The organism is Accumulibacter sp. (genome assembly GCF_036625275.1).
Classification (GTDB): Bacteria; Pseudomonadota; Gammaproteobacteria; order Burkholderiales; family Rhodocyclaceae; genus Accumulibacter.
This window is the reverse complement of the sequence record NZ_JAZKUD010000004.1, coordinates 1-57671: the sequence shown is the minus strand read 5'-3', so window position 1 is coordinate 57671 and position 57671 is coordinate 1. Positions and strand designations below refer to the sequence as shown.

Genomic DNA, 57671 nt, shown 5'->3' with positions numbered 1-57671 from the left:
CTGCCTGGGACAGAGGCCCTCCCGGCGACCAGAACTTCTTGAAATAACTGAATTGGTTTGCCTGTCAGCGGACCATGAACGATTGCGGCAAACGGGCAAGGCCGCCGGCCCCGGATAATTGCCGCGACCATACTTTGAGAATGACGCCAGCCCCGGATAGTTCGCGAGCGATGTCGTCGAGATTTTCGTACAGGCCGTGCAGCCAGCACGAACGATCCAAAGAAACCTTCGATGGCGCAGTCAGGTGTTGCCCCTCGGCGGCCGCAGCTTCCTGCTGATCGGACATCCGCCAGAAAACCAGCGCACTCTGGCTGGCGATGGCCGCATCGGCATCGGACTCGGCGGCGGTTGAGCCATTGGCCAACCGCGAATAGCCATGCTGCAGGCTCTCGATCGCTTTCCGAATGACCCTCATCATCTGCAAAGCGGCGGCGTCCGGGTTTGACCCCCCCGGATGGCAATCGCGGCCGGTTCGGATCAGAAGTGCTGCGGCCCGATCGAGGGCTTCCATGGTCAAACGAATCTCGTCAAGTCCGGACTGTGGGAGGGCATGAACGACCGCCTGATGCCGCCGCTGCAGTTCCTGACGACGCTGCTCCAGATCAAGCAGGCGCAGCGAATGCGTCGACTCCTTTCCCTGCAGCACCTCGGCAACGACCTTTGCCAGATTCACGATCATCCTTGCCTGCTGGTCGATCATGCTGAAGAAATCCGGTGTATCGGCAGCCCCCACGAACGGACGGATTCTACGCACCACTTGCGATACGGCGATGGAGGTCATGGCATTTACCTGTCTTCTGCTGCGATGGTGGCTGGAACGATGGTCATCAGTCAGTGATGGGTCGGATGGCCAGAATGATCCCGGTCGATCCGTTTTTACATGATGGGTTTAAAGCATGATCCGTACCAGCAACAACAGAAATTTCGTTTCCACTTAAAATCAAGGGACTGAAAATAATCGACAAAGCCTTTGGGGGTGCAACAAAATGCCATCAGAAACCCGATGACGAACCGGCACGAACGGTCATATCCAATTCAATTCAGATAGTTAATGAATGTCTCCAGGAGCCGTCGGGCGACGCCGTGTTACACCATCGAGCCGCGCCGCCAACGATCATGGCTTTTTCAGCCCCCCCGATCATGAAAGTCATGACCGTTTCCCCTCCCTTGCAGGGTGTGTTCCGGCTGGCAGGCCGGAATCGCCTGATGCACACACGGAGCCTGCTCCATGAATTCCCTCCTCGTTCCCGTCCTCGCCCCGGGGTTCGGGAGAGGTGTAACGTTTCCATATTCCCACCGATCCCTGGTGGAAGACATTAACTCACTGTTATGTATGAATTATGTCGATTGGCAATGGACTCAACAGCAATCGATCGGGCCGATTTGTTGCACCCGTGCAAGTTTCGCCGGCTCCTCTGGCTGCACGCCTAGCGACTTGATCTTTGGGCAGTCTTTCAGGCTGCAGAGAACTGGCACGGCTTATGCTTGAACCAGGAAAACGGCTATCCCGATCGCCGTTTTCATTTGGAAAGCGACTTGCCCAGGAGGGAATTGGATGCTCCTCGTCAGGTCGCTCATTCTCAGGAGTTTGTCATATGGTCATTGAAACCGAACTTAATCTCTCCCTAACGCCCGGAGTGGCCAGCAGGCTGGCCAAGCATCCGCTGCTTACCGACGCCAGGCCGATTCGCCAACGTGTCGTCAATACCTATTACGACACCGCCGACCAACGCCTGCGGCGCGAGCGGGTGATCGTTCGCCATGGCAGAAAGGGGACGACCTCGCTGTCGTCGATTCGGCGGGAGTCCCTGCCGGAGGGCAGGCCGGCAGGACATGGCGAATGGGAACTGGTCGGTACGCCCGGAGAACTCGATTTCTCGCAGGTCAAGGACGGTACGCTGCGTCATCTGCTCGAATCCGTGCGCACCGAACTGCGGCCGGCATTTACCGCCAGTTTTACGCGCAGCGCCTGGCTGCTGGCACCGCGCGAAGACGTACGCATCGAACTGGCGCTCGATCGCGGCTGGATCGAAGCCGAAGGACGGCGCCAGGCCATCTGCGAGATCCGGCTCGAATTGTTGTCGGGAGACGTCGCCGACTTGTTTTCCACCGCCAGCGAACTGCAAACCGATCTTTCCCTGCACCCGCAGGCCACCAGCAAGCTCCTGCGTGGCTACCGGATTCTGGCAGAGGAACCGTTGCCCGTGGTCAAGGCGCTCCCCATCGAGATCAACACCGGGATGTCGGCCATTGCCGCATTCCGGACGATCGGGCTGGCCTGCCTCAAACACCTGCAGAGCAACGAGCAGGGACTGCGGGAAAGCGACAACCCCGAGTTTGTCCATCAGGCACGCGTCGCGATCCGCCGTCTGCGTTCGGCGATCCGGGTCTGGAAGCCACTGCTGCCACAGGACTTCGTGAGCAACTTTGACCCGCTCTGGCAGGCTCTGGCCAGGCAACTCGGCGAAACGCGCAACTGGGATGTGTTCCTGGCCGAAACCTTGCCGTCGATCGTCCCCGCTTTCCCGGACCCGGAAGGCGCCACGCTCGCTCGCCTGTCGAACTATGCGCAGCGGCGCTGCGCCATCAATCGTCAGGCAGCGCGCAGCACACTCAAAACGGACGATTACTCGCGGCTGTTGCTCGAATTCACGGCCGCCATACTGGCGCTTCCCGAAGGCGAAGCACGTCCACTCGATACCTTTGTCCCGCGCTGCCTCGACAAGCGCGCCAAACAGGTCAGGCAACTCGCGGCACAGGCGCTGCGCGGCGACGCCACCGCCCGCCATCGTCTGCGTGTGGCCTACAAGCGACTGCGGTATGCACTCGAGTTCTTCGCGTCACTTTTCCCCGGCGAACGGCTGCGCAACTACCACCTGTCGGCCAGTGGCCTGCAGGAAATGCTCGGCCGACTCAACGACCTGGCGGTGGCCAGCGAACTGATCCATGAAGCGCTGCCCGGCGAGCAAGGGGAAGACATCCGCTGCTGGCTTGACGGGCAGGCAGAGCAGCTCTTGCCGGAACTGGGCGGTTTGCTGAACGATTTTCACCAGCAGGCAGCGCCGTGGAAGGAGTCGCTGGTGGTGGCTTGACTCCCTCCGCTTCCGCCCTGTAGCCCCGTAAAATCCCCCGTGCAACTCTGAAGTGTTTTGGCCGCGTGCGTCAGCGACGCACGCGGCGCCCACCCGCAAGGCAAGGATGGAGAGGCAACCGTTGAAGAGGAATCCGTCAGCCGGAAATGAGGAGGATTCCTGGCCCCCCCAAACGTTTGTTCAGGGGAGTTAGGAATCCTGTGCGCCGTGAGAGCGGTTCAGACCAGCTTGACGACGATGTTGTTCAACGCGCGCGCTGCATCGGCAACCCGGTCGGCCGCGTTCGAGAGGTGGCGATAGGTCTCGCGGCGCTTGAACATGTTCAGGTAATCGTCGCCCTGGAAGAGGTCGACAATCGCCCGCCGATAAGCCTTCTCGACCGTCCGCTCGGCTTTCCGGGCGGCGTTGGCATCGGCGCCGGAGCCGGATGGGTCGGTCCCCAGGCGACCAAAACCCTTGGCCAGCGCCTCCGCGCCTTCGCGGATGTGCAGTGCGATTTCAAGGCTGTGCTTGTCGGGTTTCAGGCTGAGCATGTCCATCTCGACGACCGTCGATTTGCAATAGTTGACGATGTCGTCGAGCGTCGTGATCGCGCGAAAGAGGTCTTCGCGGTCGACCGGCGTCGAGAACGCGTCGCTCAGCACGCTGAGGTTGGCGGCCTTGATCCGGTCGGCTTCGTGCTCGTCGTCGCGAACCTTCTGGGCCACCGCCGGATCGCCGGTCTCCATGAATTCGACGAGCAGGCGGGTGGTCTCGGCCGCGTTCGTGCTCTGCTCGGCGAGCATGCCGAAGAAGTCGGCGACGGTCGGAAAAACCCGCTCGTACAGACGGCGGAAAATCGGCTTGTTCTCTTCGGTTTGGTTCTGATTATCTTCCATCTTTCATCTCCTCGATTAGTGTTGGCCCAGGATGATCCTGGCCAGAGCGTAGCAAACGATTGCCGTGAGTGCAGAAGCCGGGATGGTGATCACCCAGGTCTTGGCGATGTCGACCGCCTTTTTCCAGCGCACGGCGCGTGGGCGCTCGGAATAGCCGATACCCATGATCGAGGTGGCGACCACGTGCGTGGTTGACACCGGCGCACCCAGATACGAAGCGGTCAGAATCAGGAAACCCGAGGTGAGCTGGGACGAGAATGCGTGCAGCGGGCGGACGCGATAGATATCGCAAAACCGAGCGTGCGCACGATGCGCCAACCGCCGGACAGAATGCCGAGGGTGATCGCTGTCGCGCAGGCCAGGATCACCCAGAACGGCACCTCGAACTTCGGGATGAAACCGCCGAGCAGCAGCACCAGCGTCAGCATGCCCATGCTCTTCTGCGCGTCGTTGGCGCCGTGTGAAAACGCGAGACACGCCGCGGTGACGAACTGCAGCTTCCTCAGGGTCTGATTGGCGGTCGGCCTGGCGCCCGCCATGATCTTGCGGCCGAGGCGGAAGATCAGAAAACCCACGAAGAAACCGAGCAGCGGCGAAAGGAACAGCGAAACCAGCACCTTCATCACACCGATCAGCTTGCCATCGTGCATCAGCGGCGACCAACCCCAGATCACGTACTCGGAGCCGACGGCCGCAACCACCGCACCCGCCAGACCGCCGACCAGGGCATGCGACGACGAGGAGGGAATGCCGAACCACCAGGTCGCAAGGTTCCAGACAATCGCGCCGAGCAGGCCGCAGAACAGGATCAGCACCGCCAGACTGGCGTCCACGGTCGACAGATCGACGAACTTGCCGATGGTGTTGGCCACCGCCGTGCCGCCGAGCAAGGGTCCGAGGAATTCGAAAACCCCGACGACGACGACCGCCTGCGCTGGCGTCATCGCCCGCGACGCGATGATCGTCGCGACGATGTTCGCAGCATCATGAAAGCCGTTGGTGTAATCGAAGAACAACACGATCGCCACCGTCGCCACGGCCAGCCAATATAGAGATTCCATACGCCTCCTTTCTGTAAAAGGCCCTCATGGCCCTCTTCTTGTAAAAAGTGCGCGGATTATGCACGAAAATTCGAAATTGTACACACTTTGCTTATATCCGCAGCACTGCAAGGGTACCTTCGGGATGAATCGTGCGTCAAGGCAATCGGCAACCGCAGCACGCCGCGCGGCCGCCACCCGGCCTGACGACCAGGCGACTGTCAACAACACCCCGACGGGGAAAGGGCCTGGCGGCCGATTCCCCGGAATTTGACCCGACCGGAAGCGAGGGGGTCAGCAGAGCTTGACGACGATGTCCAGCAGCGTGCTGTTGCAGATGTTCAGACGGTCTGCCGCACCCAGCAGTTGATTGTAGATTTCCTTGCGGCGGAAGATGTGGTGGAAATCCTCGTCGTGGAACAGCTCGGCCAGGGCGCGTCGGTGGGTGCGCGTCAACTTCCGAACCGCCTGGTCGGATTTCTCGGCGTCGGCGCGACCGAGTTTGGGTTCGCTGCCCAGACGGCCATACCCGGCGGCCACCGCCTCGGCGCCTTCCTTGAGGTACACGGCCATTTCCAGACAGTATTTGTCGGCTTTCAGGGCCAGCACATTTGCGTCCATCTCGGCAACCACCGTCTTGCAACTGTTGATGATTTCATCGAGGTTGATGATCGCCCTGTGCAGATCCTCGCGGTCGATCGGCGTCGAGAAAGCTTCGTTGAGCAGCGTCAGATTGCGAACCTTGAGGCGGTCCCCCTCATGTTCGGCCTCGACGACCCGTTTGGCGACTTCGGTGGTGCCGGAACCCATGTACTCGACCAGCAGAGCGGCGCTAACCCCCACTTGCGTGCTTTGTTCGGCCAGCAAAGCGAAGAAATTGGGTACCTTCGGAAATACCCGATGCAGGATTCGGCGAGTGAAGGAGGGGGATGCAGTGCTTGCGTTCGACATGAGATTAGACCTTTCCGATGAAGAGATTGACGAGAGCGAATGTCTGAATGGCAACCAGTGCCGAACCGGGGATGGTGATGACCCAGGTGATGGCAATGTCCTTGGCCTTTTTCCAGCGTACGGCTTTCGGCCGTTCCGAGGAACCGATGCCCATGATCGAAGTCGCGACGACGTGGGTGGTCGACACCGGCGCACCGATCACCGAAGCGGTGAGGATGACCGCCGCCGAGGTCAGTTGCGAACTGAGTGCATGAATCGGACGGACGCGGTAAATCGCGAAGCCGAGGGTGCGAACGATCCGCCAGCCGCCCGAGAGAATGCCCAGGGTAATCGCGATGGCGCAGGCCAGCATCACCCAGAAGGGCACTTCAAAGGTCGGGATGAAGCCGCCCAGCAGTAACGCCAGGGTCAGCATGCCCATGCTCTTCTGCGCGTCGTTGGCGCCGTGCGAGAAGGCGAGGCCGGCGGCGGTGATGAACTGCGCGTAACGCAGACCGGTATTCGCCGAAGGGGTGGCCGTGAACAGCAGGATGTTCAGCAGGCGCAACATCAGGAAACCCGCCCAGAATCCGATGATCGGCGACAGGATCAGGCTGGCCAGAACCTTCATGATGCCGGTCAACTGGCCGTGCATCAGTTGCGAGAAACCCCAGACGACATTGTCCATGCCGGCGGAAACGACGACGGCGCCGATCAGTCCGCCGACCAGCGCGTGCGACGAGGACGATGGAATGCCGAAATACCAGGTCGCGAGGTTCCAGACGATGGCGCCCATCAGACCGCTGATCAGGATCGCCAGCGAGAGAACCGCCTGAACGTCGCCCAGGGTGACGAACTTGCCGATGGTATTGGCGACCGCCGTCCCGCCCAGCAGCGGGCCAAGAAACTCGAACGTACCGACGATGATCACGGCCTGCACGGGCGTCATCGCTCGCGACGCGATGATCGTCGCCACGATGTTGGCCGCGTCGTGAAAACCGTTGGTATAGTCGAAGAAGAGGACGATGGCGACGGTGAAAATCGTCAGAATCAGTAATGTACTCATGAAGCGGCCCTGTGGTGGTGGTCGTGGGTTGAGATGCGGTGGTCAGACATCCGGGTGCTGCAAAGTGCGCAGATGGCATCCGGCGGGCAAGGTATCCGTATTCGCGTGCGGTCGATTCTCCTGGCATGGATGAAGGGCTGCAGTGATCGCCGGGAACGACTCGCGGTCATGACTTTTCCAGGCGCTCCCGATCATGGAAGTCATGGCCGTTTCCCCTCCCCCCCGGCCTTCTCCCGCTTGCAGGAGAAGGCGATTCATGCATCGCAGACCTGACTTTCCGATTAACCGTCAGCGCGCAGCGACGCTCATCTTGGTGTCGTAAGCATTATCCATGCCAAAACCGGGGAGACCAGACAGGAAGCTGGAAAAACAAGGAGTTAGCCAACGCCAGAGGCAGTCACTCGGCGCCTCCAGGGGGTGTTACAAAACGCCTCGCAAAACCTGCGAATTATTTTTATTTTTCATTTACATCAATGGACTAAATCCAGTTCACAGGATCTTTCAAGGTGTCGAAAGGGAACACCCCGAAAGCATCCGGAATGCTGCGCCCTGGCTGGGTCAGCCGCAGATTGGGCGGCTTCAGGATTCGGGGGGCAGTGCGCGCCGTGCGAGCCGTCGGTTGAGCGCCGGACGTGACAGCCCGAGCAGCGTCGCAGCGACACCCTGATTGCCCTTGGCGCGTTTGAGCGCTTCCCTGACCATCGCCTCTTCGACTTCTTCGAGCGTGGGAAAGCGTCCCGGAATCAGGATCGGCAGGCCGTCGGACGGGTCCACCGCCGGATCGTCGGCGCCCGTCTTCTGCTGTTTCTGGATCGCCTGGCGGAAGCTGTCCATGGCCAGCACCGTCCCCCCGCGATGCAGGGCCATGGCGTTGAAAACCATGGCTCGCAGTTCGCGCACGTTGCCGGGAAAATGATAGTTGGCGAGCAGGGTGAGGAGTTCGTTCGATGGCTCCGGCGCGGGCTTGTGGATCGCCGCCGCCGCCTCGTCGAGAAAGTGCTGCAACAACAGCGGGATGTCTTCCTTGTGCTGGCGTAGTGGCGGCACCTCGATCTGGTGCACCGACAACCGGAAGAAGAGGTCCGAGCGAAAGTGGTTCTGGCGCATCATCTGCGCCAGCTTGCAGTTGGTCGCACAGACGACGCGTGCGTCACTGGGGCGGGCGACATCCGATCCCAGCGGGAAATACATGTGCTCCTGCAGCAGGCGCAGCAGTTTGACCTGCGAGGCCATCGACAGGTCGCCGATCTCGTCGAGGAACAGCGTGCCACCGGCAGCCTGGGCAATCAACCCTGGCCGCGACTGATCGGCTCCGGTGAAAGCGCCTTTCTTGTGGCCGAACAGGGTATCCGAAAAGAGCGTGTCGTCGAGGCCGGCGACATTGACCTGGACGAACTGCCCGCTCAGGCCGCTGAGCTTGTGCAAGGCTTGCGCAAACATCTCCTTGCCGGCGCCGGTCTCGCCGGAGATCAGCACCGGCTCGGCAGACACAGCCACCGCTTCGAGGTATTGAAAGAGCGCCCGCATCTTGCGGCTGTGGGTGATGATGCCGGCAAAGGCCTCGTTGTTCTGCAGGCAGTCCGACAGGAGGTAGCGCTTCAGCACGCCCATCTGCCGCCGCAGCGAGTGCACTTCCAGGGCATGGCGAACGCTCGCCACCAGGCGACTTTCCTCGACCGGCTTGACGAGGTAGTCGAAGGCCCCTTCCTTCATGCTGCGCACGGCGGTTTCGACATCCTGGGCGGCGGTCATGACGATCACCGGCACTTCCGGGTAGAGGTGGACGATGTCCGGCAGCAGCTTGGTGCCGCTGAGATGCGGCATCATCAGGTCGAGCAGCACGGCGCTGGCCGGTTGCTGCTCGAGCATCGACAGCAGTTCCCGGCTGTCGCTGACCATCTGGATGTGGGCAACGCCGGCACTGTGCAATACGGCCGCACTGGCGTGCAGGACCGACTCCTCGTCATCGACGAGGAAAACGGGCAGGCTGGCAAAGGACTTTTCCTTCATTCACTCCTCCGTGCTGATCGGCAGGTCGATGCTGACTGTGGTGCCAGGATGGGGGTTGGTTTCGAAACGCAGCACGCCGCCGTGTTTTTCGACAATCGACGACGAAATCGACAGGCCCAGACCGGTGCCACCACTTTCGGCCTTGGTGGTGAAAAAGGGCTCACCAATCTGCGCCATGACCTCCTCGGCGATGCCTTTTCCCTGATCCTCGACCTGGACGATCAGCCGGTTTCCGGCCCGATCCGCCCGTGCCGAAACCTTGACCGAGCGACTGCGATCGGGCAAGGACTCAAGGGCGTTGACAATGACGTTGATGAACACCTGTTCGAGCTGCTGCACATTGCCCTTGACCATTGGCAACGCTGCCGGCAAGTCCAGCGTAAAGGCATCGGTATGCTTGTGGATGCGGGTATCGAGCAGAGTCACCACAGCCTGCAGGATCTTGCCGACGTCGGCAAGCTCGTTCATGTCCCCGCGGTCCTGTTTCCCGAGATGCTTCAGATTATCGACGATCTTCTGAATCCGTTTGGCGTTTTCGCCAATGTCACGCATCCCCCGCGAAATGGTCTGCCGTGCCTGCTCGAAACTCAAGCCGGCAAGCAGGAAACTGCCCTGCTCCTGTTCATACTCGTTGAGGATCGGCAGGGCATCCTGCCAGATGCGGGCCAACAGGGGCGCGTTTGCCAGAATGGCATGATTGGGGTTGTTGATTTCGTGGGCGATGCCCGCCGAGAGCACGCCGAGAGAGGCCAGGCGAGCGCTGCGGATCGCCTGCCACTGCAGCTTGCGGTTCTCGGTGATGTCGGTAATCACCACCATCGCCGCCATCACCGTCGTCACCACATTCGCCGAACTGATCGGCACCATGCGGATTTCCCACCAGGTGGCATCACTCGAGTTGTACTGGAAATGCTCGATGCGTCCGCTCCTGAACACCTGCCGCAGTTTGTCGAGATACCCCTCGCGAACCTCCGCAGGAAGGATCAGTTCCGATCGTTTCTCGCCGACTCCGCCGACCGGATACGGCAGTGGCCGGTTGGTAAGCAGGATTCTGGCCTCGCCATCGACCGTAAAGATCAGGTCCGGCGAATGATTGAACAGCGTACGCAACCTGGCTTCCGAATCGCGCAGCGCATCCTCGGCCAGCTTGTGCTCGGTAATGTCCTCGAGAAAGCCGACGATGCGGCTCAGCGGACGGCCCGTCTCGCGTACCGGGAAGCCGCAGACCCGCAGCCAGCGCAAGTCCTGTTCGCCACGCAAGACCGGCAGAACCACGGTAAAACGCCCGCCCTCGGCCTGCAACTGGCTGATCGCCTGAACCAGAGTGCGCCGGTCTTCGGACACAAAGACGTCGAGCAGCAGCGACGGCGCGGCCCCGGCGAGGCTGTCGGGCATGGCTTCGCGACCGGTGAGCTGTCTGAAAGCCGGGCCCATATATTCGATCCGTGTCGCTTCGGCATTGATCGCCCAGAAGACGACATCGACGGTTTCGGCCAACTGGCGAAACAGTTCCTCGCGCTCATAGATGGTCAGCGTCAACTGGATTCGATTCTCCAGTTCGCGACGGCTGCGCACCAGGTAGAAAGTGAGCAGCGCGGTGAACAGGAAGCCGCCGACGAGAACCGACCAGTGCGCCTCGGTGAATGCTTCGGCGCTCCGAAAAGTATGGGTGGCAACGCAGATGATCGACCAGTGACGGTCGCCGACGGGAATCCTGACCTCCATGCGTGGCTGATCCTCGTCATACACCGGCATCCGACCGCTGACGGTGGCCGTGGCACGCGGCTCCAGCCGGCTGGCGTAGAAGTGCAGGAACTGTCTGTCACCGCCAGCCGAATCATCACGCACCAGAACCTCGACCCCACGCGGCTCAAGCAGATTGATGGCAACATGCACGAGTTCTTCGATGTCGTAGACGCCCACCACGAATCCCAGCGGATCGGCCTGCCGGCGGATACCGGGCGTGGCAGTAGTGCTGCGCGAGTGGCCGGGAGAATAGACTGGCAACACTGCGTAGATCACCGGCACCGTCGCCCCGCCCGGCTGCACGAGGTCAATGCGGCCGCTGACCGCGATGTTGCCACTTTCCCTGGCCCGCTGCAGCAATGCCGCAAATTCAACCGTCAGGTTCAGGTCGACGCCCTGGGCAGCCACCGACTCGGTGCGCGCAGCGGCAAGAAGCACCGGCACGCGCGGTGGCCCGGCGATGCTCCCCTGGTGGTCATTCGCCGCCGCGGGACCTGCCGGCGAAGTCCCGCTTGCCGATCCTGGCAGGGCCTGCTGCGATGCGTTCAGCAACGGCGCCCACAACAGGCTATGGATGTAGGGACGGCGCTTGAGGATGGAATCGGTAAAGACCCGGAACTCCTGCTCGTCGATCCCCTGAGCGGCGTAGAACAGTCCGCGGATTTCCAGGAGGGCGTCGAGCCCCTGGTCGACGACCGAATGTACGGCCTGAATGCGGTCGCCGGCCGCCCACTGGAATTCCTTGAAATGGCTGGTCTGTAACTCCTGGCGGACATTCCACGAGGACAGACAGGTCATCAGGATGCCACCAATGGCCACAGCATAGGCGGCGGTATATCTTCGCAAGTTGTCGAACATCGGCGGCGTTCACCAGGTCACTGACTGTATGGGGCGGGCGGCACGGGAGCCATCCCTTCCCGACCGGCCACGAGGCTCGCGAGCTTAGCAGAAAGCGCCGCTGGCAAGCACCTCTGGATTCGCTCTCGGGGGTGAATGAAAGTGTTGGGAGGTACCGATAAGCCCCTCCTCCCTCGCGGGGGCGATCACCGATGTCAACGCCTCTCCATCGAACCCAGGACTTCGGCCAACACTTTCATTCGCACCCTTCGCTCTCACAGACGAACAGGGAGGGTCGGAGCTGCGAAAGTCGTGTCAGCGACTCATGAAGGCACCGAATGATCCTGGGCGGATCGAGGCAACGTCAGGGTGATGCCGACCCCGTGACCGGGTGAACTGGCCACCTCGATCGTGCCGCCGAGAACGCCGGTCACCAGATTATAGACGATGTACAAGCCCAGACCGCTGCCGCCCTGCCCCAGGCGGGTGGTAAAGAACGGTTCGAAGATGCGGTTGAGCGTGTCCGTGGGAATACCCACGCCATTGTCAAGATAGCGAATGAGCAATTGCTTCTCGCCAAGGGCCTGCGCATGCAATTCGATGCGCCCCTCGTCGATCCCCACAAAGCCGTGTACCAGCGAGTTGGCAACCAGATTGGCCATGACCTGTTCAAGCGGTCCAGGGTAACTGTCCATGACCAGTCCGGCCGGGATGTCCACCTCGATCCGGTGCCGCGTGTGCTTGAAGGTCAGCCGCAGGGTGACCAGCATTTCTTCGACTAGCTGACCGAGGTCGAACGAACGACGACGGGCACTGCTCTGGTCCACTGCGACCTGCTTGAAGTGCCCGATCAGGTCAGCGGCGCGAGCGCTGTTGCGCTCCAGAAGGTCGACGGCTTCGCGACCCCGGTCGAGAAATTCGTCCATCTGCGAGCGGCGCAGCGTGCCGCTGGCGAAAGCGGCGGCGAATTCGCGCAGTTGCTCGGCGAACAGACTGGCGACCAGGCGCGTGTTGCCCAGGGGGGTGCTCAGTTCGTGCGCAACGCCGGCGACCAGATGGCCGAGTGCTGCCAGCTTTTCCGACTGGACGAGTTGCGTCATCGCCCGCCGCAACTCGGCCGTACGCTCGGCGACCAACTCCTCGAGGTGGTCGCGGTGCTGCTGCAACTCCTCCTCGGCACGCTTGCGCTCGGTCACATCGAAGATCAGTGACAACAAAACCTTTTCCTCGCCAAGACGAAAGGTTTCCGCGGCATAGAGGGCCTCTCGGATGTTGCCCGTTCTGGTCCGGAAACGCATCGGCGTTTCCGGGAAAAAGCCATCCTGGCGAAGTTGCGCGATCATCCGTTCTCGCGCTCCCGGATCGACCCAGACCCCGAGTTCCCTGGCCGTATGCCCGATCAATTCTTCGCGGCGATAGTCCAGCATGCGTTCGAACTTCACATTGACGTCGATGAAGCGGCTGCTTTCGATTTCCGAAATGCCCATCGGCGCCGGGCTCAGGTGGAAGGCCTTGGCGAAGCGTTCCTCGCTTTCCCGCAGTGCTGCCTCGGCGCGTCTACGCTCGGTGATGTCCAATCCGATGCTGTAGATTTCCTGCACCCGGCCTTGAGCATCGTAGATCGCCTTGTTGGTCCAGGCAACCCACACCCGCTTGCCGTTACGGCACATGTTCTCGTTACTGCGATGTTCGAACTGTTCAGGGTCAAGAACGAGTTCCTGGACGATCGCCCGCAGATCGGTCCCGTCATCGGTCACCGTTGGAACGATCGTCCCGACCACATGCTGGCCCAGCAGTTCTTCCTCCGAGTAGCCAAAGAATTTCAGGCCGAACTCGTTGATGAAGGTGATCACCCCCTGCGGGTTCAGGCGCACGATGAGGATGTTGGCGTTTTCGACGAGTTCGCGGTATTTCTGCTCGCTCTCCAGCAGGGCCCGATCCGCCTGCATGCTCGCGGTAATATCCTGGATCGTGCCGATCATCTTGATCGCCACACCGTGCTCGTCGAATTCGAGTTCCCCGAGCCCATGCACCCAGCGCTCCTGGCCGTCGCTGTGACGGAGGATACGGTACTGCCGGTCGAAGCGATGGCCCCTGGCAAGAACATGGTCGCCAAGATGCTCGATCATCTCCTGTCTGTCTTCCGGGTGTACCAGGTCGATCCAGCCCGCGACAGTCTTCGGGAAGGAATCGTCAATACCGAAGATCTGGTCGAGCTTCTCCGAACTGATCCAGGTGCCGGTACGTGCGTCGAAATAATAGGAACCCAGGCCACCGACTTCCTGCGATCGTCTGAGAAAGAACTCGCTCTCGCGAAGCGCCTGGTCAGCCTGGTCACGCTCGACCCGCACGCGCAGCATCGCGATGCCAAAAGCCAGATCGCCGGCCAGTTCGCTCAACAAAACGACTTCATCGCGATCGAAAGCATGCACAGTTGCCGAGTAGATGCTCAAGGCGCCGAGTGTCCTGGATTGAACCAGGAGCGGCAGCGCGCACAGCGCGGCATAGCCGCGCTCACCAACGGCCACAGACCCAGGCGTGCAGCGTGGATCGCTGTCCATATCCTGGATCACGCAGGGTTGACCACTGCGAATGGCCGTGTCCTGGGCTCCACGCACGCGCTCACTGTCTGCCGAATCGATGTTCCACTCGTCGAGAAGCCCCTCTGCCCGATTGGAATGCGCTTCCTCCGGACGAAGCGTACGGGTCTTGTCAGCTTCGGAGTAAACCACATGGGCCCTATGGTAGCCACCGACTTCAACGATGATCCGGCAGACCGTATTGACCAGTTCGCTTTCGTCGGAGCTGCGGATCAGGAGCTGATTGCAGTCGCTGATCATCCGCAATTGCCGGTTGCTCCGGCGCTGCGCTTCTTCGATCTGCTCCCGCCGGGCGATATCGTCGATCAGGTGCGCCTGTGCGAACTGGAGTCTCTCGACCATCTTGTTGAACGACCTGGCCAGGCGCGCAGGCTCATCGGTGCCAGCCTCCGGCGCCCGCAGATCGAGCCGCTGCAGGCTGACGATGCTGTCCGCCGTTTCGCTCAGGCGTACCAGCGGCTCAACGATGCGCCCCGATACCCGCCTGCTGATCAGTAGAACCAGCAGCACGACGGCTCCGCCGACCAGCAGGTAGCCGGCAATCAGATAGCGCGTGGCGACGGAAACCGCCCCGTGATCGGTGTAGAGCTGCAGTTCGACACGAAGAGGCCGAAAACTCTCGGGGAGATCCAGACGCCTGGAGAGCATGGGCAAATCCGAACCACGGCGACATCCCGCGGGAATCGGTATCTCGCGTTCCCCCATCCGCAGCATCAGGCAGTTCCCCTGCCCCATCAGCATGCCGGCATCGGTGAGGAGCGATCCGTACTTGAGTACGGCGACCACGGCGCCTTCGATGCTTCTCGTCGGCGGAAAGACGACGGGAGCGACAAACAACAGATGCTCCTGATGGGCCAGCTCCACCTGGACATGCCCCCCTGCCAGCGCGGCCCCCAGGGCGCTAGAATCCTGGTGATCGAAGTGCAGGTCAGGGGCATTGGCGGCGATCGGCTTGCCCTCGAAATCGACGAGCCACAGCTCGCCCTCCCAAGCGCCGGGAACGGCCTGATCGCGCAGGTAGGGAATCAGGTATTGATCACGGCCCAGGGAATCGACCAGACCGTTGCTGATGAACGCGTTGGCGGCCATCGCCTTGAGCATTCGATCGAGCGACCGAACCTCGAATTCAACCTGCCGCGCGACGACTTCGGTCTGAAAGTCAAAGGCAATCCGGGCGTTTTCGGCGATCAGGCGCTGGGAAACCACGAAGGACAGTGCCGCCAGAAAGGTCGCGGTGGCGGACGCCAGCGCACCCATCAACAGCGCCAGACGCACCGCAAGGCTTGCCTGGGCGCGTTCGCGCAGCCTCGACAGGAAGTTCACGGTCGCCGAATTCGCCGGCTAATGACGCCCGCGCGCAACCGGGACGATGGCACCATCGGGTGCGTAGCGGGTCATGATCACGTCGGATTCGCTCAGCGCATCGTGGCGCCCGGCATCGAAGGGGCGACGATAATGCTTGATCAGCCCATCGTAGTCGCGCACCTCTTCGAGCGACTGTCTCACCGCCGCCCGATCGGTCGTCCCGGCCTGGTTGATCGCTCGGGCCAGAATGTGGGTCAGGTCGTAAGCATGGGCAAGCCCCGTCGGTGAAGCAATGGCACGCGCATCGGGAAAGCCGAAAAGGCGATTTGCAGCAGCCACAACCTGGCGCGTGCGCGGCCGCTCATCGTCGATGAAACTGTAGGTCTGGACCATGACGAAGTCCACCTCGGGCAATACCGAGCCCGCGGTCTCGGACATCTGCCCACCTGACACCCCCCAATGGGACAGGACGGGAAGCCGATCGGCCTTCGGCAAGCTCGCCATTTCCTTCAGCAGGATGGTCGCCTCGCGGTCGTTCGCCACCAGCAGGATGGCCTTGGCTCCCAGACGCTTGAGGTCGAGGTACTTGTCCAGAAGGCTCCGATCCTGCCAGTTGAACCAACGAACGCCGACCAGTTTGGCCTGTGGTCGAGTCTTCGCCGCATACTTCTCCGCCGCCGCCAGATTGCTTCGCCCCCAGGTCGTGTTGAGGGCCATCATCCCGAAAGTCCGGATTCCCTGGCTGCTGCCGTACCGGAGCAAGGCGGGCATGGCATGGCTGTCGCGCAGGGACAGCCGGAAAACATAGTTGGGCGAAAAACCGTTGTCGGTGATGAGGTCGGCGGCGGCCCAGGGGTCCAGAAGAATCAGCGGCAAGGCATGCACGGTCTCCAGCGCCTCGATCACGGTCGGGCTGAATCGACCACAGAACACGGCGACCAGGTCCGTGGCCTGGGCGAGTTCCCTGAGGTTGCGGATACTGCGCGCGGGGACCGTTCCGTTATCTTTCTTGACCAGTTCGAGCGGTCGCCCTCCAAGAACGCCACCGCTGCGGTTGATTTCGTCGATGGCGATCAGGATGCCTTGTTCGATCGCCTGCGCCGAGGTACTTCCCGGCCAGGAAAACTCCGCATCAAGACCGATCAGGACCGGCCCTGGTGTCCCCGCTGCGCCCGCAGGAACCGCCGTCAGGATCAGCGTCCACAGCAACGAAACCAGCGTCCAACGCACCAAGATCGCCTTGACCATCATGCCCCCTGAAACGGATGGGAAATCCTCCGCTGCCGGCAACAGTATAGGCAGCCCGATAAACGGCGGTCAAGCTGGAAACCGACGCGGCCACTTGGGCGAAAGAATCCGCTGCCACAGGCTTGAGGTAAGCTTGGGGTAATATCCGCCGTTTCCTGCCTTGCGAAGCGATTGCATGCAATCCTTGTGGATGCTCCTGGCCAGCCTGTTCTTCGCCTGCATGGGGGTGTGCGCCAAGTTGGCGGCAACCACCCACTCGGCGGTGGAGATCGTCTTCTACCGCAGCGTCCTGTCGCTGATCCTGGTGTATGCGCTGGTTCGTCTGCGCGGCGTGCCGCTGGCCACGCCGCACTGGCGCTGGCAGATCAGCCGCGGCCTCGTCGGCTTCGCGGCACTGGTCGCCTACTTCTGGGCAATCACCCGGCTACCGCTGGCGACCGCGGTCACGCTCAACTACACCTCGACGATCTTTCTCGCGATCTACCTGGTGTTCACCGGCCAGCGCCTGAACGCCGGCATCATCGGCGCTCTGGCCCTCGGGCTGACCGGGATCGGCCTGCTGCTCAAACCCAGCCTGCACGCCGACCAATTGCTCAGCGGCCTGATTGGCCTGGGTTCAGGGGTGCTTGCCGGCATGGCTTACTTCAGTGTTCGTGAACTCGGTACGCGCGGCGAACCCGAGAGCCGGACGGTATTCTATTTCGCGCTGGTTTCATCGGCATGCGGCAGTTTCTGGCTGCTGTTTTCCCCACTTCATCCGGTCGACCTGCATAGCGGCGCGCTGCTGTTTGGCGTGGCGGCTTTTGCCACCGCCGCGCAGTTGGCGATGACCCGCGCCTACGCCAGAGCGAAGCCGCTGCTGGCGGCCGCTCTGGCTTACAGTACGGTCGTTTTTTCCAGTCTGTTCGGCATCCTCCTCTGGAATGAGGCGCACGATGCGTGGTCCTGGCTGGCAATCGGCCTGATCGTGTTGTCCGGTCTCGCCGCCACGCATTTCTCGCCAGCCAGGTCGGCACGCCCACCCGCCCCCTGAAGCCGGGCGCCGATCAACTCGCTGCCTGCACCGTCGCCTTGCGATCGATCTTTCCCCAACCCACGAGGACGCCGCGCAAGGAGGTCAGGGTGCTCTTGATGGCCACGTAATACATCAACTGACGGTAGAAGAAGCGCTGCCAGAACAGCCAGATGAGCAGCCACCAGCTCTCCTTGCGTTCCATCGAGAACGCAAGAACCGCCGCCAGATAGTCCACCGTCACGAACAGCGCGTAATAGAACAGCACCCGCCACAGAGCGTCAGGGGAATACTCGTCCGGGTGCTGCCAGTGATTGAATGCGGCCACCCCGAGCGAGCTGATCAACTGCAGGTCCATGATCGGCGAGACCAGCGGGAACAGGACCTGAAAAACGATCACATTCGGCAGGGCGACAAAACCCAGCGCGCCGTAGCGCCGACGGAACAACACCTCGCGGTGTTTCCAGGCCGCCTGCATGGTGCCGTACATCCAGCGGTAGCGCTGACGGATGAAGCCGCGCACCGTATCGGGCGCCTCGGTCAGCGCCAGCGCCTCGTCCTCATAGACGATGGCATAACCGAGCTTGCGAATCGCCAGCGTCAGGTCGGCGTCTTCCGCCAGGGTCACATCGCTAAAGCCCCCAGCCCGTTCGACCAGTTCGCGCCGCCAGGCTCCTACCGCACCAGGCACCACGGTGATGCAGTTGAGGACATCGAAGGCGCGCCGGTCGAGATTCTGGCTGGTGATGTACTCCAGCGCCTGCCAGCGGGTCAGCAGATTGATCCGGTTGCCGACCTTGGTGTTACCGGCGACTGCGCCGACCGCCGGATCGACGAAATGGCGGACCAGTTTGGCAATCGTGTCGCGGGTGAACAAGGTGTCGGCATCGAGGGCCACCACGATCTCCGCCTCGGTCCGCGCCATGCCCAGGCTAAGCGCCGCCGGCTTGCCGCCATTGGCCTTGGTCAACACCCGTACGCGCGGATCGTCGGCAAAAGCCGCGCGCGCCACGTGATAAGTAGCGTCAGTGGAGCCGTCATCGACGACGATGATTTCGAATTGCCGGGAATGATCGCAGGCCAGCAATGAGGAGACCGTCTGCACGATCACCCTTTCCTCGTTGTACGCGGGGATCACCACCGCAACCGTCGGCGAATAGGCCGGATCGAAACTCTGCCGGCGCTGCTGCCAGCGCTGGTACAGGGCAAGCATGCCGACGAACAGCAAGCGCGCGATACCCAGCACGATGCCCAGCAGGAACAGCCAGTGGAGGGTCGCGGCCGACCAGTTGAGCACGCCGAACGCAGCACCATCCAGCCAGGTCCGCCACGCGCTGTCGGGTGGCACCGGCGGCATCACCTCATCACGGCTGCGCCCGAGCAATTCGGAGACGCTGACGAAGCGAAATCCCCGCTGCTGCAATTCCTCGACAATTCTGGGAATGGCCTGGATCGTCTGGCTGCGGTCGCCACCGGAATCGTGCAGCAGGATCATGTTGCCTTCGCCACGCTCGGCCTCTTCGACGGTGCGCCGCACGATCTCGTCCACCCCTGGCCGCTTCCAGTCATCCGGGTCGATCTGCATGCCCACCACGAGATAACCCAGGGCCGCGGCGAGTTCGATCGGACGTACCTGCTCAATGGTTTCCGGCTCGGCGTCGACCGCATAAGGGGGGCGAAACAACAGCGAATGCCGGCCCACCGTGCTGGCCAGCAAATGCTTGGTCGCCGACAGTTCAAGTTGAAACTGGGTGGCAGAGATCGCCGAAATATTGGGATGGGTGAAGGTGTGATTGCCGATTTCGTGGCCTTCATCGACTTCCCGGCGCAGCAATTCCGGATGCCTCTGACCATTGACGCCAATGATGAAGAAGGTCCCCGGCACCCCTGCCTGCCGCAGGGCATCGAGGATTTGCGGCGTGTACAGGGGATCGGGGCCATCGTCGAAGGTCAGCGCGACCTTGCGTTCGGCACCGCCATGACGGGTGATCACGTAGGGCGACGGATAGACCGTGAACTGCTCGGCGCTGATCAGCCCACGCTTCGAATCGAAAACAATGGTTCGACTGCCCGCCTGTGGTTGGGCGGTAATCTCGAGAATCTCTCCCTTGCCCTCGTAGTCTACGCCGTAGGGAAAGCGAATGTCGCCCAGTTGGGCGGCGTGCGCCGCATCCAGCGCACCCGGCTTGCCGAACACCTGCCACAGCGCCGGGTCTTCGCTGCCCAAACGCCACAGGGCGACGCCGCGCGGCTGTACCGAACGGATCACGACCATCTGATTGAACGCCGTGACCGCGTCGAGCATCCACACCTGGTGAATGTGGTCGTTGTCGTCGGCGTACTCGAAGGTCGGGTTGAGCGAGACCGGATCGAGCCGGATCCGGCCTTCGGATTCCTTGGCAACCAGAACCGCCTCCTCGAAGGTTCGTTCCTCGGCCGGGCGACCTTTCTGCCAGTCGTAGGCGTAATTGCCGATGGCCACGATCATTTTGTCGAGGGGAATGTCGCGCTGTCGCTGGCGCAGCACCGAGGCAAACCAGGGCAGGCTGGAAATCGGACCCGGCGCACTGTCGTTCCAGTGTTCGTCGTAGGCCATGAGGATCAGGTGGTCGGCGTTACGCACCAGGCTGCGATAATCGAAAGCCGCGTCGTTGGCTGGCACGTTTACCGATACCAGCAGTTTTTTTGGGTGCATGGCTGCATACAGTTCGGCCATGAAACGCTGGAAATCGGGCTGTGCCCTGGGCGGAATATTCTCGAAGTCGATGCTGATTCCGTCAAAGCGATGACGCTCGACATAGGCAGTCAGCTCGCTCACGGTACGCGCCCGCGCCGCCGGGTTGGCCAGCATCCGTGCCAGTTTGGCCCCTTCCCATTGATGGCCGTTCCAGTTATTGACCAGCGGCACAATCGACGCCTCGGGACGATGTGTGCGGATGTACGCAGCCACTTGCGCGGTGCGCAACGGATCGTTTTCGCGCAGCGCACCGTCTGCGGCGGCGAGATGCAGCCATTCGGCGATCACCATGTCCAGATGATCGAGGTTCTGCCGGAGCGAACTCATGCTGGCATCGTCCCAGTTGACGAAAAAACCGATCGCCAGCGTTTGCCGGTTGGGCGCCAGGCCCGGCTGGCGGCGTTGCTCCAGCCACTGTTGCAGATTGGCCTCGCGTACCCGCGCCAGCTTGATCTGTTCACTACGCAGGGCGCGCTCACGGCGTGTCAAGGGGCGCTCGGGAGAGAGCACAGGGACGGCCGGCAAGGCGTGCGCGCCTTGCGGCAAAAAGCTGATGCCGGGCAGATGCAGTGCCGGCAGCACCGGACTGGCGAGAATGCTCAGCACTAGCGCCCCCAACAACAGCGACAGCGTCAGTCCGAGCAGCGTCACGCCTGCCCGCAAGCGCGGCCAGCGCTTGCGGGCAGGATCGAAGAAGACCGGTTTGCCGGACGTTTCGGTGCCTACGGCAGTCGTTGGGAGATCACCGGGCAAAGTCTTCGCGATACCTGAACGATCACTTTCCGGCAAGTCGGGTCTTCTGAGCATCGTTCTGGCGTTGGGGACAACGATGTTTCACATCAAGGCGTGGGGACCGGCGCGGCTGGCTGGGCGGGCCCCCGACTGCGGATCACCGTCAGGGACCAGGGCGGCAATTGTACCGCCAGCGGTGCATGCGAGCGTAGTACGCGGTGCTCGGGAGGCCGACTGCGTCGCGGGCGACCGTGTTCGCCGTTTGCCCGCCATTGGTACTGGGCGGCGGAAAACCGGTACAGGTCGGCCGGACCTTGCAGCCACTCGACCGCGTCCGGCTCCGGTCCGGCGAAGCGCAGTGTGACCGACCACGGCCGCTGCGGGTCCTTGTTGACCAGCAGCAGCGCCCAGAGGCCGTCGGGGCGTTGCAGCGCGTAAGCGCTCAGCGGCGGCGCCACGGCGGTTTGGCCATCGACACGGGCGCGATAAATCCGATGCACCTGATCCGGATTCCCGGCCCATTGCCGCGCCAGCAGTCTGGCGCCGTGATAGGTGGCGGTACGCGCCCGGATATTCCGTCTCTGGTCGGAGAGGAACAAGGTATTGTTGCCCCAGGTCCGGCAATTGACCTGGGGTTCCCTGTCCAGAGGGCTGGGTTCATAGCCGTACAGATAGGCCGTGCTGCCTCCCTCGGTCAGGAAGGTGGCGACCGTGTCAGCGTTGAACAGGGCGCCGGCCAGGTCGACCTCCGCCTGCGTGGCGAAAGCCGAGTAGCCATACTCGGTGATCAACAACGGCGTCGTGCGCGGCAGACCTTGCTGGTAGAGGTTCGCCATGGCCTCGGCGAGCCGTGCCGGCGCCTGCTGCAACCGTGGTGGCGCCGGCGCGCAAACATCGTCGAACGGGTACCACTCGAATGACAGGAAACCCAGATCGGACGCTCGCCCGCGCTCCTGCAGGTAGCTCAGAAAACGGGCCAGCCACGGTCGATCGGGAGCCACCGGGGTTCCTGCCCAGGCCATCATCGGCTCGTTCCACAAGGACTGGAAAGACGGACCACCGAGGATCACGCCTGTGTCGACTGCGCGCAACGCGTCCGCCGCCTGCAAGTACAAGGCACCATAGTCTTCCGGAGCAATGTACTGGCCATCCGGCTCCTCGCCAAGCTCGATGCCGCGCAGCGGGTAGCCGCGCCGCTTCAGATAGCGCAGCAGTGCGGCGGCATTGTCGGGCGTATCGTAGAGCACCCCGACCGGCACCAGCATTGGCAAACCGTGCGTGAGCCCGCTGGCGAATACCCGGTCGATCCCGGCCTGTTCGACCCCTGGGTCCAGATCGACTGCGCGGTGCCAGGGGTCAGTGGAGGAAACGAAAAAGCGGCTCTGGCCGTCGCGGCTGGCGGCGTGGCGAACGGCATCGTGCAACTCGCCATTCGCTCCTTGCATTCCGATGGCCACCTCCCGCACGGCGAAACCGAGGGCATCGCGTGGATCGCTTGCTCCCTCTGGCGCTCTGGCCGAGGATTCTTCGAGCAACACCCGCAGGTAACGTGCCGGTAACGCCTCCCGAGTCAGGCGCAGAATGCCGTCACCGCCGCGACCCTGCGTCACCAGACCGTCGGGAAAGGTTTGCCACCGGCCTTCGGGATACCCGTCCGGCAGATCCGTGTTTTCACCATCCCAGTATTGGACGACGTAGCGCACGGCATATGGAATCCCCCAGGAGAGGCGGATCGCGTTCACCGGGATTTTCTCTCCCAGATCGGCGATCAACCATTGTGGGTGCGGGTCCTCGCCGGTATAACGACGGTCCAGATAGGGGTTGCTCTTCCAGAAAGTCGCCAGGTCGCCATCCGCCAGCCGCGAATAGCCATCGTCATTGGCCTGATCGATGCTGTTGCCGCGGCGCGGCAGCCGATAACCAAAGGACACCCCAATCGGATCACCAGGACGGTCGTCCGAGGTCCAGTAACCTTGTGCATTCTTGCTGTCACTCCAGCGGCCACGCGGATTCCAGTGCCAGGCCTGGATGCCGAGTTCGGTGCGCAGGCGGTAAGTCAGCGGACGCAGACCGACCGAACGCATGGCGCGCAAGGTTGCCGGACGATAAATGGCGCTCGCATCACCACGCGCGTGCCCGTCCACCCCGGCGCCGAGCGCGGCGGACGGCGTGAAGGTATTGCTGGGACCCGTTCCGAGATCGATGGTCACGCTCGCCGACGCCGCTGCCACGACCGGCGGCGAAACGGCGAAGAAGCCGGCAATGGCGAGTACGGCGAACAGCGGGGAGGACAAGCCAGGCATCGTTTGCAACCCGGACCAGTGATCGAGAAAATCCGCAGCAAATTCGGACTGGCGGATCGAGGAACTTGAGAATCGGAACGGCAGGGCCACCCCAGCTCACCGGGGCGCGATGATACGCGCTTTGTTCTTTCCGCCGCAAGAAATCAGAGACTTGCAGGCTTGCCTGATGCAGGGTCGATCGATGCGCGGATTTTCGATACCGGCAACGCCAGCAGAGCAGCCCTCCCGGAGCCGTTGGGGGTAACGGCTGACCGGGCACCTCAATACGAGCGACTCCCGTGCGCATCACGGGAGTCGCGCAGGTGGACCAGGCTATGCGCCGAATTGACGGGAGGCCGCCGGCAAGGGCAGCGGGGAATGCCGAACGAGCAACGGCCGGTCGGAAAGGCTGCGCCGCCACTGCTGCCACTGCTGCCACTGGGCGCGCAGGAAGGTCGACAAGGGCCGCGCGGCTTTTTCGAAGCGAACCTGCCCACTGCCGATGGCTTCCAGCAGGGCGAGGCCACGGCCACGGACCAGGTGGCTGTCACCCGGCCTTAGCAGGATGTCGCCGGCTTCGCCAGCGACCGTCAGCCAGACCACGCCGGCCGTGCAGTGGATGCGCACCCCCCGGGCAGAGAGCAGCCGGATCGGCGCGTTGTGGGTGAGGCAAAGCTCGCTGTTGTAGAGGTCGATGTCCATGGCAGTCTCTCCTTGTGTTGACGAAACACAGTGTAGAGCATTCGGCATTTGTGATACAGTTACAAGAAATGAAAATTGTAACCAGCACAGTTCGTAATTTTTTCAATTGTACCGGTCATTGTATCGGACAACTGTACTGGTGATGCCAACGGTCATGACTTTTCCAAGCACACCCGATCATGCCAGTGATGACCGTTTTCCTCTCCCCCAACCCCTCCCCCGCAAGTGGGGAGGGGAAATTGATGAGTCGCTGACGCGACCTTCACATTAAATATGGAAAACGAGCTTTTGCGTTACGAACGTCTGGCGGAGGATCTGGGGAGCATCATCGTCGCCGGCAACCTGCGGCCAGGCGAACGCCTGCCATCGGTGCGGCGCCTGTCGCGCGAGCGGCGGCTTTCGGTTTCAACGGTACTGCAGGCGCTCCATCAACTGGAGGACCGCGGACTCGTCGAAGCCAGGCCGCAGTCCGGATACTTCGTTCGCCATGCGACAGCACCGCGCGCCCAGCCAAACGCCCGTTCGACTCCTGACGCGCCGGTGCCGGTCGATGTCAGCCAGCGTCTGATGCGCGTCGTGCAAACCGGCATGCAGCCCGGCGTCGCACCGCTGGGCGCGGCCGAGCCGGCATCCGCCTTGTTGCCACTGGCTGCACTGCAGCGACTTTACGGCGGCGTCGTGCGGCGCCATCCGCAACTGCTCGCAGGCCCCAGCCACATCAATACCGACGAGCCGGCGCTGGTTCGCCAACTCGTGCTGCGCTCAGTCGGCTGGGCCGGGCCACTGGCGGCCAACGAATTCGTGATCACCAATTCCTGCACCGAGTCCCTGGGACTCTGCCTGCGCGCGGTGACCCGGCCTGGCGACACCGTGGCGGTCGAATCCCCGACTTATCACCTGATGTTGCAACTCCTCGAAGTGATGGGACTCAAGGCGCTGGAAATTCCCACCGATCCGCGCACCGGCCTGTCGATCGAGGCGCTTGACCTGGCCACCCGCGAAAGCCGGGTGGCTGCCTGCCTGCTGGTGCCCAACGCCAGTAACCCGCTCGGCAGCATCATGCCCGACGAACACAAACGCCGGCTGGCCAAGCTGACGGCCGAACGCGGTGTGGCGGTGATCGAGGACGACATCTACGGCGATCTGCATTTCAGCGGCGAGCGCCCGTGGCCGATCAAGGCTTTCGACAAGGGCGACAATGTGATGCTCTGTTCGTCTTTTTCCAAATGTCTGTCGCCCGCCTTGCGTATCGGTTTCGTGGCCGCCGGCCGCTACCGGGCGCAAATCGCCCTGCACAAGACGATCACCAGCGGCGGCACCAATCCGGTCACCCAGCAGGTCCTCGCGGAGTACCTCGAATCGGGTGCCTACGCGCGCCACATGCGCGGACTGCGACGCACCTACGAGCGCCAGGTGGACGCCATGCGCGCGTCGGTGGCCCGGCACTTCCCGGCCGCCACGCGCATCACCAGACCACAGGGCGGTTTTGTGTTATGGGTCGAACTGCCCGAAGGGGTGGACACCACCGCGCTCTATGATCGCGCCATCGCCGCCGGCGTCGCTTATGTCCCGGGCGAACTCTTTTCGGCCAGCGGCATGTACCGCAACTGTCTGCGGCTCAACTGCGGCAACCCGCATACGCCCGAAGTCGAGGACGCCGTGCGGCGCCTCGGCGGCTTGATCGTGGGTTAAGGGGTCGTGAAGAAATCGTCGCGAGCAGGCCGAAATATCTGACGCCATATCTGACACCATATCTGACACCTATTCCCCGATCCGGATGTCGAGCACGCTCAAATCCTCGTCGGCAGGCGGAGTCCTGGGAATCGAACTGCTTTCGAAGTACAACTGAATCTCGCGTTCTCGACGCGTCTTCAGCGCAGCAGATTCCTTGCCGTTGACCTTGATCCAGCGCCGGAGCTGGAACGGCACGCGCTCATGCTCGCCCGCATTGACCACCTTCAGCAGCGTCGATTTCTGCAGATTGCCGACGCCCACGTTGTAGGTGAAATCACACAGCGCGGCATACTGCCCGTCGCTGAGCGCCGTGGTCACCAGACCCATCACCGCGAGCTGTGCCCGCCGCAGGTCCTGGAGCAGCAGCGAATCGCCTCGCGACTCGCCCAGACCGCGCAGGAACTCGGGGGGTTCCTTGCCATCGCAGGGCGCTTTTTTGACCAGATGACCGTAGGCAATGCTGCAATAGTTTGTGGCATCGTTGTACAAGCGCGGCGTGAAGCCTTCCGAGATCTTGGTCAGGCGAACGCCCTTATCATAAATCGGGCGCGGCTTGATGCCCTTGGGCAGGCTCACTCCGTCTCTGGACTCGAGCAGGACCCCCGGCGTCAGACGGTCTTCGGAACCGCTGATTCCGGCTGGCGCGCTTGCTGCGTCACAAACCCCGCTGGCCGCGCAGACCCCTCCGTACGCCGTGCCGCCGAGCAGTGGCGCGGCGCGCGGCAGCACCGCAAAGCTCTTCCCCGCCAATTGCCTGAGCTGGTTGCGGCTGGCGATGGAAAGCCGGGCGAACGGCTCCTGCATCGTGCCCTCGCCATCGCGCTCGCCGTCCCCATTCTGGTAGAAGTCAAGCGGTTCCCTGCTCAGAAAAGCCGCCACCAGCGTCGCGCCGTCGGGCGGCATTGCTTTCAGCTCGAACTTCATCTGCGCGTTCGGAATCGTCAGTGACCCGGCGGAAACGCGATTGTCAGGGTGATGCCGGTTCGGAAACAGCACGGTCGGCACATCGTCGGGGCCGACGCTGAGCACGTTGAGGTAGCCTGCGCGCGGAATATCGATGCTGACCACCATCACTTCGCCTTCGCGATGGAAGGTCTTGTTGAGTTGCACCGACAGGCCGCCGGCCAGCATGGCGGCATCCCCGATGATGCGTCGGAAAGACTGACTGGCTGCAGGCGTCGCGACTCTGGCTGCAGCGCCCGGCGACGGCGGCAGGTCCTGCCCGAAAGCCCCGCCGCTGCCCAGCGCCAGTGACCATACGATCGGCCAGAGCATCACCCGCTCGGTAACAGCGCGTCTCATCATCCTCTCCCTCTTCCAGCACACGTCCGGACACCCATGGACGGGTATGGTATCAGCCCGCCCCGTTCTGCGGTATTGCACCCGCCCAGTGGCGTCAGAGGGTCAATCGGGTTAAGGTGAAAGTCGCGTATGCGACTCACGAATCTCCCCTCCCCTCTTGCGGGGGAGGGGCCGGGGGAGAGGGAAACGGTCATGACTTTCATGATCGGGGGTGGCTGGAAAAATCATGACCGTTGGTACCGTGCCAGCCCGCATCATCTCGATGACGGAAACGCTTTCAACCAACCGATTGCCAGCGGGGCCGCTGCGCAGCCGCGCCGGCAACAGGACTGCTTGCCGGGACTGCTTGCCGGGACTACTGGCTGATCGACTCGCCCGGCGTGATGATGCCGAGGAAGCTGTCCGCCTTCAGCGCCGCACCGCCGATCAGGCCTCCGTCGATGTCCTTCTGGGCCAGCAGGCCGGCGGCATTCTCGGGCTTCATCGAACCCCCGTACTGGATCGAGATCGACTCGGCGACGTTCTCGCCATAACGTTGCGCCAGCAGGCCGCGAACAAAGGCGTGGGCCTGCTGCGCCTCGTCATCGCTGGCGGTGACACCGGTGCCGATCGCCCAGACCGGTTCGTAGGCGATGACCGTGCGCAGGGCGTCGTCGGCGGAAAGACCCGCGTAGGCGCCATTGACCTGCGTGGTGAGAACGCTCTCGAGCTGGCCGCCCTGCCGCTCGGCGAGCGTCTCGCCAATGCAGATGATCGGCGTCATGTCGAGTGACTGGACCTTCCTGACCTTCTTGTTGACGGTTTCATCGGTCTCGCCGAAGTAGCTGCGCTGCTCGGAGTGACCGATGATCACGAAATCGACGCCGATTTCCTTGAGCATGTCGGCGCTGACCTTGCCGGTGAAGGCGCCCTGGTTTTCCCAGTGCACGTCCTGCGCCGCCAGCTTGACATTGCTTCCCTTGACCACCTCGGCCACCTTGGCGAGAGCCAGGTAGGTCGGGGCAATGGCGACGACGACATTCCTGATGTCCTTGGCAGCGGCGACGACGTCGGCGGCGAGCTTCACTGACTCGACGACGGTTTTGTTCATTTTCCAGTTGCCGGCGATAACGATCTTGCGCATGGTATTCCTCGATGTGACGATGTGATATTGCAGGATGGCTTGACAGGCAGCGACCCCGAGCGGGGTCGCCGGCAGCCTTACTTTTCGGAAAGGGCAGCAACGCCCGGCAGGACCTTGCCTTCCAGGTATTCAAGCGAAGCGCCGCCACCGGTCGAACTGTGCGTGACCTTCTTGTCGGCGCCGTATTTCTTAGCAGCGGTAGCGGTGTCGCCGCCGCCGATGACGGTGATCGCACCGGCAACGGTGGCCTGGACGACCGCGTCAGCCATCGCCCTGGTGCCGGCTTCGAACTTCTCGAATTCGAAAACGCCGGCCGGGCCGTTCCAGATGATGGTCTTGGCCTTCAGGATCGCTGCAGTGAAGATCTTCGTCGATTGCGGCCCGCAGTCGAGCCCCAACCAGCCGTCGGGTACGCCATCGACATCGTTGGCGGTGCCGGTGTTGGCGCCAGCATCAAACTTGTCGGCGATCACGAAGTCGACCGGCAACAGGATCTGCTTGCCCTTCTCCTCGGCCTTCTTCATCAGGTCCGGGACCAGCTTGGCGCCCTCTTCGTCGTACAGCGAGTTGCCGATCGGCATTCCCGAGAGGACTTTCTTGAAGGTGAAGGCCATGCCGCCACCGATGATGATCTGGTCGGCCTTGTCGAGCAGATTGTTGATCAACTGGATCTTGTCGGCGACCTTGGCGCCGCCGAGGATCGCCAGCAGCGGCCGTTGCGGCGATTCGAGCACGGCCGAGAAGGCCGCCAGCTCCTTGTTCATCAGGTAGCCGGCAGCGCGCTCGGGCAGTTGCACGCCGGTCATCGACGAGTGGTCGCGGTGCGCCGTGCCAAAGGCATCGTTGATGTAGACGTCGGCGAGCCGGGTCAGCGAAGCGCGGAAGGCCTTGACATCTTCCGGATTGGCCTTGACCTTGGCAACCGAGCCGTCGGCGCTGGTGACCGTGCCCTTGCCCTCTTCCTCAAGGTGAAAGCGAAGGTTTTCAAGCAGGATGACTTCGCCGGGCTTGATCGTGGCGCAGGCGGCTTCGACTTCCGGCCCGACGCAATCGGCCAGGAACCGTACCGGGCGTCCGATCAGACCCGCGAGCGCGGTCGCCACCGGGGCCAGACTGTATTCCGGCATGGCCTTGCCATCGGGACGGCCGAGGTGGGACATGAGAATGACGGCAGCGCCGTGGTCCAGGGCATATTTGATCGTCGGCAAGGCGGCCTCGATCCGCTTGGTGTTGGTAATGGCGCCGGTGGTCTTGTCCTGAGGGACGTTGAAATCGACGCGAATCAGCGCGCGCTTGCCTTCGAGGGCGAGATCTTCGATGAACAGTTTGGACATGATTTCCTCGATAGTGAGAGGGTGTTGAAAAAGGCTGAAAAAAGGCCGGGATGGAATGGGATGAAAGCGAAGCAGGGACAGCAGCGGCAGGGTATCGGTCGGCGGAACGATTCGCGAACAGCCCCCCTTTTACGCCACTGCGTTTGCGCAAATGCCCTCTGCGCCAAGGCGTTTCAGACGCGTAGACGAAGTATCCTTGGCGCCGTTAGCAGAGTCAATCGTCTGTTGTCAAGAGGATTTTGGGTCACGTTGTGCATCATGTCGTGGTGGCCGGCAAAGGGTTTGGGCCAACCGTCGCGCAGCCGAATCGCTGGCTTTCAGTTTCAGTAATAGATCCGGAAAACGCGCTGGATCTGCTCAAACTCGTACAGGTACGCTTTCGCCATTTCGCGATGGGTCGCCACGACCGTCAGGTCATGGGAAAACACCGACGTGTTGTACCAGTTGAAACTGCCTTCGATGACCGTTACTTCGTCGATGATGCAGTACTTGGAGTGGATCGGCGAATACGGCACCGGGTGATCATCCTGGCCATACACCAGGCCGACCGCAATCCCGGCCGTCCTCAATCCCTGCGCTGCCGGCAGGAGCGGGCGATTCAGCTCATCGTGCATCGAACGCTCGACACCCACCTTGCCCTGCCGTGCGAGATGCCCGTTGAGCAGGACATGCACATGCACACCACGGTGTTTGGCGTTGATCAGCGCATCGATGACGCTGTCGCCATGCTCGCCCAGGAGGTTGCCAATCAGGAACAGCGTCAGTTTGATCGAGTGCCTGGCACGGTGAATCTCGGTCAGGATGGCGTGATGCGGAAGGTAATGCTTGCCGTTGAGCAGCGCGTGTCGACCATAGGTATAGAGCAGGTTGAAATGGCTGAGCGGGTCGATGCCATATCGTTGAATGACGCCGCCACGTTCGCTCTGGAAGATGTTGTCGAGCAGACGACAGACGCCTTTCGAATGAAAGGTCATCCCCGATTCCCAATTCGCCCACCAGCGATCGAAGGTAATGTTGAACGAACCCAGGATGCAATCCTCATCGTTGAAGATGACGAACTTGGTATGCATGTCGGGATCGACCTCGATCAGATGATGGTGCGGCGTGCAGAAAACACCCACCAGTTCGATGCCGGCGCGCTTCAGGCGCGCATAGTTCGGACTGTTGGTGAGCGTCATTTTCCGCCAGTCGACGATGCACTGCACACAGACGCCGTTTTCACTGGCGTGCACCAGGTGGCAGGTGAAGTCGTGGTCATCGATGCAGTCGACGCTGACCTTGATGGTGCAGAACCGATTGGGGTGAGCGTGCTTGCTGCGAATGACCTTGTCGATGTGATCGTGAATGAAGCGTTTGGGATGGTACGGGTGATACTGCTGGCCCTTGGTGAACTTGGGAATCAGGTGCAATGCTTCGAAGTGGTGGTTGTACCAGTCCACATCGCACTGCAACTGCCAGGCATTCACCTCATGCGTCCGATAGGGGTTATGGGTCGCCCATTCCGGGGTAATTCTTCGATATTGCGGCGGCTCCTCGCGCAATTGCGGCCAATCCATGAAAATGTACTCGAATTGCGAGGCAATCGAGTGCTCGTCGAGGTGCACCACAAAGGCAAACTTGACGCAGTTGGCAGGCCCGAAACTGCTGGACGAGGGATGGATATAGAAATCACGGGTGCGCCGCTTGTGGTGGTTCCACTGAATATCGTAGGGATCGGTATCGACAATATAGGTTTCGCAAATATGATTATTCCGATAGACCCTGAGAATGACTTTTACATTCACCTGGGTACCGAAGTACACGTCGAAACCGATTTTTCCCCAACGCAGATAGAATTTCTCGTTGAAGTCGTTAACCCGAACGAAGCTTCCCCCCAGATTGCCATGTACGGGTACCGCGTATTGCTCTGCTGTTTTCATGATATCGAGACCGAACGGCCCTCTGCTGTTGAATGTCTGCTCACCGGAATCCGTGGCGGGCAAACGACTTTGTCGCGCCCGCAGCTCAGATCGGCTCGAATGTCACCAGGTAGCCAAAATGATCGGACACTCGTCCATAATCCTGATCGGTGAACACGGTCTGACCCGAGATTGCGCGCAGGCGGCTTCCTTTGCGAAGAAAGACATAATCGATTCGATGATCGTCTTCCAGCGCCCTTTCCCAGGCCGACTCCCTGACTTCGAAAACCTTGCGGAAAATCTGCGGCGAGTTGGCCGACAGATACTGGTCAGCGTATTCGTTTGAATCGACAACGAATTGATAGCCCCTGGAACCGGCCTTGATGTTGAAATCCCCGCACAGCATCGTCGCCGTCAGCTCGTTGCTGTGTTCATCGCTGGCCCACTGCCGCAGGTTGTCGAACTGCTCCGCGAAGCCGTCCTCCCACCAGCTCAGGTGCGAGGAGAAGACGTTCAGCAAACCGAAATACGGCACCCTGACCTGGGCCATGACGACCTTTCTGGAGTGAATGCTGTAGGGGTCGGAACTCGCCGAGACATATTTCGCAGCATGTTTCTCGACCGGATACCGGCTGAGGATGGCCACCCCCTCGCGATAACGCCCGAAGCCCAGATGCGACCAGTCGGTCACCAGATGATAAGGGGAGACGAGGCGTTCGTTGATGATCCTCGCCGTATTCGTTTCCCAGTCGCCCTCGCCGTCATTCCAGAGTTCCGCCACTTCCTGCAGACAGACGATGTCGACATCGAGGGAGCCAATCGCCTTGGCGATTTGCGAAAGCTTGTCATCCTGGTTCTCTTCCTGCCGGCAATGCAGGTTCAGGATCAGCACCTTGAGCGGCAGGCGCTGGACGGTGTAGTTCTGGCCGAAGTTGTCGTCCCAGAAGACGCGCTGGCGGGTTGCGCAGGAAAGCCGGTATTGAACCCGCCAGGCGTCGTCCACCTTCAGCATGGCATTCCAGATCTGGCAGCCGTATTGATTGGGATTTCTCGCATTGCTGAGAAACTCCCGGTCCCAGTACTTGCTCAGGTATCGGCAGGGCACCTTGTGCGTGCTCTGCCAATCGTCGGCAGTCCAATGCACCGTGACGCTCTTGGCTTGCAGACTCTTTTCCGTCGCCACGACAACCGGCAGGAAGCTTTGGCCATCGGCCAGACTGCGCTCGTGGCCGACGTTCAGAAGCGGGTGCCGATCCGCCACCAGGATTCCCGAATCGGCCTGAATGGCATGGTTGCTGCCGTGATGGTTATCCCAGTATTCCTTGCCCAGGACGCGATAGCGCAAGGCAAACTCGACATTTCCGGGGAGCGGTGCAGCGGTGGCCAGCGAGAACGTGGCGCGGGCAAACCAGCACTCCCTGTCCTGATCGATGCGGCTGTGATACGTCGCCGCCAGGGTATGCCAGACGCCGTCTTCACCGGCCCAGGCAACATCGACATGTTTGTCGAACGCGAGATTCTCGACCCACATCAGAAACGACAATTCCTGCTCTGCCGCTTTTCTCCCGATCACATTTTTCGCAAAAAGTAGATTGATTTTATTCATCATTCACCACATCAGCGCGCCGCTGCCGAAGGTTCATCGGCGCGCAAAGCACGAGAAGGCGTCCATCAGCGCCGAAATAGCGGGAGGCCGCCGCAAGCATTGACGCCGACAGGGTGACACGAGTGTCGGGCGATTCGAACGCACGATGCAAAGTATCTCCCGAGCGCTGCTGCCTCGTCAAATCGGCGGCAACGCCTGCGTCTGAACTGTGGCCTTGGCTACCAGCAGGTCTTCCATGACCAGGTACTGCAGGTCGCAACCGAAGAACATGTTCAGCGCGTCGGTCGGCGAACAGATCATCGCTTCGCCACGACGGTTGAGCGAGGTATTGAGAACGACGCCGTTACCGGTCAGTCTTTCCAGCTCGACCATCAGGTCGTAGTAACGCGGGTTGAATTCGCGCCGCAGTACCTGCGCACGCGAACTGCCGTCTTCGTGCACGACTTCGGGGACGCGTTCCTGCCAGCCTTTTGCCACCTCGAAGGTGAAGGTCATGAACGGCGCCGGATGGGCGCTGCCGAGCATCTGCGGGCCGACACGGTCGAGCATGCTCGGACAGAACGGACGCCAGCGCTCGCGGAACTTGATCTGCGCGTTGATCCGGTCGGCAACACCGGGGACACTCGGGCAACCGAGGATCGAGCGGCCACCCAGCGCGCGCGGGCCGAATTCCATGCGCCCCTGGAACCACGCCACCGGCTGGCCTTCGGCAAGCAGCCGGGCGATGCACCGCGGCACATCGTCGAGCCGCTGCCATGATGGGCGCGCCGGATGCCGGGCACAGGCAGCGATGACGTCTTCGTTGCTGTACGCCGGGCCAAGGTAGACATGTTCCATTTTTTCGACCGGGACACCGCGCGCCACCGACACGTAGGCGGCTGCGCCGACGGCTGTTCCGGCATCGCCGGAAGCCGGCTGGACGAAGAGCTCGCGCACATCCGGGCGGGCGATGATCTTCTGGTTGAGCTTGACATTGAGCGCACCACCACCCGAAAAAGCGAGCCGGCCGGTCTCGCGCAGAATGTCGCCGAGGTAATGTTCGATCATCTGCAGCGACAGATCCTCGAAGAGTTTCTGCATGCTCGCCGCGTAGTGGATGTAAGGGTCGTCGGCAATGTCTCCCGCACGCCGTGGACCGAGCCAATCGACCAGCTTCGGTGAAAAATAGTAGCCCTTGCCATTCTCCTTGTAGCGGCGAACACCGATCACGTTGGCGTAGTCGGTGTTGATTTTCAGTTCGCCGTCCTCGAACTTTGCCAGACGCGAGAAATCGTAGCGGTTCGGATCGCCGTAAGGCGCCATTCCCATCACCTTGTACTCGCCGTCGAGCATCTCGAAGCCCAGATACTCGGTCAGCGCGCCATACAGCCCCCCCAGCGAATCCGGGTCATAGAATTCCTTGAGCTTGTGAATTTTGCCGTTCTCGCCGTAGCCGAAAAAGGTGGTGGCATATTCACCCTTGCCGTCGATGCCGAGAATCGCGGTTTTCTCCCTGAATCCGGAGCAATGGTAGGCACTCGCCGCATGTGCCAGATGGTGCTCGACCGGCACGAGCTCGACCTTCCTGAGATCGAAACCGAGCTGCAGCAGGCACCACTCGATCCGCCTGCGGTAACGGAAAAACCGTCGGTTGCCGGTCAGCAGGGCGTCGAGCGCCCGCTCGGGGGCGTACCAGTAGCGTTTCGCATAGTGCCAGCGCGCCGGTTCGGCGAGGCTGATCGGGGCAAACGGAATGGCCACCGCATCGACCTCGGCAGGCGTGATGCCGGCAAACTCCAGACAGAATTTGGCGGCCTCGTAGGGCATGCGGTTCTTGGCGTGCTTGTCGCGAACGAAGCGTTCCTCCTCTGCCGCTGCGACGAGTTTACCGTCGATGTAGAGCGCCGCCGAAGGATCGTGGGTCAGCGCGCCGGACAGTCCGAGTAGAGTCAGTGCCAAGGTCGAGGTCTCAGAAGATCAGGGGTGCGGCCCGCACAGCAGCGCTTGCCGGCCGACAAAAGCACTGAGTATACCTGCGCCGGCGTCCGTTCACCCGACGAAGAAAGCCGGCCGGGAGAGTCATCAGTAAGGACGCGGCTCGCCGGGAGGGCGCGTCTTGAAACGACGATGTACCCAGTAGTACTGCTCGGGCATGGTCCGTACGGCAGCCTCGATCCAGGCGTTCATGCGGCGGGTATCGGCCTCGACATCGGCGGAAGGGAAATCCTGCCATGGCTCGCCGACCGTCACCGCATAGCCCTCACCGCCGGGCAGCAGCCGGGTCACACAGGGAATGACGACAGCCCCGGCGAGCCGTGCCAGCCGCGACAGACCGGGAACGGTTGCCGTCTGCACACCAAAGAAGGGAACAAAAATCGAATCCCGCTTCCCGAAATCCATGTCCGGCAGGTAGTACAGCGGCCGCCCGGCCTTCATCGCCCGCACGCTGGCACGGACACTTTCCTGGCGCGAGAGCAGCAACTGGTCACCAAAGCGTTGGCGGCCACGCAGCAGCAGGCGGTCGAAAACGGGGTTGGACTGGACGGCGTAAATGCTCGCGACGTTGAAGCGCATGGCGATCGCCACACCGCCGGCGTCAAGCCCGACGAAGTGCGGCGCCAGCATCAGTACCGGACGTCCGGCGTCGAGCAGTGCCTGCACCCGTTCCTCGCCCTCGCACCGGATCAGGCGCGACAGTCGCGGTCGGCTCGCCCACCAGAGCAGCGTGCGTTCCAGCACGCTGCGCGTCAGCACCTTGAAATGCGCCTTCGCCAATTGCCGGCGCTGGCGTCCATCGAGTTGTGGAAAGCACAGGCCCAGATTTACCAGCACGATGTGTCGGCGCCGTCTGGCCAGGTGGAAGATGACGCTGCCCAGCGCATTGCCCAGGCACGCCAGCACCGGCAACGGCAGCCAGTGCAGGAACCACACCGCGGCGACCAGCAGACGGCTCAGCATCGTCTCGGGCAAGCGCAGCCGGCGCAGTCGGAAATGGCGAGAAAGAAGACTGGATCGAGGATTTTCATGCCGTGGTGGATCAGGCAGCAGTAGAGGTATCCGCCGCTCGGAAAACGTCGGCGCGGTATTGTACTTTCATCGACGCGATGGTCAGGGGCTTTTCTGGGGCACGTCGGCAGGTATCCCGAATGGAGTCCTGCCCCGGTTCTGATCAGACGGCCATCACCGGGTGGTGCAGCGCGTCGGTCACGATGGGCGCCGGCAACCGGACGTTCGGTATCATCGCGCCTGCATTCGTCGTTGCCGGTGCGATCCCCCCTGTTCGCCCCTGTTCCGGTCGCTGCCGGCATCGACTGATCGACCCGCTGCGTTGCGATCGACCATTGTCAAAGGAGAGCTGGAATGCCCCGTTTTGCTGCCAACCTGAGCTTCATGTACCAGGACCTGCCGTTCCTTGAACGCTTTGCCGCCGCTGCCGCGGATGGCTTCGAAGGCGTCGAATACCTGTTTCCCTATGACTACCCGGCGGAAGAGATCGCCACCCGACTGCAGGCGCACGGCCTGCAACAGGCCTTGTTCAACCTGCCGCCGGGTGACTGGTCGGCTGGCGAACGCGGCATTGCCTGCCTGCCCGGCCGCCATGTCGAATTCGCCGCGAGCGTCGAGCAGGCGTTGCACTATGCGCGGGTGCTCGGCAACGAACGCCTCCACGTGATGGCCGGCATCCCCAAGTCAGGAATGAGCCAGGCCGCCTGCCGAGATACCTACCTCAGCAATTTGCGCCTCGCCTGCGTGCTGGCCGCCGTCGAGGGCCGCACGGTACTGATCGAGCCGATCAACACCCGCGATATGCCCGGCTATTTCCTCAACCGGCAGGACGAGGCACACGCCATTGTCGCAGCGGTCGGCGCCGACAATCTCAAGGTGCAGATGGACTTCTATCATCTGCAGATCGTCGAGGGCGACATCACCATGAAGTATCGCCAGTACCAGGCAGGTATCGGTCACCTGCAGATCGCGGGCGTCCCCGAGCGCAACGAACCCGACAGGGGCGAGGTCAATTACCCTTATCTGTTCGAAATGCTCGATGCCAGTGGCTACGACGGCTGGGTCGGCTGCGAGTATCGCCCGCGCGCCGGCACTTCGGCCGGCCTGGGCTGGCTGCGCGCCTGGCGCAACCGGCCGTGATCCGCAAGGCGCTGCCGCGAGTGAAGCCAGCGCCGGGAAAAGCAGGGTTCGCAGGGCTGCGGACGATGCTCCTGAGTGCTCGTGGAGGCCTCGGGCAGTCGCCGGAACTGGCGACGAAAGGCGAGAAGGCTTGGTCTGATTTGCGATAGAATCCCCTCCTCAGCATCGACCGGCGCAGTTGGAGTGCTGGCATCTGACGCCCCGGTCGACGGATTTCTGACCAATTTCTGACTCCTTCCGGGCATCCGGGAAAAACACTCCAGGAAAACCAAGATGACGGCAACACTCCTCGACGGCAACGCGCTGGCGAAAAAACTGCGCGCCGATTTCAAGACGCGTGCCGAAGCGCTTCTGGCCAGCCGCGGCACCCGCCCCGGCCTGGCCGTGATTCTGGTCGGTGAAGACGCCGCTTCGCAGGTCTACGTGCGCAACAAGGTAAACGCCTGTGCGCAGGCCGGTTTCCACTCGGAAAAGATCCTCTATGCGCCCGATGTCGAGCCGCAGCGGGTCTTCGACAGGATCGCCGAACTCAATGCCGACCCGAAGATACACGGCATCCTCGTGCAATTGCCATTGCCGAAGCACTTCGACAGCGACGCGGTGCTCAAGGCAATCTCCCCCGACAAGGATGTCGATGGTTTTCACGCCGAGAATGTCGGCGCACTGATGCAGGGTCATCCGCGCTTCATCCCCTGTACGCCCTATGGCGTGATGAAATTCCTTGCCGAGGCAGGCATCGACCCCAAGGGCAAGGAAGCGGTGATCCTCGGGCGCTCGAACATCGTCGGCAAACCGATGGCGATGTTGCTGATGCAGGCCAGCGCAACGGTCACCGTCTGTCATTCGCAGACCCGCGACCTGGCCTTGCACACGCGCCGCGCCGACATCCTCGTCGCCGCGCTCGGCAAGGCGCGTTTCGTCACCGCCGGGATGGTCAAACCGGGTGCCGTGGTCATCGACGTCGGGATCAACCGCCTGCCCGACGGCAAACTCTGCGGCGACGTCGATTTTGCAGCGGTCAGCGAAGTCGCCTCGGCAATCACGCCGGTGCCCGGCGGCGTCGGGCCGATGACCATCACCATGCTGCTCGCCAACACCCTTGAAGCTGCCGAAAGGGAGGCCCGCTGATGGCGCCACGCGAACCGCTGGTCGGCGTGGTGATGGGCTCCGATTCCGACTGGCCGACCATGCAGGCGGCTGCGGTGATGCTCAAGGAGTTTGGCGTGCCTTTCGAGGCGCGCGTCGTTTCAGCGCATCGCACCCCCGATCTGCTGTTCGAATATGCGGCCGCGGCCGGCCAGCGCGGACTGAAAGCGATCATCGCCGGCGCCGGCGGCGCTGCCCATTTGCCGGGCATGCTGGCGGCCAAGACCGCCGTGCCGGTGCTCGGCGTGCCGGTGCAATCGAAAGCCCTGTCCGGTCAGGATTCGCTGCTCTCGATCGTACAGATGCCGAAGGGGATTCCGGTGGCCACTTTCGCCATTGGCGAAGCCGGCGCGGCCAATGCCGCCTTGTTCGCCGTCGCCATGCTGGCCACCGGCGACCCGGCGCTCGCCCGGCACCTCGGCGACTTCCGTCGCGCACAGGCCGAGAAGGTGATGGCCATGAAGCTGCCGGAGGTGTGAGCAGCATTCCCGACCAGTCGCCCAAACGGTCATGACTTTGCAAGACACTCCCGATGATGAAAGTGATGACCGTTTTCCTCTCCCTCACCTCTCCCCCGCGAGGGGGGAGGCGAGATTCGTGAGTCGCTCGCGACTTTCATCGCAAGATTCTCCCGGTACGGCACGATGATTCTTCCCCCGGCAATTCTCGGGATGCTTGGCGGCGGTCAGCTCGGCCGCTTCTTCGTTGCGGCAGCGCACGAGATGGGTTACCCCGTCTGGGTCCTCGACCCCGACCCGCACAGCCCGGCGGCGCTGATCGCCGACCGTCATCTGCTGGCAGCGTACGAGGATTTTGCAGCACTGGACGAGCTGGCGCAGAACTGCGCGGCCATCAGCACCGAGTTCGAAAACGTCCCGGCCGGAACCCTCGACTATCTCAACAAGTTCGTGGTCGTTCGCCCCTCGGCAGCGGCGGTCAGCGTCTGCCAGAACCGCATCGCCGAAAAGACCTTCCTGCGCGACCAAGGCCTGCCACACGCCGCCTTCGCCGCAGTGCATAGCGAACAGGATCTGCGCGAGGCCGCTGCCGGCCTTTTCCCCGGAATCCTGAAAGTCGCCCGCTTTGGTTATGACGGCAAGGGACAGGCCCTGGTCGCCAACCCCGAGCAGGCGATGGCCGCTTTCCAGCAGTTCAAGGGCGAGACCTGCGTGCTCGAACAGCGACTCGCCCTTGATTACGAGGTTTCAGTGGTCCTGGCGCGCGATGAAAGCGGCGTCGTGACCAGCTTTCCGGCCGCCGAGAACAGTCACCGCAAGGGTATTCTCGATGTCTCTCTGGCACCGGCGCGAGCCTCGACCGAACTGCGTGCCGAAGCCGCTGCACTGGCCGCCAGGATTGCCGAGGGCTTAAGCTATATCGGTACCCTGGCCGTCGAGTTCTTTGTCGTTCGCGGCGAACTATGGATCAACGAAATGGCCCCACGCCCGCACAACAGCGGTCATTACACCCTCGACGCCTGCCTCACCAGTCAATACGAGCAGCAAGTACGCGCCCTGTGCGGCCTGCCGCTCGGCGAAGCGCGGGCGCACTCGGCCGCGGCGATGGTCAATCTGCTCGGCGATCTCTGGTATGAAACGACCCTGACCGGCCATCACTACCGCGAACCCGACTGGTCGAAGCTGTACGCTTTTCCTGCCCTCAAGCTGCATCTCTACGGCAAGCATCACGCCCGCCCCGGTCGCAAGATGGGACACTTCACCGTTCTCGATAGTGACCCGGAACGTGCCCGGCAAGTCGCGATGGCCGCGCGCGCCGCAATCGGGATCGTCGATGCGCCCTGAAAAAAACGACCTCGATCGTGCCGTAGCGCTGCTGCAAGCCGGCGAACTGGTCGCCTTTCCGACCGAGACGGTCTATGGCCTCGGCGCCGACGCCGCCAACCCGGCCGCCGTCGCCCGGATCTTTGCGGCCAAGCGGCGGCCGGCCGATCACCCGCTGATCGTCCATCTGCCGGCTGACGGCTATCTCGACCGCTGGGCGCGGGACATTCCCAGCGTCGCCTGGGAACTCGCGGAAGCCTTCTGGCCCGGCCCGCTGACCCTGATCCTCAAGTGCGCGGCGGCAGTCCCGAAGGTCGTCACCGGCGGTCAGGACAGTGTCGGCCTGCGGGTGCCGGCGCACCCCCTGGCACTGGACCTGCTGCGCGCCTATGCCCGTGCCGGCGGCGGGCTGGCCGGCATGGGCGGCATCGCCGCACCCTCGGCCAACCGCTTCGGCCGCATCAGCCCAACCGCGGCCGCGCATGTGCGCGAGGAACTCGGCGACGCCGTCCCCCTGATCCTCGACGGCGGTCGCTGCCCGGTCGGCATCGAGTCGACGATTCTCGACCTGACCCCCGGTGAGTCGCTGCCACCGCGTCTGCTGCGCCCAGGGCGGATCACGCACGAACAGATTGCGACGGTCATCGGCGTCATGCCGCAGATCGTCACCCGTCCGCCGGATGGCGGCATGCCGCGGGTTTCCGGTTCGCTGGCCGCGCACTACGCGCCAACGACGCCACTGCGCCTGCTCCCATGCGCGCGCCTTGTCGAGGTCATCGACCTTCTGCAGCGCACGGGTCAGCGCTGCGCCGTACTCTGTCACAGTCGCTTGCCCGCCACACTGGCAGCACACGCCTGCCGCCGCCTGCCGGCCAATCCCCGCGCTTACGCCAGTGCGCTCTACGCCGCCCTGCGTGAACTGGACCAGGCCGACGCCGAGCTGATCCTCGTCGAGGAGATTCCGGCAACGCCCGTCTGGGCGGCGGTTGCCGACCGTCTGCAGCGGGCAGCGGCGGGTAGCGGCGCATCAGGAGCCTGATCAGTTTTCGACCGGATGGTCAACGTCATTGTCTACGTGCCGCTGGGCTTTCTGGTGGCGCTGGCGCTGCGCCGACTGCCTGGTGGGCGCTGGACCGCAACCCTCGTCGTGCTCCTGCTCGGCGGCCTGCTGAGTCTGGCCATGGAATTCCTGGAAAACTGGTTGCCTGGCGCGCTGTCCTGGATGTTCCGCAGTTCCAAACTACCGTGCTCCGGGTTGCTTCAAGCGAGCCGCTCAGGATGCGGGTCTCCATCAGCGCCAGGCCTTTCATCGCCGACAGGATGCCGCCGATGTCGTTCAGCGCCTCCAGCCGTCTGGCGATCTCACGCCGGCGGCTCATCGCTCGCCTCCCGCAACCCTGCACATGCGAAGGCCATCTGCCTTGCCCACTCGCTGCAGAGCTTGCGAAAAGATCGGCTGCGGGCGAACGCCTGCTGCAGGTCCATGCGCGCCGAAAAAGCCGGCTGGTCGGTCGTTTCCCCGTAACTGCCACCGCACATGTGCGCCGTGATCCACCCCTTGGCGTTGCGCGGACCTTCGGCGTCAATCGCTTCAGCAGGCTTGAATGCGAAACCGCGTTGACCAGCGAGCGACCCAGCTGCGGCGATGAACCAGGCCTCGTATTCCCTGTTGGCGAGCACGACCGACACCCGACGGTGCGGAACGTATGCAGTTGCTCGCTCGAGAATCTGTTTCCCCAACTCAGCCGGACAGTCATCATCGGCGTCGAGCAGCACGAGAATCCAACCGTTTTCGCCACACTTGGCGGCGGCTAGCAGCAAGTGTCGGCGGAATTCATCGTCCCGATTCAGGAATCGATCCCGATGAACGCGAATCGGCGGTAGCGCCTGCAAATGGACATCCGGAGTGCGCCAGGCGTTGATCCGTCGCAGCAGAATTGGCAGCGCGGCCACCTCGCCGGCGCCCTCGACGATGGCGGCGACCGCAATCACGGCTCGACCTCGCCAAACAGATCAGCCTGTTCCTGTGCCTGGGCCGCAAGCACCGCCCGATCAGGCGCCAGTTGATTCAGGCGCAGGAGTTCTCCGGCCGAAAAAAGCTGGTCGCGCATCGCCATGCGCGCGGCTTCGTCCAACGGCGCAATGCGCGTCTCGCCGCCCTCGGAAACCACTGCCAGCAAGGCGTCGGCACTCAAGGACAGATCGTCGAGCAAGTCCGGGCTGTGACTGGTAACGATGACCTGGGTGTCTTGCGAGGCGCGCGCCAGCGCCTCGCGCAAGGCCGCACTGGCGGCCGGGTGAAGCGCCGTTTCGGGCTCCTCGATACCCACCAGCGATGGCGCGTAATCCCGGTTGCCCTGGAACAGCGCCGTCAACACACCGAGCGCTCGCAGCGTACCGTCGGACATGTTCTGCGCCGGAAATCGCCACGGATGTTTTGCTCCAGCCATGTCCTGGCGGAACTCCAGGGTTTCCATCGGCCCGATCGGCTTGCGCTCGACGCCGTGAACCATCGGTGCAACCGTCTGAAGATATTCCTGGATGATCTCCAGCCTGTCGGCGGCGACCCGTTCCAGATGCCCGATCACGCTCGCGATGTTTTCCCCCACGGGCTTGAGCAAGCGCCCCTCCTGTGGCTTCTGCAACTCGCGCATCAACTTCGGATTCAGGTTGTAGAAACCCATCGCCGTCAAGGCATCGAATGCCGGGCGAAACACCGCCATTCCCGACGCCGCCACCAACGCCAGACGATCGGCGGTTACCGCTGGAAAGGTCCCCTCGCTGCTGGCTTTGAGGTTGCCGCGCTCGATACGGAAGAACGGACCCTTGCCGACACCGCCCAGCACGCACTCCTCGAATTGCACCTCGTAACCGCGGCCCGCCAGCGCGCCGATGTTGAAGGCGTAGTGGCCGGCTTGCCCGTTGCTCAACGCGAACTCGAGCCGGATGCCGAAGTTGGTCGGGTGACCGCTGGATCGCCGCCGCACTTCGTTCAATCCGCCCCGTTCGTTCAGGGCATTGTCGAGAGAAGCGGCCAGAGCGTCCCGTACCAGGTGCAGGGCGTCCAGGAAATTGCTCTTGCCCGATCCGTTGGCCCCCACCAGATAGGTGAGCGGGTTGAGGCGGACGTCGCAGTAGCCAATGCTCTTGTAGTTGCGCAGGACCACACGCGTGAGAAAAACCGAGTCAATCATTCCTGCTCCTTCTTAATTCATGTGTCCAAGCCCAACTCGGTTTGCCAGGCTGCCACTCTGGACTGTTCGAGCATGGCTGCGCACAAAACGCGATGCACTTCGTGGAACGGCTCCGTGGGTACAAGGTCGTTCTGCACGGTCAGCAGATGTGCCCGGATTTCCGCCTGCGTGTGTTCTGCCTGACCACGAGCTATCCGACGCCTCTCGCGGCCAATCAGCACGCTCTGCTGCTTCGCGTACTCGGCCTTGAACTCGCGGGTCCACCGGCTTGCCAGGTTCAGCAGCTTGTCAAGGTTGGTCACCCTTGCCGTGTCAGCGGCATCGGTAGCCGCGCAGGTGATCGACCGCGTTTGCAGCACATAGTCGAGATGCAAGGCGCCGTGTCCCGGACGCAGGTACGGGTGGAACCAGTCATCAAAAACCCCTTGCGTGTGCACCGGTTGATCACCTTTGTTTGACGTTGAATTGCACTCGCCGCAAATCGGCAGGAGGTTGTCTGCGCACACGCTCAACAGCGGAAAGGCACTCACGGCGATCCAGTGGTCCACTTCAGGCGTCTGACCGAGTGGCCCGCCGCATAGAACACACACTTCTCTGGCGTGGGCGACAGGGTTCAGTTGGTGTGCCGCTCGAAACGCCTGTAGAAACCCTGCATAAGTCATTCCACCGCTGCTCACCGGCGTACCGTTTGCCGCGTAGGGCAAGCCGCTGCGCAGGCCTTTCCGGTAGAAGGCTTCCATCAGTTCCCTGAAGGCCTGCCAGGCGGCGTCCGGGATTTCCGGCTTGCTCCGTGGCCAGGCCGACGGGTTCGGCTGGAACTGGGCAGCGAGCGCCGCGACTGCCTGTCCCCAGGTGCGCAAGGCCGCCTTCTCGGCGAGGGACATCCCCGCAATCACCAGTGCCCTGTCCAGGAGTGTTCGACCGCCATCGGCCTTCTGCAAGAAGTGCCACAGCCAATCCGCTTCAATCTGCGTCGGCACGCGCGGGGGCTGCAGGTTGGCCTGCGTAATCTCGCCGGCGCTGACTGCCGGATCGCACAGCCAGGCCAGCAACTGCTCTTGCAGACGGCGACAGGCATGCAGCGCAGCGCCGCAAAAGGGCTGCACGATTGGCCTAAGCATTGCCCTTGCCGCGCCAGGTATTCAGCAGGGTGCGCAACTCGCTGCGGTAGAAACCCGAGCCCATTCGAGCGATCCGCTGTTCCAGTTGTTGAATGTCGGCAGGCGTCCCCGTCGCCTGCCGCAGCTTGCCCTCGATGAACTCTTGCGCCCGCTTGCCGATGCTGTCGTCGGCCTCGAAGACGGTCATCATCAAGGCGCTCGGGTCGGTGGCGAAGGTCTGTTGGTCCACCGAGCGTACGCTTGATCCGTCCGGCGTTTTCTCGACCATCACGATCTCGTCGTTGAACACGTCGGAGAGCACGATGGCCGAGTGTGTGGAGATCAAGACGTCGTTGGCCGTATTGCCAATCGCGTCATCAATGATGTCGATGATTTCGCGTTTCCACTTGTCGTTGAAATGCGTTTCCGGTTCGTCGAGCAGCAGCAGCGCATCGTGTTGGCCTTGGAGCAAATGGAACAGGGCCATTCGCCCCAACACCATCTGCTCGCCATCGGAGAGTTCCTCGTAGCGCAACACGCCAACGTCCTGGTCTTGCGCGCTCGGGCTGGTATCTGAACCAACTTTCGCTTGTCGCCGCAAGCGCAACTCGACATCGTCAAACAATCCGGCCTGATGCAGATCCGCCAGCCTGGCAAACCGCTCAAAGGCCGTTACGTCACGCCCGCCAAGCAGCGACCACAGCGCTTCGCCCTGCGTCGTGCTGATGCTCAGGCCGTCGTTGGGCATCAGCGTTGGCACATCCTGGCCGCTGAATGTCCCCTTGAGGTCAAAATAGAGCGTGCGACGCGATTCGGTGGGATGTGGCTCGCCAATCACCTCGCCGGCACACAACAGCCAGTCGTGCGCCGTCTCGCGCAAGACCCGGCTCCAGGACCTGGCTTGCAGACGACAACGGAAGGCCACCGACACCAGGTGATGCCAGCCGCCGCGCTCCAGCAGGGCTTGCAGTGGCGAAATACTGTAGGCGCCACCAATCAGAGCATCCACTTCAGCGCTTCGTGGATAGTCCGCCGTTGCCACGAAGGCCTCCGGCAGCGCTACGGCCAGCAGGGCGCACTTGAGCAAGATCGGATTCAACAGGATGGGGCGTCGGAACAGGGCAGACGGCAAGGTCGTCACCGAAGTGGCCTCATCCGGCCCAAGCTCTGTAACTTCCTCTTGCTCGCCAGTCGGAAGCATGACTTCCTGGGCATCTGTCCAGCCGACCGGCCGTTCGCTGGCGGGGTCGTGGATATCCTCGGCGGTGCCCGAGTCGAAGCCCGAGGCATCGTGGTGGCGGTGCCAGATCGATCGCCACGGCCGCAGATCGCCGGTGGTATAGGCCAGGACGGCCTTCGGCAAGGCAATGCCGGCACTCTGCGGCCAGGAACCCTGCCGGATCAGTGGAGTGAAACCCTCCGGGCCGCGGGCCGCGCTGGCGCGCATCAGGGTGATGGCGTCTTCGAAGCGCTCGGCGGACGTGTCATCGGGCCAATGAAAACCCTCGGATACCCACAGGCTGGCCTCGCCCCTGGTGCCGGGGCAATCGACCACCAACGTGTAGTGATCCGGCCGGCCGCGGCGGCCCAACTCGTAGATCAGACTGACCGGGAACGGCGGCAAGCGCTCGTCGGCCAACGCCAGAAAGACTTCGGCCACCGCGCGCAGCAGGTTGGACTTGCCGCTGCCGTTCACGCCGACGACAAAGCGGATGGCGCACTCGCGCTGCAACGGCGATCCGCTGGCGAAACGCAGCGCCAGGTCCTTGATCGGTGGGTAATGGCGCAGATGCAGATAGCGCAGCCTCATTCATCCACCTCTCCAGGAGGAGAGAGAGCACGACGCAAAGCCTCGACATCCGCGAACTGCGTATGTTCGTCGTCGCGCAGCGGCCGGAAGGCTTGCAGGTACTGGCGCTCGAGCGTGAGGGGGTTGACGTGGGGCAGCGTGATCCTGGCAATCAGACCGAGAGCGGCCAACTGGCTCAGCGTGCGGCGAATGCGGTCGGGTGAGTACGAGAAGCCGGCCAATTGCTCGGTGAGGGCGTCGTCGGCGCAGAACGCGGCAAACGCGTCCGGGTCGTCGGCCAGCAATGGCTGGGCCGTGTAGGCGACGAAGGCGGAGAACACACGTTGCTGAAACTCGCTCAGTTCGTCGAGCAGCCAGCGGCGGTGGGTTGGTGCTTGCGTCGTGGCAGCACGGGTGTTCAAGGTGGGACCATCAGCAAGGGGTCTTATCACCTTGGCACATCGTTCGCGTAGCAGTTCATCACGCGCTCTTGTGGCATTCAAGATTTCTGCATCATGTTGTTTGCGCCAACCCTCGGTAAGCTCACCGCTGAACGCCTGTTGTGTCACCAGAGCACGAAGCTCTTCAAAGTGCCCTACTTTGCTCAGCATCTCCGTGCGCAGAGCTTCGATTTGCGTCACCAGGCGGGCAAAGTTCTCTTGTAGAGGCAATGGGGGCAGTGGAACGGTGAGGCGTCCCAAGTCTGTTGGGCTGACATTAGCCATGCTGACCGCTTGCTTGGCGGCATTTACCAGTCGGTACTTGCCGTAGGCACTGTTCAGCGTTGCCCAAAGGTATTCGGGCAACATTCCATGTTTCAAGCGAAATCGAACCAAGTAAGACGCAAAGCTAAAGTTCTCTTTCGTGCCCCGCCAGACCGCACACTTGCCGACCAACTCTTTCGAGTTCGTGCGGTTGAAAAGGAGATCGCCATTTTTTAGGATCGTGCTGTCAGCGTCCCGCTTTGACAGGTTTGCATACTTCAAGTCGGACAGATCTAACCATCCGCTGGTCGTGATGCTGTTCATCCTGAGGACAGCGTGAGAGCCTCTTCCCTCCATTGCTTCCGATACACCGTACTGGGAGTCGTCGACGTACTCAGAGATGCGTACGGAGTCGCGCAGTCCATCAGGGGTATACCAGGCGCCGAAGTGTTCCCAGTAGATTGTTCTCACCAACTGATCAATTTTTTCACTGATTAAGCGCTTGGTTTTGGCCAAATCCTCTGCCCCCTGCAGCACATCGACGATGCGCTGCTGTTCGGGTAGGGCAGGGAGTGGGATTTTGAATGACGCCAGCGCGGCCCCTTCAATTCCTGCTTGACTCACCCATCGCTTTGCTCGGGTTTTCGAATAACCCATTGACCAGAGCAAGTGTAGATAACTGCCGAGGAAGGCGGGGTTGATCAGCGAAGTGTCCGCACGTAAGCGCGTCATGTGATTTGAAAAAACGTATTCGCCCTCTTGGTCGAACACAGCGGTTTTCCCGACCCACTCTTCGCTGTTCGTGTTATTGAAAACAACATCATTGACGGCAAGCCGGCACCTCTCAAGTTCCTTGGCGCTGGCAGAGACATGTTTGATGCCCTCAAGCGTAATTTTCCCTTCAGGGGTGATGTTGTGGGTCCGAATCTGTGGTGTCATGCCATCATCGTCCTCGCCGGGCTTCTGTGCAAAGCCCGACTGTAAATCGACGACCACTCTTCCAACTGTTGATTCAATCCAACCCTCAGGCAAGCTCATTCCCGCCCCTCCACCATCGCCAGCAGCTTGTCGAGTCCGCTGATGATTTGCTGCTCGGTGTTGCGCAGTTCAGCAAGCAACTGGCTGACGCTCTTGTCACTCTTGAGCTGGGTGAAGTCGAAGGGTTTGTACTGGCCAGCGGACAGGTTCCACTCACGGGCCTCAATGCAGTCCGGGTCGAGCAGCCCATCCTTGAGCGCACCTTTCTCGTCGTAAAGCCCGGCGGTCAACATGGCCTCAACGTACCGCGGACGGACCTGTCCGTTGGTCTCGTGCGAGCCTTGAAGAGTGCCATCCTCCGACTGCCATTCCTCATTGAGCGCCCAGTTGCGTACAGGGACGAGCCAATGTTTCGCCGCACTCAGTGGTGTGCTCTGGTCAATCGCCAGGCTGCGCAAGGTCACGTCAAAGCCGTCCAGTTTGGCGACTTCGCGGGCTATCGCTTCCACAGCAAAGGCCAGGTCATTTACCGGCTCATGTTCGCCAAACTGAACGGTGGGCGCTTCGGTGATGGCGCGTTGGTGCCAGGACAAGCCGTTGTTCCGGGCTTCTTTGGCCATTTCCTTCCACAGCGGTAGCGCGGGACCCTCTTCGGCCTCGAAAAAACGCTCGACCTCGCGCGTTGTGCGGCTGAAATCCTGTTGCGGAACCTTGATGGCCTTTTGCCAATCGGCCAGCGCCATCTCGCTATCCATGGCGGTGCCTGTGCTGCTCCACTTCTGCCACAGCGGCCGGGTGGGTGCTGCAAAGTAGCGAATCGCCAGGTCTTCGAGCGCCTTGCGGGCCGCATCACGCACCTGCGTTTCGGCTTCCCTGGGATCGGCGGGCAACTCGGGAAACAACTCATGCAGGTTCCACACCTGGCCGTCCCACATGCTGGTGTCGGCCAGTGACGAAAACGCCAGACCAGCCGGCGTGAGCTTGTCGCCGCTATCGCGCAGCAGCGCTTGACGCCAGCGCTCGGCGCGAAAACCCGGTTGCAGAAAGCTCTTCTCAAGACGCTCGGCGCCACTGCGGCCTTCGGCCAGCCAGACCTTGAACTTGACCAGCGCATCCCAGAGATCGTTGCGCTGGCCTGGACGGGGATTGCGCTTGGCATCGCGCGAAAAACCGTCCTCTTCGACTTCGTAGAACCACACGTACGCGGTTCGCGGTTTCTGCCCGGTGAAGTTTTGCTTCTCGTCGCGGCGCGTCTCCTTCCTGAAAAGCAGAATCGAGGTCTTGACGCCGGTGTAGGGTTGAAAGACGCCGCCGGGCAGCGAGATGACGCCTTCGACGACATGCTCGGTGAGCAACTCACGCCGCAGCCGCACATGCGCGTCGGTGTTGCCGAACAGCACGCCCTCGGGAATGATGACCGCGCAGCGCCCGCCGATTTGCAACAGGTCGAGCATCAGCCACAGGAACAGCAACTCGCTCTTGTTGGTGAGGGCGTCGTCCTTCTTCTTTCCCCTGTCGGCCGCACGGGGGAAAAGCTTGCTGTCCCGCTCCAGGTCATTGCTGTCTACCGTGCCGGTAAACGGGGGATTGGCCAGCACGAAGTCGTAGGACTCGGGCGTCAGCAGTTCGGCCAATTCCGGCTTGCCATCGCGTTTGCTCAGGGAGTCGCCTTGCAGCAGGTGCGGGTCGGTCACGTCGTGCAGCACCAGGTTCATCCAGCCGATGCGCGCCATGGTCCGGTCGTTGTCGAGACCGACGAAGTTGCCGCCGTGGTGTATGGCTTCGTACTGGATTCTGCTGGCGCCGGCGGCGTCGGTGCGATGCGGTGCGCCATCCCATTCCAGCACCAGGTTGTCGGGTGCCGAATACTTGCGCATCAGGTACTGTTGGGCGCTGAACAGGAAGCCGCCGGTGCCGGCGGCCGGGTCGATGATGCGCTGACCGGGCTCGGGGTCGAGCAGCTCGACCATGAAGCGGATCAAATGGCGCGGGGTGCGGAACTGGCCGTTCTTGCCTGCCGTGGCCATTTCGCTGAGCAGGTATTCAAAGGTGTCGCCCATGATGTCCTGGGCAGCGGAACTGCCACCGACACGGGCGAAGAGCTGGTCAATGGTATCAATGGCATCCGACAGGACCTTGCCCTTGTTCGGATCGAGCTGGAAGTAGGCATCGGCCATGCGGTGGTTGAGGCTCGCCAGCTCGGTGCCTTCGGCGCTGTCGCTGGAGAAGTGCTTGTCCAGTTCACGCAACCAGGGAAAGACCACTTCGATCAGATGCGAGGGGTTGGTCTTCTCCTGGCGAATGTAGCTCCACTTGCAGTTCTCCTTGCCGGCGTAGATCGACGGGAATCCCCGCTGTTGGCGCTTGCGATCGATGTCTTCCAGCCGTTTGAGAAACAGCAGATAGGTGATCTGTTCGACCGCCACCAGAGGATTGGTGAGGCCGGCGGACCAGAATCGGTTCCAGAGTTCATCGACTTTTTTCTTGATTTGCGGAGCTAGCATCTAAGGTTTTCCTGTTGGGTTCAGGCCGCTTCCGTGTCCAACCGATTGGCGAAGTCGACGAGTTCTTGAATATCCTGCGCGGGAAAGATCGCCTCGACGCGTCCGACGCGCGACAGCGGCGGCTCGCTGAGCGCGGCGCGGGTGATGCGGCCATGCCGCATCACCGCGGCCTTGACTGCACGCAGGAAATTGAGTTGATTGGCGCGCAGGTAGCCGTGTTGGGCAATGAAGGCATCGAACGCGGCATTGACGCGTTCCTCGCGATTCGGCAAGTGCGCGTCCTGGCAGAGGATGTGGCGCAGGAAATCGGCGAGTGACGCGGCCGGCGCCTCAAAGGCCTTGCGCAAGGTGTCTTCGGTGACAAACAGATCGGCCTGGTTGAGCGTCTGGCTGACGCGCTCGAGTTCGCCCTCCGAAAGGATTTCGCCTTTCTTGAGCCTGGCCAGTTCCGGCAACTGGTCTGCCAGACGACGGACCAGGGCTTCGACCTGCTCCCGGTAGCTTGCGGCAAAGGCCCCCTCCCCGGTGGGACCGTAGATGATCCAGGATCGCTCGGTGATGGTGTCGGGCAGGTCGATTTCGACCGTCGTGCCGGGCAGCGCAATTCGGTAGCGCATCAAGGGCGCAAAGGTGCCTTGCAGCGTGGCCAGCCGGGCGAGATCCAGGTGCTGCCAGAAGCCTGCCGAGCGAACCCAGGCACGTTGTTCCTGCACGCGTTGTACCGCAGGAATGTTGTCGGCGAGGCTGGCAATGGCTTCCAGGATGCGTGCCTTGACCTTGGCTTGTTCTCCCCGATCGGACTTCAACCAGGCAACGCCAAGTCGTTCGCACCAGATACGGAACTGGAGTTCATCAAGCCCGCAGAGCGGGGCGAGGCGCAGGAGCGGTGCGATGGTCTTGCTCAGGTGCTCCTGCACCGCCTGGCTGGGGGCTGGCCACTGCTGCAGCAGCGCGTCGAGTTCGTCCCAGTGGGGGCGCACGTCGATACTCTGCCGTGGCAGCGCGGCCAACATCGCCTGCAGTTCATCGACGACAGGCTGTGTGTTTTCCCGCTGGGCGTGCAGCAAGTGCCATTTTTCGAGTCGCAAGCGGAAAAGCCTGACCGGTAGCGGCTCGGAAGGGTGATCCACTTCGCCATCGGGCTTGAGCTTGAACCAGGCAAAGTTCTTCCAGTGGTCGATGATCAGAAAGTCCTGCTTGACCTCGCCAGTGGTCCTGTCGGTGTACGGGCGGGTCCCGCGTCCGATCATTTGCCAGAACTTGACCTTGCTGAAAACCGGTTTGGCAAAGACGAGGTTGCGAATGGGCGGCACGTCAATGCCGGTATCGAGCATGTCGACCGAGATCGCGACCCGCGGCATGCTTCTGTACTTGAAGTCGTCAAGCGTGGCATCGGCACGTTCCATATGGCTGTCGATAATCTCGGCCATGCCCTGGCGCTGCAGCTCGGGGTAAAGCCGGTTGAAGCTTTCGTAAAAGCGCTTGGCGTGTGCATGGCTGACGGCGAAGATGATTGCCTTGTGCGGCAGGCCACGGATATCCTTGCGGCTCTTGTCCATGAACTCGCGCACCATGGCATCGTTGGTGCCCTGGTTGACGACGCCTTTCTCGATGTCGCTGCCTTCGAAGTTGAGTTCGTCGAGTTCCACACCCTGGTCGCGAGCCATCTGCTGCAAGGGTTCGGGCAGTGCGTCGCCCTGAATGCCCTTGAGCTGGAAGTGGGTCTGGGCGTCCAGCACCCGGTAGTTGACGAGGTTTCCGTCCTCGATGGCCTGCTCGTAGCTGTAGTAGTAGGTCGGTGCGCCGTCGCCACAATCGAACAGTTCGAAAGTGTTGTGGTCGATGTAGTCGGTCGGCGTCGCGGTGAGGCCCAGCTGGATGGCGTCAAAGTGATCGAAGATGGCCTTGTAGCGCTGGTAGATCGAGCGATGGCTCTCGTCAGCGATGATCAGATCGTAATACCCGACGGACAGGCGATCGTACACCCGCATCATGCTGGGGTAGGTCGAGAACTGGATGCGTGCTCCAGAGGTTTCGCCGTTCTCGATGCGCGCGAGACTCTCGTTCGGAAGATACGACTTGAACTCCGACATGGCCTGGCGAACGAGTTCGCGCCGGTCGGCGAGGAACAGCACACGCTGCACTCGTCTGGCACGCAGCAAGGTGTCGACCAGGGCTATGGTTGTGCGGGTCTTGCCGGTGCCAGTGGCCATGACCAGCAGGAATCGGCGTTTGGCGGCATCAATGCCTTCGGTGACGCGGCGGATCGCCTCGTTCTGGTAGTCCCGACCGGCGATGCCAGGGTTGATCGCGACGTCTTGGAGCGGCTGTGCATGCCGCTGCTGGTGTCTAAGCCTCTCCAGGTCGTCGCGCGTATAAAAGCCGCCGATCTTTCTCGGCGGGTAGCGATCGAGATCCCAGAACTGGATTTCCTTGCCATTGGTAAGAAAAACGAACGGATTGATTCCGAACCGGGCCTTGATCGCAGACGCGTAATCGGCAGCCTGGCGTTTACCCACGAGTTCATCGCGAAACGTTCGCTTGGCCTCAACAACGGCCAGAGGCTGACCATCGGAACCCAGCAGAACGTAATCGGCAAACTGCCCATGACGATACGCGCTATCGGGTTGCTCGACATGCAGGATCATTTCTTCAACGAGTGTTCGTCGGCTCTTCGACCAACCGGCGCGCGCCAGCTGGGCGTCGATCAGTTCAGTGCGGGTTGAAGCTTCGCTGCGCTCGGCTGATGCCACTCCTTACTCTCCCGGTTCAGCACGTTGAGGCTGTTAGTGTATCGGACAGCGCTTCCAGTCGTCTGGCAATCTCACACCAGTGGCTCATCGCCCGCCTCCCGCAACCAGCCGGCGATGGCCTCCCGCCACGCATCCCAGCCCGCAGCCAGCCTGGGCGCCCCAGCCGCCGCCTGATGCAGCAGTCTCGCCAGCAGCTCCTGGACCGCCGCACCCGCCAAGGCGTCGAATGCTCTCTCGTCGTGGTAGGCGACCAGCCAGGCCAGCTGCTGTTCCGGCGACAGAGGTGCGAGGCGTTCCTGCTTGAGGATCTCCCGCGGCAGCCGGCCGCGCCGGATTTTGACGTCGACGCCAGCCTCCAATCGCGAGAAATGCGCAGCGCCAGCGTCTCGATCGCCGGATCATGTTTGAGGGGAAAAACGCAGACGCTTGGGAACCAACAGCACCCACTGGCGAATCGGCAACGGCGGAAAAACGGGGTCGGCCAGATGGGCAGCGGTTTCGACCATTCGCCGGGGGTTGCCAGCGGGACAGACACCACGACCTTTGCATGACCAGGCGAAGAGAAAATCGTGACCGCACTGGGCGCCTCGGGCGAGGGCAAAACCATTGGCGAGAATCCCGCAGTCGAAAGAGCGGCGGAACTCCCGTTCCACATACGCCAGACCCGCAGCGCCCTGCCGACGGTCACAAGGGATTCGAACCAGGTAGTGAGGTGCGTCTGCACGGTGCGATAGAGCACGGTACGTTCGGGCCGGCGACGGCGATAGACCGCAGTGCGAGCGGGCGCGCAGGCGGTAGCCATGGGGATTCGGATTGAGCATTCGAGATGTCGATAACTGCATGTGATTACAGCATACACTCTGGCTGTCGAGTTCTTTGTCTCCATCTCTACGGCAAGCATCACGCCCGCCCCGGTCGCAAGATGGGACACTTCACCGTTCTCGATAGTGACCCGGAACGTGCCCGGCAAGTCGCGATGGCCGCGCGCGCCGCAATCGGGATCGTCGATGCGCCCTGAAAAAAACGACCTCGATCGTGCCGTAGCGCTGCTGCAAGCCGGCGAACTGGTCGCCTTTCCGACCGAGACGGTCTATGGCCTCGGCGCCGACGCCGCCAACCCGGCCGCCGTCGCCCGGATCTTTGCGGCCAAGCGGCGGCCGGCCGATCACCCGCTGATCGTCCATCTGCCGGCTGACGGCTATCTCGACCGCTGGGCGCGGGACATTCCCAGCGTCGCCTGGGAACTCGCGGAAGCCTTCTGGCCCGGCCCGCTGACCCTGATCCTCAAGTGCGCGGCGGCAGTCCCGAAGGTCGTCACCGGCGGTCAGGACAGTGTCGGCCTGCGGGTGCCGGCGCACCCCCTGGCACTGGACCTGCTGCGCGCCTATGCCCGTGCCGGCGGCGGGCTGGCCGGCATGGGCGGCATCGCCGCACCCTCGGCCAACCGCTTCGGCCGCATCAGCCCAACCGCGGCCGCGCATGTGCGCGAGGAACTCGGCGACGCCGTCCCCCTGATCCTCGACGGCGGTCGCTGCCCGGTCGGCATCGAGTCGACGATTCTCGACCTGACCCCCGGTGAGTCGCTGCCACCGCGTCTGCTGCGCCCAGGGCGGATCACGCACGAACAGATTGCGACGGTCATCGGCGTCATGCCGCAGATCGTCACCCGTCCGCCGGATGGCGGCATGCCGCGGGTTTCCGGTTCGCTGGCCGCGCACTACGCGCCAACGACGCCACTGCGCCTGCTCCCATGCGCGCGCCTTGTCGAGGTCATCGACCTTCTGCAGCGCACGGGTCAGCGCTGCGCCGTACTCTGTCACAGTCGCTTGCCCGCCACACTGGCAGCACACGCCTGCCGCCGCCTGCCGGCCAATCCCCGCGCTTACGCCAGTGCGCTCTACGCCGCCCTGCGTGAACTGGACCAGGCCGACGCCGAGCTGATCCTCGTCGAGGAGATTCCGGCAACGCCCGTCTGGGCGGCGGTTGCCGACCGTCTGCAGCGGGCAGCGGCGGGTGGCGGCTTGAGCACGTACCCTGGAAATCTGCGCTGAGTCGAGCACGCAATTTGCACGATGCGAGACCTGAGCTTCCCCCGAAATTTCGTCTGCCCAGGGTGACCTAAAATTGAGTCACTTTTGGAAGGCAAGACATGAAGATACCGAAGCAAGCCTATACGACCGAATTCAAGGAACTGGCGGTCAAACGGGTCAAGGATGGTCAGAGCATCAGTGCCGTGGTCAAGGAACTTGGGCTGGGCGACCAGACCTTGCGTAACTGGATAAAAGCGTCAGCAGAAGGCAAGCTCACTGGAGCGGGGAGCAAAGTGGTCACACCCGAAGAGAGGGAGCTCTCCAGGCTGCGAGCCGAAAATGGCCGTCTCAAGCGGGAGAACGAAATACTAAAAAAAGCGACGGCGTACTTCGCGAAGGATGCTCTATGAAGGACGCCTGGATTGCCGAGCAGGGAAATGCGTTTGCACTGACCGAAAGGTGTGACGTGCTCGATGTCAGCATCAGCGGCTATCGTGCCTGGAAGCGTGGCGGCAGGCCGGATCGTCAGCGCCTGACCGACCGCCAGATGCTGGCGCTGATCTGCTCGATTCATGTCGAACTCAAAGGAGCCTACGGCAGCCCGCGCATGACGCGCGAGTTGCGCACCCGAGGCTTCTCGGCCAGTCAGGAACGGGTCGAACGGCTGATGCGCGACAACGGCATCCGCGCCCGCCACAAGCGGCGCTACCAGGTCACGACGGACTCCAGGCATGGTCTGCCAGTAGCAGAGAACCTTCTCTCCAGAAACTTCACACCGGCGGCGCCGAATCAAGTCTGGACGTCGGACATCACGTATCTGTGGACAGATGAAGGTTGGCTCTACCTGGCCATCGTGCTCGACCTGTTCAACCGCGAAGTCGTCGGCGGGTCGCTCAAGCCCCACATGACCGCGGACATCGTGACCGATGCGCTGACCCTGGCCTGGTTCCGCAAGAAACCAGCGCCGGGGTTGCTGCACCCCTCCGACCGGGGAAACCAGTACGCCAGTCACGCGTTTCAGGACAAGCTCAAGGAATACGGCATGATTTGCTCGATGAGCCGAAAAGGGAACTGCTGGGATAACGCACCGACGGAGAGCGGGTTCAACCGCTTCAAAAACGAGCGGGTCCATGGCGTTCGCTACGCCACACACGCCGGGATCAAAGCTGCGGCCTTTGAATACATCGAGGTCTTTTACAACAGAAAACGGCAGCATTCGACCCTCGGCTACAAGTCGCCAACGCAGTTCCTGGCGGCTTGGCTCAGCGGGCAACAGGAAGGAAAACTGGTCGCATGAAACCTACCCTTTGGCAGACGAAAAACCGAGGGAAGCTCACACGGACACCGCCGAAAAATTGTCTTGTGTTTTCCCTTCGCGTCTTCTACCCTTCAAGGGGTGTTGATTAGCCGTCGTCTTGGGTCGGGAACGTAACGCATCGATTGTGTTCAGGCCTGGACTTTTCGAGCCGATTCAGCCGGTAATTTTCCAAGCAGCCTGATTACGAAAGGAGATCATTGATGTCTGCGATGCGGAGCTTCGTCCTGGTGACGGCTGTTTGTGGGGCAATGGTTTCTCCCTGTCTGGCGGAGTCCCCGAAAACAGACCCCTTGCCCGGGGTGCAGTCCTTAGTGGAACGTCACAACAAGGCGTTTGACGCGCAGGATCTCGAGGGCGTGATGGCGACCTATTCCTCGGCGCCCGGTGCCGTCCTGTTGGGTACCGGTGCTGGCGAAGCCTATCTGGGCGGGGAAGGGATCTCCGCTGCCTACGCTCAGTTCTTTACCAAGTTCAAGCCGAACAGCATCAGCTTTAGCAACCAGTGGATTTCAACCGGTGCGAGCGGTAACATCGCCTGGTTTGCGATGACCACCACGATGAAAGCCCCCATCGACCAGGAAACGCGGGAACGCGCCTTCAACATGTCCGGAACCTTGCAAAAGGAGAAAGGCCAGTGGCGTTTTGTCAGCGTGCACTTTTCCCGGCTAGGTGCCGAGTAGCAGGGCCGGCGAAAGCATCTGAGTGAAGCGCATGAGGCCGTCGAACCGATCCGCATGATACTTTGCCTCTGGTTTGAGACCAGTTCTTACGGGGCCATGGCCGGATTTTTGCAAGCAGGAAACCGAGGTTGAACATGAACGACGACATGAAATCACAGCAGGGAACTGACGACAATACAGCCGACGACACGATGTTGATGGGGCGGAGGGACTTCCTCCGCAGTCTCAACAAGTGGTCCAAGGTCGTCATCGGCAGCGCCCTCTTCGGTGGGGCAATGTTGAAACTGGGTGCTGTGCCGGACGCCGAGGCGGGCGCCTGGGCCAACCGCGCGGGCGGAGGCGGTGCCTGGGCCAA

39 protein-coding genes and 3 pseudogenes are annotated in these 57671 nt (G+C 62.2%); 14 read left to right on the top strand and 28 right to left on the bottom strand.

Translation table 11 applies throughout. From position 1 onward, the window contains the following. Positions 1-64: 64 nt before the first annotated feature. Positions 65-781, bottom strand: a complete 717-nt coding sequence (locus V5B39_RS03410) for a hypothetical protein (RefSeq protein ID WP_332341473.1) — start codon at positions 779-781, stop codon at positions 65-67. Between the two features lie 814 nt (positions 782-1595). Here V5B39_RS03410 and V5B39_RS03405 point away from each other — a divergent pair. Next, complete coding sequence (locus V5B39_RS03405) at positions 1596-3092, top strand: CHAD domain-containing protein (protein WP_332341471.1); 1497 nt, start codon at positions 1596-1598, stop codon at positions 3090-3092. 218 nt (positions 3093-3310) lie between these two features. On the opposite strand, the gene V5B39_RS03400 is transcribed toward V5B39_RS03405, so the two are convergent. From V5B39_RS03400 to V5B39_RS03365, 8 genes and pseudogenes are all read right to left on the bottom strand, one after another. Further along, a complete protein-coding gene (locus tag V5B39_RS03400) occupies positions 3311-3970 on the bottom strand; it encodes a DUF47 domain-containing protein (RefSeq protein ID WP_332341469.1) in 660 nt (219 codons plus the stop codon). Positions 3971-3985: 15 nt separating this feature from the next. Continuing rightward, a pseudogene (locus tag V5B39_RS03395) lies at positions 3986-5031 on the bottom strand (inorganic phosphate transporter). Positions 5032-5304: 273 nt separating this feature from the next. After that, a complete protein-coding gene (locus tag V5B39_RS03390; RefSeq protein ID WP_332341467.1) occupies positions 5305-5961 on the bottom strand; it encodes a DUF47 domain-containing protein in 657 nt (218 codons plus the stop codon). Positions 5962-5965: 4 nt separating this feature from the next. Continuing rightward, the gene (locus V5B39_RS03385; protein ID WP_332341465.1) at positions 5966-7006 is read right to left on the bottom strand and encodes an inorganic phosphate transporter; all 1041 of its coding nucleotides are present in this window, start codon (positions 7004-7006) and stop codon (positions 5966-5968) included. A gap of 579 nt (positions 7007-7585) precedes the next feature. After that, entirely contained in the window at positions 7586-9016 is a 1431-nt protein-coding gene (locus tag V5B39_RS03380; RefSeq protein WP_332341463.1) for a sigma-54-dependent transcriptional regulator, read from the bottom strand. Further along, positions 9017-11620: an ATP-binding protein gene (locus V5B39_RS03375; protein WP_332341461.1), complete on the bottom strand. Its 2604-nt coding sequence runs from the start codon at positions 11618-11620 to the stop codon at positions 9017-9019. It lies immediately after the preceding gene. A gap of 302 nt (positions 11621-11922) precedes the next feature. Then, complete coding sequence (locus V5B39_RS03370; RefSeq protein ID WP_332341460.1) at positions 11923-15522, bottom strand: PAS domain S-box protein; 3600 nt, start codon at positions 15520-15522, stop codon at positions 11923-11925. 18 nt (positions 15523-15540) lie between these two features. Then, positions 15541-16734: an ABC transporter substrate-binding protein gene (locus V5B39_RS03365; protein WP_332341459.1), complete on the bottom strand. Its 1194-nt coding sequence runs from the start codon at positions 16732-16734 to the stop codon at positions 15541-15543. A 193-nt stretch (positions 16735-16927) separates the two neighbouring features. Between V5B39_RS03365 and V5B39_RS03360 the strand changes: the two genes are divergently transcribed. Continuing rightward, entirely contained in the window at positions 16928-17785 is an 858-nt protein-coding gene (locus V5B39_RS03360; RefSeq protein WP_332341457.1) for a DMT family transporter, read from the top strand. A gap of 13 nt (positions 17786-17798) precedes the next feature. Here V5B39_RS03360 and V5B39_RS03355 read toward each other — a convergent pair whose 3' ends face one another. From V5B39_RS03355 to V5B39_RS03345, 3 genes are all read right to left on the bottom strand, one after another. After that, entirely contained in the window at positions 17799-21290 is a 3492-nt protein-coding gene (locus V5B39_RS03355; protein WP_332341456.1) for a glycosyltransferase, read from the bottom strand. 50 nt (positions 21291-21340) lie between these two features. After that, the gene (locus tag V5B39_RS03350; protein ID WP_332341455.1) at positions 21341-23527 is read right to left on the bottom strand and encodes a discoidin domain-containing protein; all 2187 of its coding nucleotides are present in this window, start codon (positions 23525-23527) and stop codon (positions 21341-21343) included. 321 nt (positions 23528-23848) lie between these two features. Beyond that, positions 23849-24217 carry a DUF2917 domain-containing protein gene (locus V5B39_RS03345; RefSeq protein ID WP_332341454.1) on the bottom strand — a complete coding sequence of 123 codons (369 nt, stop codon included), beginning with the start codon at positions 24215-24217 and terminating at the stop codon, positions 23849-23851. Between the two features lie 273 nt (positions 24218-24490). Between V5B39_RS03345 and V5B39_RS03340 the strand changes: the two genes are divergently transcribed. Then, positions 24491-25909: a PLP-dependent aminotransferase family protein gene (locus V5B39_RS03340; RefSeq protein ID WP_332341452.1), complete on the top strand. Its 1419-nt coding sequence runs from the start codon at positions 24491-24493 to the stop codon at positions 25907-25909. A gap of 69 nt (positions 25910-25978) precedes the next feature. On the opposite strand, the gene V5B39_RS03335 is transcribed toward V5B39_RS03340, so the two are convergent. Continuing rightward, positions 25979-27253, bottom strand: a complete 1275-nt coding sequence (locus V5B39_RS03335; RefSeq protein ID WP_332341451.1) for a glycoside hydrolase family protein — start codon at positions 27251-27253, stop codon at positions 25979-25981. Positions 27254-27445: 192 nt separating this feature from the next. On the opposite strand from V5B39_RS03335, the gene V5B39_RS03330 reads away from it, so the two are divergent. Then, positions 27446-27619 carry a hypothetical protein gene (locus tag V5B39_RS03330; protein ID WP_332341449.1) on the top strand — a complete coding sequence of 58 codons (174 nt, stop codon included), beginning with the start codon at positions 27446-27448 and terminating at the stop codon, positions 27617-27619. Here V5B39_RS03330 and tpiA read toward each other — a convergent pair. The 6 genes from tpiA to V5B39_RS03300 all read right to left on the bottom strand — a co-directional run bounded on the left by tpiA (position 27609) and on the right by V5B39_RS03300 (position 36163). Further along, positions 27609-28376: a triose-phosphate isomerase gene (gene tpiA / locus V5B39_RS03325; protein ID WP_332341447.1), complete on the bottom strand. Its 768-nt coding sequence runs from the start codon at positions 28374-28376 to the stop codon at positions 27609-27611. The two genes, V5B39_RS03330 and tpiA, sit on opposite strands and share 11 nt — an antisense overlap. Before the next feature lie 77 nt (positions 28377-28453). Then, positions 28454-29710, bottom strand: a complete 1257-nt coding sequence (gene pgk / locus V5B39_RS03320) for a phosphoglycerate kinase (RefSeq protein WP_332341445.1) — start codon at positions 29708-29710, stop codon at positions 28454-28456. A 323-nt stretch (positions 29711-30033) separates the two neighbouring features. Next, positions 30034-31629 (bottom strand): phospholipase D-like domain-containing protein, encoded by a 1596-nt coding sequence (locus V5B39_RS03315; protein WP_332341443.1) that lies wholly within the window; start codon positions 31627-31629, stop codon positions 30034-30036. An 85-nt stretch (positions 31630-31714) separates the two neighbouring features. Further along, on the bottom strand, positions 31715-33214 hold the full coding sequence (locus V5B39_RS03310; protein ID WP_332341441.1) for an endonuclease/exonuclease/phosphatase family protein: 1500 nt from the start codon (positions 33212-33214) through the stop codon (positions 31715-31717). A gap of 177 nt (positions 33215-33391) precedes the next feature. Then, on the bottom strand, positions 33392-35152 hold the full coding sequence (locus V5B39_RS03305) for a carbamoyltransferase family protein (protein WP_332341439.1): 1761 nt from the start codon (positions 35150-35152) through the stop codon (positions 33392-33394). Between the two features lie 123 nt (positions 35153-35275). Then, positions 35276-36163, bottom strand: a complete 888-nt coding sequence (locus V5B39_RS03300) for a lysophospholipid acyltransferase family protein (protein WP_332341437.1) — start codon at positions 36161-36163, stop codon at positions 35276-35278. Between the two features lie 390 nt (positions 36164-36553). On the opposite strand from V5B39_RS03300, the gene otnI reads away from it, so the two are divergent. The 5 genes from otnI (at position 36554) to V5B39_RS03275 (ending at position 41305) form a co-directional block, all read left to right on the top strand. After that, positions 36554-37339, top strand: a complete 786-nt coding sequence (otnI, locus tag V5B39_RS03295) for a 2-oxo-tetronate isomerase (protein WP_332341435.1) — start codon at positions 36554-36556, stop codon at positions 37337-37339. Positions 37340-37612: 273 nt separating this feature from the next. Next, complete coding sequence (gene folD / locus V5B39_RS03290) at positions 37613-38467, top strand: bifunctional methylenetetrahydrofolate dehydrogenase/methenyltetrahydrofolate cyclohydrolase FolD (protein WP_332341433.1); 855 nt, start codon at positions 37613-37615, stop codon at positions 38465-38467. After that, positions 38467-38964, top strand: coding sequence for a 5-(carboxyamino)imidazole ribonucleotide mutase (gene purE, locus V5B39_RS03285; RefSeq protein ID WP_332341430.1), 498 nt, complete (start codon positions 38467-38469; stop codon positions 38962-38964). Before folD ends, purE begins: the two co-directional genes overlap by 1 nt. 165 nt (positions 38965-39129) lie before the next feature. Next, entirely contained in the window at positions 39130-40287 is a 1158-nt protein-coding gene (locus V5B39_RS03280; RefSeq protein WP_332341429.1) for a 5-(carboxyamino)imidazole ribonucleotide synthase, read from the top strand. Further along, positions 40277-41305 carry an L-threonylcarbamoyladenylate synthase gene (locus tag V5B39_RS03275; RefSeq protein ID WP_332341428.1) on the top strand — a complete coding sequence of 343 codons (1029 nt, stop codon included), beginning with the start codon at positions 40277-40279 and terminating at the stop codon, positions 41303-41305. Before V5B39_RS03280 ends, V5B39_RS03275 begins: the two co-directional genes overlap by 11 nt. 323 nt (positions 41306-41628) lie before the next feature. Here the strand turns inward: V5B39_RS03275 and V5B39_RS03270 are convergent, their stop codons facing one another. The 9 genes from V5B39_RS03270 to V5B39_RS03230 all read right to left on the bottom strand — a co-directional run bounded on the left by V5B39_RS03270 (position 41629) and on the right by V5B39_RS03230 (position 54109). Next, positions 41629-42258, bottom strand: coding sequence for a DUF4276 family protein (locus tag V5B39_RS03270; RefSeq protein WP_332341426.1), 630 nt, complete (start codon positions 42256-42258; stop codon positions 41629-41631). After that, positions 42255-43460 (bottom strand): AAA family ATPase, encoded by a 1206-nt coding sequence (locus V5B39_RS03265; RefSeq protein ID WP_332341424.1) that lies wholly within the window; start codon positions 43458-43460, stop codon positions 42255-42257. The genes V5B39_RS03270 and V5B39_RS03265 overlap by 4 nt, the downstream gene beginning before the upstream one ends. A gap of 17 nt (positions 43461-43477) precedes the next feature. Beyond that, the gene (locus V5B39_RS03260) at positions 43478-44581 is read right to left on the bottom strand and encodes a hypothetical protein (RefSeq protein WP_332341422.1); all 1104 of its coding nucleotides are present in this window, start codon (positions 44579-44581) and stop codon (positions 43478-43480) included. Further along, complete coding sequence (locus V5B39_RS03255) at positions 44574-46370, bottom strand: AAA family ATPase (RefSeq protein ID WP_332341419.1); 1797 nt, start codon at positions 46368-46370, stop codon at positions 44574-44576. Before V5B39_RS03255 ends, V5B39_RS03260 begins: the two co-directional genes overlap by 8 nt. Beyond that, complete coding sequence (locus V5B39_RS03250; RefSeq protein ID WP_332341417.1) at positions 46367-48091, bottom strand: restriction endonuclease subunit S; 1725 nt, start codon at positions 48089-48091, stop codon at positions 46367-46369. Before V5B39_RS03250 ends, V5B39_RS03255 begins: the two co-directional genes overlap by 4 nt. After that, positions 48088-50535 carry a type I restriction-modification system subunit M gene (locus tag V5B39_RS03245; RefSeq protein ID WP_332341416.1) on the bottom strand — a complete coding sequence of 816 codons (2448 nt, stop codon included), beginning with the start codon at positions 50533-50535 and terminating at the stop codon, positions 48088-48090. The genes V5B39_RS03250 and V5B39_RS03245 overlap by 4 nt, the downstream gene beginning before the upstream one ends. Positions 50536-50555: 20 nt before the next feature. After that, on the bottom strand, positions 50556-53183 hold the full coding sequence (locus tag V5B39_RS03240) for a DEAD/DEAH box helicase family protein (RefSeq protein WP_434735646.1): 2628 nt from the start codon (positions 53181-53183) through the stop codon (positions 50556-50558). A gap of 176 nt (positions 53184-53359) precedes the next feature. Next, a complete protein-coding gene (locus V5B39_RS03235) occupies positions 53360-53647 on the bottom strand; it encodes a hypothetical protein (RefSeq protein WP_332341412.1) in 288 nt (95 codons plus the stop codon). A gap of 39 nt (positions 53648-53686) precedes the next feature. Continuing rightward, a complete protein-coding gene (locus V5B39_RS03230) occupies positions 53687-54109 on the bottom strand; it encodes a transposase zinc-binding domain-containing protein (RefSeq protein WP_332341411.1) in 423 nt (140 codons plus the stop codon). Positions 54110-54162: 53 nt separating this feature from the next. Between V5B39_RS03230 and V5B39_RS03225 the strand changes: the two are divergent. The 5 genes and pseudogenes from V5B39_RS03225 to V5B39_RS03205 all read left to right on the top strand — a co-directional run. Beyond that, positions 54163-54306, top strand: a pseudogene (locus V5B39_RS03225) (5-(carboxyamino)imidazole ribonucleotide synthase); the annotation flags it as partial. Beyond that, positions 54296-55339 (top strand): L-threonylcarbamoyladenylate synthase, encoded by a 1044-nt coding sequence (locus V5B39_RS03220; protein ID WP_332341409.1) that lies wholly within the window; start codon positions 54296-54298, stop codon positions 55337-55339. The pseudogene V5B39_RS03225 and the gene V5B39_RS03220, both read left to right, overlap by 11 nt. A 98-nt stretch (positions 55340-55437) precedes the next feature. Further along, positions 55438-56615 (top strand): IS3 family transposase gene (locus V5B39_RS03215; RefSeq protein WP_332341408.1). Its coding sequence is split into 2 segments (ribosomal slippage): positions 55438-55687 and positions 55687-56615, totalling 1179 coding nucleotides; the frame shifts between segments, so codons are not numbered across the junction. 221 nt (positions 56616-56836) lie between these two features. Next, positions 56837-57316 carry a nuclear transport factor 2 family protein gene (locus tag V5B39_RS03210; RefSeq protein WP_332341407.1) on the top strand — a complete coding sequence of 160 codons (480 nt, stop codon included), beginning with the start codon at positions 56837-56839 and terminating at the stop codon, positions 57314-57316. A 128-nt stretch (positions 57317-57444) separates the two neighbouring features. Next, a pseudogene (locus V5B39_RS03205) lies at positions 57445-57671 on the top strand (hypothetical protein); the annotation flags it as partial.

Excerpts from the sequence above, each read along its gene's own strand:
- V5B39_RS03410 (WP_332341473.1), bottom strand. The coding sequence starts at position 781 with ATGACCTCCATCGCCGTATCGCAAGTGGTGCGTAGAATCCGTCCGTTC.
- V5B39_RS03405 (WP_332341471.1), top strand. The coding sequence starts at position 1,596 with ATGGTCATTGAAACCGAACTTAATCTCTCCCTAACGCCCGGAGTGGCC.
- V5B39_RS03400 (WP_332341469.1), bottom strand. The coding sequence starts at position 3,970 with ATGGAAGATAATCAGAACCAAACCGAAGAGAACAAGCCGATTTTCCGC.
- V5B39_RS03390 (WP_332341467.1), bottom strand. The coding sequence starts at position 5,961 with ATGTCGAACGCAAGCACTGCATCCCCCTCCTTCACTCGCCGAATCCTG.
- V5B39_RS03385 (WP_332341465.1), bottom strand. The coding sequence starts at position 7,006 with ATGAGTACATTACTGATTCTGACGATTTTCACCGTCGCCATCGTCCTC.
- V5B39_RS03380 (WP_332341463.1), bottom strand. The coding sequence starts at position 9,016 with ATGAAGGAAAAGTCCTTTGCCAGCCTGCCCGTTTTCCTCGTCGATGAC.
- V5B39_RS03375 (WP_332341461.1), bottom strand. The coding sequence starts at position 11,620 with ATGTTCGACAACTTGCGAAGATATACCGCCGCCTATGCTGTGGCCATT.
- V5B39_RS03360 (WP_332341457.1), top strand. The coding sequence starts at position 16,928 with ATGCAATCCTTGTGGATGCTCCTGGCCAGCCTGTTCTTCGCCTGCATG.
- V5B39_RS03345 (WP_332341454.1), bottom strand. The coding sequence starts at position 24,217 with ATGGACATCGACCTCTACAACAGCGAGCTTTGCCTCACCCACAACGCG.
- V5B39_RS03340 (WP_332341452.1), top strand. The coding sequence starts at position 24,491 with ATGGAAAACGAGCTTTTGCGTTACGAACGTCTGGCGGAGGATCTGGGG.
- V5B39_RS03335 (WP_332341451.1), bottom strand. The coding sequence starts at position 27,253 with ATGAGACGCGCTGTTACCGAGCGGGTGATGCTCTGGCCGATCGTATGG.
- V5B39_RS03330 (WP_332341449.1), top strand. The coding sequence starts at position 27,446 with ATGACTTTCATGATCGGGGGTGGCTGGAAAAATCATGACCGTTGGTAC.
- tpiA (WP_332341447.1), bottom strand. The coding sequence starts at position 28,376 with ATGCGCAAGATCGTTATCGCCGGCAACTGGAAAATGAACAAAACCGTC.
- pgk (WP_332341445.1), bottom strand. The coding sequence starts at position 29,710 with ATGTCCAAACTGTTCATCGAAGATCTCGCCCTCGAAGGCAAGCGCGCG.
- V5B39_RS03315 (WP_332341443.1), bottom strand. The coding sequence starts at position 31,629 with ATGAAAACAGCAGAGCAATACGCGGTACCCGTACATGGCAATCTGGGG.
- V5B39_RS03310 (WP_332341441.1), bottom strand. The coding sequence starts at position 33,214 with ATGAATAAAATCAATCTACTTTTTGCGAAAAATGTGATCGGGAGAAAA.
- otnI (WP_332341435.1), top strand. The coding sequence starts at position 36,554 with ATGCCCCGTTTTGCTGCCAACCTGAGCTTCATGTACCAGGACCTGCCG.
- folD (WP_332341433.1), top strand. The coding sequence starts at position 37,613 with ATGACGGCAACACTCCTCGACGGCAACGCGCTGGCGAAAAAACTGCGC.
- purE (WP_332341430.1), top strand. The coding sequence starts at position 38,467 with ATGGCGCCACGCGAACCGCTGGTCGGCGTGGTGATGGGCTCCGATTCC.
- V5B39_RS03280 (WP_332341429.1), top strand. The coding sequence starts at position 39,130 with ATGATTCTTCCCCCGGCAATTCTCGGGATGCTTGGCGGCGGTCAGCTC.
- V5B39_RS03275 (WP_332341428.1), top strand. The coding sequence starts at position 40,277 with ATGCGCCCTGAAAAAAACGACCTCGATCGTGCCGTAGCGCTGCTGCAA.
- V5B39_RS03265 (WP_332341424.1), bottom strand. The coding sequence starts at position 43,460 with ATGATTGACTCGGTTTTTCTCACGCGTGTGGTCCTGCGCAACTACAAG.
- V5B39_RS03260 (WP_332341422.1), bottom strand. The coding sequence starts at position 44,581 with ATGCTTAGGCCAATCGTGCAGCCCTTTTGCGGCGCTGCGCTGCATGCC.
- V5B39_RS03255 (WP_332341419.1), bottom strand. The coding sequence starts at position 46,370 with ATGAGGCTGCGCTATCTGCATCTGCGCCATTACCCACCGATCAAGGAC.
- V5B39_RS03250 (WP_332341417.1), bottom strand. The coding sequence starts at position 48,091 with ATGAGCTTGCCTGAGGGTTGGATTGAATCAACAGTTGGAAGAGTGGTC.
- V5B39_RS03245 (WP_332341416.1), bottom strand. The coding sequence starts at position 50,535 with ATGCTAGCTCCGCAAATCAAGAAAAAAGTCGATGAACTCTGGAACCGA.
- V5B39_RS03240 (WP_434735646.1), bottom strand. The coding sequence starts at position 53,183 with ATGATCCTGCATGTCGAGCAACCCGATAGCGCGTATCGTCATGGGCAG.
- V5B39_RS03230 (WP_332341411.1), bottom strand. The coding sequence starts at position 54,109 with ATGCTCAATCCGAATCCCCATGGCTACCGCCTGCGCGCCCGCTCGCAC.
- V5B39_RS03220 (WP_332341409.1), top strand. The coding sequence starts at position 54,296 with ATGCGCCCTGAAAAAAACGACCTCGATCGTGCCGTAGCGCTGCTGCAA.
- V5B39_RS03210 (WP_332341407.1), top strand. The coding sequence starts at position 56,837 with ATGTCTGCGATGCGGAGCTTCGTCCTGGTGACGGCTGTTTGTGGGGCA.